Consider the following 57,671-nt stretch of genomic DNA (forward strand, 5'->3'; position numbering starts at 1 on the left):
TTGTGCACCTGCTTAAAGAACTTTTTCAAATCCGTCCGCCGCTTATGATACACCCATGCGTCGGGAAAGAGACGACAGGCATAACCCGCTTTGAAAATACGGATGCTGAAATCGATGTCTTCGCCGAAGCGCATCCGGGAAAAACCTCCCAACTTCCGGTAGACTTCAGTACGAATGCCCATATTAAAGCTGCGAGGATAGAATTTATCCATCTTCTTTTTCCCGCCGCGGATACCGCCTGTGGTGAAAAACGACGTCATCGAATAATTGATGGCTTTCTGGATGTCGGTAAAAGATTCGTGGGCGCGGTCGGGACCGCCGAAAGCATCAGCCGGCTCACTTGCCAGTTCCCTCTCCACCGCTTCGAAATATCCTTCGGGCAGAATGACATCGGAATCCAAAATAATCAGATAATCGCCGCTACTCCGCTCCGCTCCGTAATTGCGGGTCTGTCCCGGTCCGGAATTAGGTTTAAAGAAATAGCGCACTGCCAACATCTCCCGATACCTTTCAACCACTTGTTCGCAAGATAGTGTAGAGCCGTCTTCCACCACGATAACCTCGAAGTCGGTGAAATGTTGCCGGGTTAAGCTCCGAAGCAGTTCATCCACTTCATCCGGACGGTTGTAAACCGGCACAATGACTGAATAGCGCATAAAATAACTGTTTTAAATTCAATCACAAATTAAGAGAAAAAAAAGGAATCGGGAAAAAGAATCGGTCAAAACTATCCGCCGAAGAGCATCCAAAGGGCAAGCATCCGGAGATAATCCCGGCCTAACCACCCAAAAATCCGTAGGGAAGAGACCTACAGAGTGCTTTTGAAAAGCTTCGTTTGCTGCACCAATCGCCTGTTTAATTTACATTTGCAACTGCATTGCCGTGCTAAAGAAAAACAACACGGCGAACTACAGAAAAAAGCCGGCGGGCTTTGAAAAAAAGGCGGCGGGCTTTGAAATCAAACACGCTGATGTTTGAAATGAAAGGCGGCGGGCTTTTCAAACAAGCATGAAAGAGATACAAAAAAAGACCGGGACATGGATTTTCCGGTCTTCAAAATCAAAAAAATCGATTCATTGTATTTCTTGCTTTTTGTGTAAAAAAGCACCGAAAGACTCATAATGCAATCATATCACGAGCAATCGGCCTCGCCACATCCGCAAGAGATCAACCAATCGGCATATCCATCCACTTCGGCATATTCCCCGCATATATCAATATAGCTGTATGCCATAGTCAAATCGGCCCGGATGTTCGGATAAAATTCTTCCAACTGCTGCTGGAGCTCTTCGGGGGTGATACCATTTTCCATATTACTTCTTCTAAAGATATATAAACAACTCGCTTCATAGTCCTTGCCGGTCAAATATCGGCTACATAAAGCCCGGCAATTGCATGGCAGAAGCATAAGGATTCTCTTATCTGTCTCACAAATATAATGCACTGATGATTGTAAAACAAGCCCCTTAGCCCTTTTCTTGCTTTTTGATTTTATTTTCGCAGGAAACAGTTTGTACCCTTTCAACTTGTTGACGACAACCGACATGCGTTGCAATCTTACCATTTTTCCACCTATTATATAATATAGATTTGAAGTTGCTGTAAACAAAGACAACAAGGATGAACGACTAAACATGTCGTGAATAAAAAGAAATTCCCCTTATTCTTCGCTATCCTGCCACAGGAGAGCGAAAAACAAGGGGACTCTATAAAATCTTTATTTTCGTTACTTGCTCACGATAGCCATGGTATCGGACGCAATCACCAGCTCTTCGTCGGTAGGAATCACCACGACTTTCACTTTCGAGTCGTCGGCGGAAATTACAGCTTCCACGCCACGCACACTGTTTCTCGCCTTATCCATTTTAACGCCCATGAATTCGAGACCCTCGCACACTGCCGCACGGCAAGATGCCTGATTCTCACCTACGCCACCGGTAAACACAATGGTGTCGACACCGCCTAAAACAGCAGCATACGCGCCTACGTATTTCTTGATGCGATGGAAGTACATTTTTTCTGCCAAGATGGCTTGTTTGTTTCCGGCAGCCACAGCAGATTCTATCTCGCGCATATCGCTCGAAATACCGGAAATGCCCAACACACCGCTCTTTTTATTCAAAAGATTGGAAACTCCGGTCATGTTCAAGCCTTCCTTATCCATGATGAAAGTAACCGCTCCGGCATCGATGTCGCCGCTGCGTGTTCCCATCATCAGGCCTTCGAGCGGAGTCAATCCCATCGTGGTATCCATACATTTGCCGTCTTTGATGGCAGCGATAGAACCTCCGTTGCCGATGTGGCAAGTGATGATTCTTTGTCCTTCGGTTTTTACACCCAGAAACTCGCACACACGTTGCGAAACGTAACGGTGAGATGTTCCGTGGAACCCATAACGACGCACGCCGTACTTCTCATAAAGTTCGTAAGGAATGGCATATAAGTAGGCATAGTCGGGCATGGTCTGGTGGAACGCCGTATCGAACACACCTACCTGCGGCACGTTTGGAAGAATGGCGGTAATCGCGTTCACGCCTTTCAGGTTGGCGGGATTGTGCAAAGGCGCCAGATCGTTGCAGGCAATGAAAACATCCAGCACTTCTTTGTTCAGCAGCACCGATTCGCTGAAGCGCTCGCCTCCGTGAACCATGCGGTGCCCCACCGCATCAATCTCATCCAATGATTTGATGGCGCCGTATTCCGGACCGGTCAAGGTATTCAGGATAAATTCCACACCTACGGTATGTTCGGGAATGTCTTTCTCCAACACTTTCTTGCTCCCGTCGGGCAATGTCAGCTTCAGGAACGAACCTTTCAAACCTATTTTCTCGATTCCTCCTTGGGCGATAACCTCTTTACTGTCCATATCGAACAGCTTATATTTAATAGACGAACTGCCACAATTCAGTACTAAAATTTTCATGCTTCTAGTTTTAAATAATTTAACGATAAGTGGTTACAGGCGACGAACTCAACGAATGTTCTTTGCCGCGATGGCCTGATTGGCGGTAATGGCAATCATGCGATAGATATCTGCAATAGAGCAACCGCGAGACAAATCGTTGACCGGACGGGCGATACCCTGCAAGATAGGCCCTACCGCATCGGCATGTCCCAAACGCTGTACCAATTTATAAGAAATGTTTCCGACTTCGAGGCTCGGAACTATCAACACATTTGCTTCTCCCGCCACATGCGATCCCGGAGCTTTGCTTGCTCCGATCTCAGGAACGAGAGCGGCATCCGCTTGCATTTCACCGTCCAAATCGAGCGTGGGCGCCATTTCTTTGGCAATCTTGGTGGCTTCTATCACCTTGTCCACCACTTCATGTGTAGCGGAACCTTTTGTAGAGAAGCTCAGCATCGCTACTTTCGGGCTCTCGATACCTGCAACCGCTTTCGCTGTTTGAGCCGTACAAACGGCGATTTGTGCCAACTGATTGGCGTCCGGAACGGGAGTAACTGCCACGTCACCCATCAGCAAAAGCCCGTTCTTACCGCATTCGGGAGCATGCGTAAGCAACAACATCGCGCCTGAAACACAAGTGATACCCGGTGCGGTTTTAATAATCTGCAAGGCGGGACGAAGTACATTTCCGGTAGTATTCCGGGCCCCTGCCAATTGTCCGTCGGCATCGCCGCTCTTAATCATCAAGCAACCATAGAACAAAGGATCGCTCGTCAGTTTACGAGCTTCTTCAATCGTCATTCCCTTCTTCTTACGAAGCTCGCACAAGAGTTGCGCGTATTCCTCGTGTTTCGGAGAAGTCTCAGGATTGATGATTGTAGCCTTACAAATATTCCCTAAACCCCATTTTACTGCTAACTCGTTGATTTCATCCGGATTACCCAACAATACAAGATCGGCAACTTCATCTGTCAAAATCTGATTGGCAGCTTTCAATGTACGCTCCTCCGTTCCTTCGGGAAGAACAATGCGCTGGCGGTTTGCTTTTGCCCGCTCAACGATCTGGTTGATTAAATTAAGCATAGATATATTTAATATATGTTATAAAATTCGAGATAGCTTTCTTTTTGCACTGCAAAAGTACTGAATTTTGCAATATCCACATTACAAAAGGTTTCTATTTTAATTTCTAAGTCTAAAATATTATAATATTTAACACTGTACTTCTATTTTTCCTATCTTTGCCGTATTTTCAAACATCAACAGATAATTAGTATGATACGTCAGTGCGCCATTTTATTTGGCTGTTTGGCTTTGGGTGAATTAATCGTTTACCTTACGGGGATTAAGCTCCCGTCCAGCATCGTCGGTATGCTGCTTCTCGCTCTCTTTCTGAAATTAGGCTGGGTCAAACTTCATTGGGTACAAGGAATGTCCGACTTTCTGGTTGCTAACTTAGGATTCTTCTTTATCCCGCCGGGAGTAGCGCTAATGCTGTATTTCGACGTCATCACCTCACAATTCTGGCCGATCGTTATCGCCACGATAGTCAGCACCGCACTTGTTTTGGCCGTCACCGGATGGGTTCATCAATTAACACGTAAAATCAAATGACCCGGAAGAAAACAGTCTTAAATCTCTCAGCCTGTGTTCACCAATTAACATGTAAAATCAAATGAGCTTCTTAGAAAATAAATTCTTTCTGTTGACTATTACCTTCGCAATCTTCTTTTTTGCGAAACTGCTCCAAAAGAAAACGGGACAAGTGCTACTAAACCCGATATTGCTGACTATCGCCTTTCTGATCATTTTTCTCAAAATAACGGGTATATCTTACGAGACTTACAACGAAGGCGGACATCTCATCGAATTCTGGCTACGCCCGGCAGTAGTGGCTTTGGGGGTTCCTCTATATCTTCAACTGGAAACTATCAAAAAGCAACTGGTACCTATTTTATTGTCGCAATTGGCAGGCTGTATTGTGGGAGTCATTTCGGTTGTACTGATAGCCAAACTTATGGGGGCCTCGCAAGAAGTAATTCTTTCATTGGCTCCCAAATCGGTAACCACTCCTATCGCGATGGAAGTCACCCAAACGGTAGGCGGTATCCCTTCACTTACAGCAGCAGTCGTCGTAGCAGTAGGTTTGCTGGGAGCTGTCTGTGGCTTTAAAACCATGAAAGTGATACGTGTAGGCAGCCCGATAGCGCAAGGACTCTCTATGGGAACTGCCGCCCATGCGGTAGGCACATCCACAGCAATGGACGTGAGTAGAAAATACGGCGCATACGCCAGTTTAGGATTAACGCTGAACGGGATATTCACAGCGCTGCTGACTCCTACCATTTTGCGATTGTTGGGAATTCTGTAGCAACAAAACCGCAACATTATCCGTTATATAATGCGTAAAACTCAAAACAAGAACTCATGATTCCATTCAAAGATATCACATTGGCGGATAAAGAAACGATTATGGCATTCACCATAAAAAGCAGGCGGCGTAATTGCGACCTCTCATTCTCCAACCTTTGCAGCTGGAGATTTCTGTATAATACGCAATTTGCCGTCGTAGATGATTTTCTTGTATTCAAATTCTGGGCGGAAAACCAGTTGGCTTATATGATGCCTGTGGGAAATGGCGATCAGAAATCCATTCTTCGTAAACTGATTGAAGATGCTGAAAAAGAAGGTCAGCCATTTTGTATGCTGGGCGTCTGCTCCGATATGCGAACAGAGCTTGAAACAGAATTGCCCGACCGATTCACCTTTACAGAAGACCGTGATTACGCCGATTATATATACCTGAGAAACGACCTCTCCACACTGAAAGGGAAAAAATTTCAATCGAAACGAAATCACATTAACCGATTCCGCAATACATATCCCGACTACGAATATACTCCGATTACTCCCGACCGTATTCAAGAATGCCTTGAACTGGAAGCCGAATGGTGCAAAGCGAACGATTGCGACCAGCACGAGGGAACAGGCAATGAGCGCCGCGCTCTGATCTATGCTTTACATAATTTCGAAGCAATCGGTCTCACAGGTGGCATCCTGCACGTCAACGGACAAATTGTGGCATTCACTTTCGGCATGCCCATCAACCACGAAACTTTCGGCGTGCATGTGGAAAAGGCAGAGACCCGGATAGACGGAGCATACGCCATGATTAATTATGAGTTTGCCAACCGTATTCCAGAACAATACGTATACATCAACCGGGAAGAAGATTTAGGAATAGAAGGCCTGCGCAAAGCAAAGCTCTCCTATCAACCGGTAACGATTCTGGAAAAACACATGGCTTGTCTCAAAGATCATCCAATAAATCAAATCAGATGGTAAGAGCGGAAGGCATGAAAGAAAAGGTTAAAACGTTATGGGGGCTATGCTTCAATGACAGCAAAGCATTCATTGAGATGTACTTCCGCCTGCGTTATAAAAACGACGTAAATATTGCGATCGAGAGTGGAGGAGAGATCATATCGGCTCTGCAAATGCTTCCCTACCCGATGACTTTCTGCGGGGAAACGGTACGGACTTCTTATATTTCCGGAGCCTGCACCCATCCGGATTTTCGAGGGAAGGGTGTGATGCGTGAACTTCTCTCTCAGGCGTTTGCCCGGATGTTTCGCGGCGAAGTACTTTTCAGCACGCTGATCCCTGCCGAACCTTGGTTGTTCGACTATTATAGACAGATGGGATACGCTTCCGTATTCGGATACTCCACTCAGGAAATATCTGTTCCCGAAACTTCTCCATCCGAAAGAATAAAAGTGAAAACCGTAACAAAACCTCAGAAAGAAGTCTACCAATATCTAAACCGGAAGCTTTCCGAACGGGCTTGCTGTATCCAGCATACCGCTGAAGATTTCCGGGTAATCATGGCCGACCTGCCTATCAGCGACGGAATTTTGTTCACCGCCAAGGAAAATAATGCTATCAAAGGGCTGGCTATTGTATACAAGCGCGAGAACGGGTGGGTTATTAACGAATTCTTTGCCGACACACAGGAAATAGAATACAACTTGTTGCTCTATATAAAGGAGCGAACGGGCGAAGAACAAATAACCCGATTGCTGCCTTCCAAAGAAATGCCTCCGCCATATCCGCTGGGCATGGCACGCATTATTAATGCAAAAAAGGTATTGGAGCTGTACGCCGCAGCTTTTCCGGAAGACGAAATGCAATTGGAACTCACCGACAGGCAATTGTCCGTCAACAACGGCTATTATTACCTGTGCAGCGGAAAATGCATGTTCAGTGCCGAGCGCCTGCCCGGCCGCCATCTATCCATGAACATAAGTGAACTGACAAAGCGGATTCTCCTTCCGACACACCCCTACATGAGTTTGATGCTGAATTGAAACCGGAAATCCCAACCGATTAATAAGCATGAGCAAGCGTTAATAGTCGATTGGGATTCAATTTATAAACAGAAGTTCCGGAACAAGCGGACCTCTTTACGGATTGGTAAACGGCCGTTTTTTACAATCCGCTGAAATCTACCCCTTCAAACACCAATGAAGGAATCCGCCACGAAGAATTGAGTTTCGGATCGTTACCCGTTTCGACAAGAGAGCTCCACAGCGTTATCATATTACCCGTGATATTCATTTCCGAAACAGGCTGGGTAGCCCTTCCATTCTCTATCAGAAAGCCTTCGATGCCGTAAGAGAAATCTCCGGTGGAACTGTTGCAGTTGCCGCCGTTGAAACCGGTCACCAAAATCCCTTTATCGATACCGGCAACCAATCCTTCCAGATCCTTATTTCCGGTACTCATCACCAGGATGGACGACGAACTGATTGTCGGATCGACTTCCATTTTCTTGGCGTTATAAGTATCTATGAAGTAGGTATTGAGCACACCTTTGTCGAAGACAGTTCGACGCTCAGTAGCAACTCCCTCATTGTCGAAATAACGTGCTCCGGAAGCCTTCATCAGATGAGGTTCGTCTATCAATGTCAAGCGATCGCTTCCTACTTTCTCATGCAGTTTATCGAGCAGGAAAGAATTCTTTTGCTGCAACGCCCCTCCGTGCAAGGCGCTCATCAACGGTCCCAACAGCCTCCCTGTATTCATCGGATCGACCACCATCGTGTATTTGCCCGATTCCACTTTCTTTTGTCCCAGTTTACGCAGCACTCTTTCCAAAGCCTTCTGCCCGATGCCTTTCTTTATCAGGTCGTCGATGTATAGAGACGATTCGTACCAATAGGATGAAGGGCGGGCTTCTCCTTCACCTTTGATGGTCACGCTTGCAGAAAGAGAATACCATGTTCTTTTTATCTCTCCCTCGAACCCGTTGCTGATTAAGCGATATGTAGTGTTCTCTCCGTCGCTGTATGAAGAAGATACGGAAATCACACGCTCGTCTTTTCCCATCGCCTCTTCCGCCACTGCCTTTGCCAGCGCCACCTTGTCGTCGGGACTGATAGAAGAAAACTTACTGTCCGACAATTGCAAATCGGGTTTTCCACCTTTATAATAACGCTCCGGATCGGGCAATACACGTGCTTTGTCTTCCGCCAGATAACGTGTCGACTCGATACCGTTCTTGATGAATACTTCCAATTCTTTCTGATGCAGTCGGTTTGTAGAAATACTTCCGTACCGCCCGTCTACATATAAAGAAATACTAAGTCCGCCTTCAGCAGCCTGTTGCAAACTTTCCATTTTGGCATCTCTCAGTTCGAACGACGTATTTGAAGAAGAATACAGCAGCACTTTCGCAGCCTGACATCCATTCTTCAAAGCGTAGTCCATCGCCCACTGGGCCAACTTTTTATTATTATCTGTAATCATAGATTCGTCTTTTTAAAGTGATTAATGGTTAGTGATAATTATTTCAGCTTTCTCCACCCACAGTCAGTTTGCTGACCAAAGCAGACGGCATGCCGCAGGTTACAGGACACGACTGCCCGTCCTTCCCGCAAGTCCATGTGCCATTATCCACTTTCGCGTTCGTACCTACCAGAGTGATATCCGCCAAAGCTTTCGGACCATTTCCTATGATATTTATGTCTTTGATAGGTTGCGTCAGTTTGCCGTCTTCAATCATATAACCCGACTTCACGAAGAACGTAAAGTCGCCCGCGCCAATCTGCACCTCACCATTAGTAAAGTTGTTCACAAATATCCCTTTTTTAACCGAAGCTATGATATCCGCTTCATCTACATTGCCCGCTTCCATGTATGTGGCCCGCATGCGGGGAATCGGCATGTTGCGGAAAGATTCCCTTCGTCCGTTTCCGGTGGGCGCCACTCCATAATGTTTGGCGCTGATACGGTCGTGTATATAACTGGTCAGCACACCCTCTTTTATCAGATAAGTTTTCTGTCCTTCGGCGCCCTCATCGTCGAAATTCACCGACCCACGATTGAACGGAATCGTTCCGTCGTCCACCACATTGATATGCTCGTTGCATACTTTTTTATTCAACTGATCGGCAAAGATCGAGATATTCTTCCGGTTGAAGTCCGCTTCAAAAGTATGCCCGATGGCTTCGTGAAGCAAGATACCCGATCCTCCGGCACCCATCACTACGGGCATCTCGCCACCCTTAGGTTTAACTGCCTTGAACATAATAGCCGTTTGCTCCACTGCTTCGCGTGCTACGATCTCCACCACATCGTCTGTCAGGAAATCGTAACCTTTGCGATAAGCCCGTGCGGCATAACCGTTCTCCATTTTCCCGTTTTCTTCCATGATACATACTGCTCCCAGCGTTACCATCGGCCGATAGTCGTAATACATCACCCCTTCCGAGTTACAAAAGAATATGTGCGATGTAGCATCGCTCTGACTGGCCTGCACCTTACGTACTCTCTTATCCATGGAAAAAATCCGTTCGTTCAGCTTTTGCAGGTATGGCATTTTGTCTTTCAGGCTCACCCCCTCCCAAGGAGAAGATACGGTATAGTGGTTTTTCCTCAGAACCTTCTCGGTAAGATTCAGCGGTTTATTCCCCTTATTAGCGGAAGCTATGCGTGCTGCCGTACGGGCAGCCTTCAACATATCTTCCAACGTAGTGTTTTCCACATAGGCATATCCGGTCTGATCACCCGAAAGCACCCGTACGCCTACCCCATAATCAATATTCGAAGAACTATTGTTCACCGCACCATCCATGAGCCTGATATTATTGCTGATGGTGTGTTCGAAGAAAAGATCGGCATAATCCCCACCTTTCTCTAATGCGGCGGAAAGAACTTTCTTCAAATCTGCTTCACTCACTCCGAAATGTTCCATCGCCAAGGCAATGGCAGTTTTCTTATCGGCGCTTTCACCAACCAATGCTCCAGAAGAGTCCATTCCCATCACAGATTTCGTTGCCAGCGTACCCAGCAAAGCCATCCCTCCGGTCTTTAGAAAAATACGTCTATCCATAATTTTTTTATTTTAATAGTGTTTTATCCAGATTAATGCAATGCCTTTCTGTCCGGTGACAAATCCATCAGTCCAAACATACGCCCCGTTCAGTTCACTTTTGTCAGCAAGCTTTCCAGCTCTTCCGCATTCAGCCGGAGATAGAATTGCCCCTTATAAGCCACCGAAATAGCCCCGGTTTCTTCGGAAACGATAATGGCATGCGCGTCCGACTGCTGAGAAATTCCCATAGCTGCCCGATGCCTCAAACCAAGATCTTTCGGAATCTCCAGGTCATGCGATACAGGCAGGATACATCCGGCCGCCTTGATTCGTTTTTTACTGATTATCATTGCCCCGTCATGCAAAGGGCTATTCTTAAAAAATATATTCTCAATCAAGCGCTGGTTCAATGCTGCGTCAATCTCTTCACCGGTTCGTACCACCTCGTCTAAGGAAGCGGTATGTTCAATCACGATCAAAGCGCCCACTCTCTGTTTACCCATATTCAGGCAAGCCATAACCATCGGCATGATATCATCATGTTTTAAAGTGTCTTTTTTCGCTCCACTGAAAAAACGTGCCAAAGCGCTGAAGCGTTGGTGAGACCCCAAAGTAAACAGGAATCGACGGATTTCCTCCTGAAACAAAACGATTAAAGCAATAGCACCCACATTCATCAAGGTGTCAAAAATAGATCCTAATAGCTTCATCTCCAAAATCTGAGTTACAACCAGCCAGATCAGAATAAACATAAGGATACCGGTAAAAACCTTGATCGATCCGGAAGCTTTCATCAGTTTGTACGTATAGTACAGCAAGAAAGCTACCAGCAAAATATCTATAAAATCTTTTATGCCAAACTCAAAAAACATAGCTGTCAGTGTTTAATCATTGGATGGATCGGTATTTTTTCTCATAGTCTCGAAAATCTTCACCGCTTCCACGGCTTCGCGCACATCGTGTACCCTCAAGATGTGTGCTCCCTTCATCAATGCAATCGTATTGAGTACTGCAGTTCCATTAAGCGAATCCTGCGGCGTTCCTCCCAGCAATTTATAGATCATCGACTTCCGCGAGACACCGACCAACACAGGCAGTTCAAAAATACGGAATTCCTCCAGATGGGCCATCAATTCATAGTTATGTTCCAAAGTCTTCCCAAATCCGAATCCCGGATCCAGAATGATATCTTTCGCTCCTAAATCACGCATCTGCTGGGTCTTACGGGCAAAATACAGAAAAACATCTTTGAGCAGATTATCATAGCGAGGTTCTTTCTGCATATTTTGTGGTGTCCCCAACATATGCATCATAATATAAGGTACTCCCAGACGAGCCACGGTTTCGAACATCCGGTCATCCATTTCACCACCGGAAATATCGTTTACAATGGCTACCCCATATTCCTTTACGCACCATTCCGCAACTTTCGATCGGAAAGTATCCACAGAGATGATCGCTTCCGGGTATTGTCGAGCTATAATCTCTAATCCTGTACGAAGCCGCCGTATTTCTTCCTCAGCAGATATATGTTCGGCATTCGGACGGGAAGAATAAGCTCCTATATCGATAATCGTGGCTCCCTCGTCTATAATCTGCCGGACTCTGGCAGCTATATCCGCTTCCGCCTGAGCGCGACATCCGGAATAAAAAGAATCGGGAGTTACATTCAGAATGCCCATTACCTGCGGAGAAGTCAGATCCATCAAATGTCCGTTAACATTGATATAAGCAGAAGAAAAAGAGTTCATCATTGATTTGTTCCAATTTAGACTGATGCAAATGTAGAGAAAAAAAACAATTATTCACACTAAAGATATAAGAAATAAACGTATATTTGCGCACTATAGAATATCATCGATTCATAAACCCCCAAGCACAATGTCTCGTTTTCACGCAGGATGCCTTTTTCTCATTCTTTCTTATGCGGTTTCTGCAAAAGCTCAAAAAGAAGCCGAAGCATTCAACGTATCACCCGAATTGTACGCTTATTACCAGCATTGCCAGAAACATCTGATGCACCCGTCTGTAATGAATATGGCCGATACATTGTTTCACATGGCCGAAAAATTGCATGACAAACGGATGCAGGCGGTAGCCCTTTCCACTCAATTGGAATATCATTATTATCAATCGTCCAATGAAGACAGCGTAATTCATTATGCCAATAAGGTAAAAATGTTCTCAAAACGAACCCAGCAACCCAAATATTATTATTTTGCATGGGGAAACCGCCTGATTCTATATTATCTGAAAACAGGCAGGTCGAACATCGCTCTTTACGAGGCCGAAAAGATGCTTAAAGAAGCACAAAAGGAAGACAGTAAAATAGGACTGTTGTATTGCTACAGTGTTATGTCACAAATCTACACGATCAAAAAACTCAATACAATGGCATTCGAATGGCGATTAAAAGAAATAGAACTGACAGAGAAATACAAACTCGAAAATTATAATATTACCAATACCTATATCCAACTGGCCGACTACTACATCGAAGAGCATCAGCAAGAAAAAGCATTTGACGCCCTGGCTAAAGCAAGCAACTCTTCAAATTCTGCATCACATAAAGTTTGGCTACAATTGGGTTACGTAAATTACTACAGTACATTCGGAGATTTTCAGAAAGCGGAAAAAGCATTGGAAGAGTGCAAAGAAATGTTTGAAAAGGATCAAAGGCTGAAATTACAGAAGAAAGGGCTATACCGCACGGAATATATTTACTATCAGAAAACCGGACAATTCCAGAAAGCGCTGGAAGCAATTGAAAATCAAAGGATAGAAGAACAACGTTTAAATGAACATATACAAAATAGCAGCCGATACAGAGCTAAAGGAGAAATCTACAGCCGGATGGGAAAACTCGATACGGCGGTAGACTATCTTATGAAATATATCAAAGCGGAAGATTCTTTGAAAATAGCAAACGAGCGATTGGCAAGCAGCGAATTTGCAAACCTGCTGAACGTAGAACTTCTTAATGCCGAAAAGAAAGAATTAATACTTCAGGCGCAGAAAAAAGAGATACGTACCAAAACAGGCATAGCCGCTTTATTATCTATTCTGTTAGGTATCGTTTTTTTCTTTTTATACCGGGAAAATAGTTTGAACCGAAAGCTCAAAGCCTCAGAAAAAGAGTTGAAACTCAAAAACGAAGAACTCATTATTTCACGCGAAGAAGTTCGTAAAGCCAGAGACCGTGCCGAAGCAGAGAGCCGGATGAAAACAACGTTCATCCAAAGCATGTCACACGAAATCCGTACGCCACTCAATTCCATTGTAGGGTTCTCCGAAGTGCTGAGCGACCGATACAAGGAGGATACCGAAACTACTGAGTTTGCGGAAATCATTAAATCGAACAGCCAAGAGTTGCTCCGATTGATTACCGACGTACTTGCTTTATCGGAGTTAGACCAACATGAAAAACTGCCGTCGGACATTAAAACAGACATCAACATTACTTGTTTACAAGCCATCGATACAGCCAGCGCATGCAAAGACAAAGAAATAACAGTCTCTTTTCGGCCGATCAGAAATGAGCTCGTCATCCTCAGCAATCCGGATCGCGTGACGCAATTGCTGACAGGGTTGATGCACAATGCCGTAAAGTTCACCAATCATGGAAACATCGATATAAGCTATACGGAATCAGAAGAAAAAAAGCAACTTCAGATTCATATTACCGATACAGGCATAGGGATTCCGATAGAGAAGCAAGAAGAGGTTTTCGAACGGTTCTATAAAGTCAACCCTTTCTCGCAAGGAACGGGACTCGGGCTGTCTATCTGCCGGAATATCGCCGAGAAGCTGGGAGGGAGCCTGCAAGTAGACTCATCGTACACAGGCGGATGCAGAATGGTGTTGACGCTTCCGTTGGTATATGCATAGCATTTTCTTCTCTCCGACATCGACACAGGTAACGTTTTTTGCCGCATACACGGATATTGTTCCGAAAGAATCACCTATCTTTGCCATACTTTTAAAAAGATTCAGGTTATGGAACTTGCTGCGCTTTATCAAATATTTCTCAATTGTAAAACGGTGACTACCGACAGCCGCAACTGTCCGGAAGGATCGCTCTTCATCGCCTTGAAAGGCGACTCGTTCGACGGCAACGCTTTTGCCGGGAAAGCCTTGCAGGACGGATGCGCTTACGCTGTGGTAGACGAGGCGGAATATGCCTCCGCAGGCGACGAGCGATACATTCTTACAGAGAATTGCCTTCAGACCTTGCAACAACTTGCCAACTATCACCGCCGGCAGTTGGGAACACGGATTATCGGCATCACGGGAACCAACGGAAAAACAACGACCAAGGAGCTCATAGCCGCCGTTCTTTCGCAGGCTTACAAGGTACTCTACACGCAAGGCAATCTGAACAACCACATCGGAGTTCCTCTCACCCTCTTGCGGTTGCGCCCCGAACACCAACTGGCTGTGGTGGAGATGGGGGCAAACCATCCGGGAGAGATAAAGCATCTTTGCGAAATTGCCGAGCCCGATTACGGCATCATCACCAACGTAGGCAAAGCGCACCTCGAAGGCTTCGGTTCTTTCGAAGGAGTCATCAAAACCAAAGGAGAACTGTACGATTTCCTCCGCAAAAAAAATCATCCCACCATCTTTATTCACGAAAACAATCCTTATCTGAAAAAGATGGCGGGCGGTTCGGGCTGTTCTTCGCCCCAAACAAAAAACGGAGTCAAAGCATACGGAGCGCAACCGTCGGCCTCATTTAACTGCATTCGCTACGGAACCGGAGAGGGACTGTACGTCAACGGAAAGATTACGGCAAACGATCCGTTCCTGACGTTTGAATGGGAAGCAGGCGAAAAAAAGACCAAAGAAGGGGAAGCAAACCGGAAACATCGCGTACAGACGCAACTCATAGGCGAATACAACTTTACCAATGCCATGGCAGCCATCGCCATCGGCCGATTCTTCGGGGTGGAAGATGAGAAAATAGACCGAGCATTAACCGCATACACCCCACAAAACAACCGGTCGCAACTGAAAAAGACAGCGCGCAATACGCTTGTCATCGACGCATACAACGCCAATCCTACCAGCATGATAGCGGCTTTGGAGAATTTCAGGAACATGAAGGCGCCTCATAAGATGCTTTTGCTGGGCGATATGCGCGAGTTGGGTACGGAAAGCCCGGCGGAACATCAAAAGATTGCCGACTTCATCAGCCTATGCGGTTTTGAAACCGTATGGCTTGTGGGAGAGCAATTCGCAGCGGCAAGCCATCGGTTCCAAACGTTTGCGGATATACAAGAAGTCATTTCCCGCCTGCAGACGGAACATCCGCAAGGACATACCATTCTGATCAAAGGTTCCAACGGAATAAAGCTCGATAAAGCGATAGATTACTTATAAAGAATAATCAGGAGATTCCGACGAAGGTTTTGTTTCACAAGCATGAAACAAAGTGTTCTTGCCGGTGAAACAAAGTGTTCTTGCTAATGAAACAAAGTGTTTCAACAGCATGAAACAAAATGTTCCTGCCGGTGAAACCAATCAAACAAAAGGACGATTGCCTGAAAGCTGCCGCAACGCGGCAGAGAAAGATAGCCCGAAGTTGTTAAAAACAACATTATCCTCGACGGGCGAAGGTCTTCAGACAATAATACGCTATCAGGCTTGCCGTAATCACTCCTGCCGCATTGGCCATAAAATCCCACCAATCGCCTCCCCGATGCTTCGTACAAAACTCTTGCAGCAGCTCGATACCCCCGCCGAAAAGCAACGGACAAAGACAGGCTCCTATCCATGCATCCCAAACGGGAGTACGGTCGCGGCGATGTTGCAGGAAAAACTCCATCCACAACGCGCCGGACATACCGAAATACATGCAGAAGTGCACAAGCTTGTCGAATCCCGCAGGCGGATCGAAGCCGGTTTCGGGCGGATTGAAAAACGACAGAAAGATTACCAGCAGAATGATAAAAAAGGATATAGGATATTTCTTGATATAATAGAGCATAATTATCGCGTACTTTAAGGGGCAAATATACGTATCATTTTTTATATTTGCAGCCTGCTACAACAGTTATATAGCAAGAATGCAATCCAACCATAAAGATTATGACGAAGAATGAGAGAGCCAATTTCGGCAGCAAGTTAGGAGTGATACTCGCTTCAGCGGGTTCGGCGGTAGGGCTGGGGAACATCTGGCGGTTCCCTTACGAGACAGGAAATCATGGCGGAGCAGCTTTCATTCTCATTTATATGGGTTGTGTGATACTTTTAGGGCTTCCCATCATGATCTCGGAGTTTCTCATCGGGCGTCGTTCGAAAGCCAATACGGCAGGCGCATACCGAAAGCTGGCACCGGGCACTCACTGGCATTGGGTGGGGCGAATGGGAGTATTGGCGGGTTTCCTTATTCTGAGTTACTATTCGGTGATTGCCGGATGGACTTTGGAGTATATCGTGCAAGCCGCCACCGATAGTTTTGCCGCCAAAAGTTCGGCGGACTTCATCGCTTCTTTCCAACAGTTTACCGGAGACTCCTGGCGCCCCGCGCTATGGATGGCGGTCTTTCTGCTCGCCACGCACTTCATCATCGCAAAAGGGGTAGAGAAAGGCATCGAAAAATCTTCGAAGATTATGATGCCCGCCTTATTCATCATCATTCTGATTTTAGTCGGCTGTTCGATCTCACTGCCGGGAGCAGGTTCGGGCATAGAGTTCCTGTTGAAACCGGACTTCGGCAAAGTAACCGGAACCACCTTCCTGAGCGCAATGGGACAGGCTTTCTTTTCATTGAGCCTGGGCATGGGATGCCTTTGTACATACGCTTCCTATTTCAGCAAAGAAACAAACCTGACTAAAACAGCTTTGAGCGTGGGAGCCATCGATACGTTCGTGGCGGTGCTTGCGGGATTCATTATTTTTCCGGCAGCCTTTTCGGTGGGCATCCGCCCCGACGCAGGTCCCAGCCTCGTATTTATTACGCTTCCGAATGTCTTTCAGCAAGCGTTTGGAGACCTCCCCGTCATCGCTTATCTGTTTTCCGTGATGTTTTACCTGCTTCTGGCAATGGCAGCGCTCACTTCCACCATATCGCTGCACGAGGTGGTGACAGCCTATCTGCACGAAGAGTTCAAATTCACCCGGGGAAAAGCAGCCCGTCTCGTCACCGGCGGATGCATCGTCATCGGAGCGCTCTGCTCGCTTTCGTTAGGCGTGCTGAAAGATATTACGGTTTTCGGATTAACCCTGTTCGACCTCTTCGATTTTGTGACGGCCAAGCTCATGCTTCCCATAGGCGGATTGCTCATCTCAGTTTTTGCCGGATGGTATCTCGACAAACGGATTGTAAAATCTGAAATCACCAACGACGGTTCTCTCCGCATGCCGATATACGGGTTGCTCATCTTCCTCTTGAAGTACGTTGCCCCCATCGCCATCTCCCTCATTTTTATCCATGAATTGGGAATACTGAAATTATGACGGGATGGAAGGACTTTTTCTACTTCAGTAAAACGGAACGGCAAGGTATTCTCGTACTTGTCGTTCTTATTATCATCGTTTACTCCATTTCCGCATTATCGCGACATTTCAAGGAAGACGAACCGGATTTGATAGACAAAAACCGGCTGGAGGAAGAATACACGCAGTTCCTTTCTTCGCTCGAAGAGGCGAACCCTCCCGGAGATCGAAACCGTACGTCCCGTTCCTTTTCTAAATCCGAAGCGGAGCTTTTTCCTTTCGATCCCAACACCGCAGACTCCGCCGCCTTCGTCCGTCTCGGTCTGCCCGCATGGATGGCGAGAAACATTTTGCGTTACCGGAGCAAACAGGGAAAGTTTCGTCGTCCCGAAGATTTCCGGAAAATATACGGACTGACAGACCTGCAATACCGGACTCTGCTGCCCTACATCCACATTGCCAAAGAGACAGAGCGTAAAGACAGCATACAATTGTTTACGGGATTGAAAGAGCGTAAAGACACTTTGTTCAAATACCCCGCAGGAACAATCATCGGGCTGAACGAAGCCGATACCGCCGAACTCAAGAAAATTCCCGGCATCGGCAGCGGAATCGCCCGGATGATAGTGAATTACCGCAGGCAATTGGGAGGTTTCCACCGCATCGAACAGTTGGAAGACATACATTTGAAGGCGGAAGTCCTTCGTCCGTGGTTTTCTGTCGATGCGCGCTCCATCCCCCGCATCAACGTGAACAAGGCAAGCGTGCAACGGATGATGAGCCATCCGTACATCAATTTCTACCAAGCGAAAGTGATTGTCGAACACCGTAAGAAAAAAGGCAAGATAAACAGCCTGAAAGAGTTGTCGCTTTATGAAGAGTTCTCTTCCGTCGATTTTGAGCGAATCAATCCTTACATCTGCTTCGAATAGATGTTTGTCCGGAACACGTAAAGAAGCACACTCCTACCACACCGGATAAGAATACACCACACACAAACAAAACAAACACCCTACGCTAATCTCTTCGCAAATTCCGGATTCCGGTAGAGAAGCGATTATAGGACGCCTAAAAGGAATATACAGAGAAATCTCCTGCTGTTTTGTATAGATTTTAAATCGACCGACTATAATATTAATCGTTTTTGATACTGCCGTCTACCAGATGTATCGTACGGTCTGTAATCTTAGAAAGTCCCTCATCGTGAGTCACAATCACGAAAGTCTGCCCCAAGCGCTCCCTCAGTTCAAAAAACAAGCGATGCAAATCTTCTTTGTTATGCGTATCGAGACTTCCGGAAGGTTCGTCCGCTAAGATTACCGCAGGATGGTTGATCAATGCGCGCGCCACCGCCACCCGTTGTTTCTCTCCTCCGGAGAGTTCGTTCGGCTTATGAGATGCCCGGTCAACCAGCCCCATAAATCCTAATATTTCCATCGCCCGCTTATTCGCTTCCGAGTGAGGAACTCCTGCAATGAAAGCAGGAATCATGACATTCTCCAAGGCGGTGAACTCCGGAAGCAATTGGTGAAACTGAAAAACGAAGCCGATATTTTTATTACGAAAAGCAGAGAGTTCCTTCTCTTTCATTTGCTTCACATCGGTGCTGCTGATCATTACCGTACCACTGTCGGGGCTGTCCAGCGTTCCCATAATTTGCAGCAACGTAGTCTTTCCTGCTCCGCTTGGCCCTGCGATGCTGACTATTTCCCCTTTGCGAATCTCCAGATCGATGCCTTTCAATACTTGCAACGAACCGAAGCTTTTCGTGATTTCTTCTAACTTGATCATCGTTTCCATTATAATCGTTTTATAACATATTCGGCCAAGTAACATCCGAATACGGCAGGCATGTAACTCACCGTTCCACAGGTCGATTTTTTATTCCGTTCTTCATCAGTCAGCAACACCGCTTTCGGATCGGCCTGTTCGGTGCTGAAAACCACCGGAAGTTTCCGCTTCATGCCCATCTTCTGCAACCTCTTTCGCACGGCTTTACTCAACCCGCAATGATAAGTATCCCAAAGATCGGCAAAACGCACCTGCGTGATGTCGCTTTTCGCCCCGGCCCCCATGCTCGATACAATCCTTATCCGCCGATTCATTGCCTCGTAAATCAGGAAACACTTCGGACTGATCGTATCGATGGCGTCCACGATGAAGTCGAACCGGGCACTGTCGAGCAATGCCGGTATACCATCGTCCTTGAGATAAACAGGCAACACGGTGAGTTCTATTTCAGGATTGATATCTTTATACCGTTCTGCCAGCACCTCCGCCTTCGGGCGTCCCAAAGTAGAGTGCATGGCAGGCAACTGCCTGTTCATATTCGTCGGCTGAACCGTATCGGCATCCACAAGCGTCATCCGCCCTACTCCAGCCCGGCAAAGCATTTCCGCCGCATAAGCTCCTACACCTCCCAGCCCTACAACCAGTACATGGGCCGCACGTATACGGTTCATCTTATCTTTCCCCAACAACAGTTCCGTTCTTTGTTGCCAGTTTTCTTCCATCAATTCTTCTTCAACCATTTATAAAACCATTTACCTACCTTATCATAATTCTGAGGCTCGCTGTAACCGCGCGGATCGGAAAAAGAAATAACCTCATGCGGCTCGCCGAACTGGTCGGGGTAAAGAATAATGAGGCTATTGTTAGAGAAATATTTCCCCAGCTGTCCCGGCAAACGTTCGAATGAGCTGTCGTAAGATATCGATCCGCGGCGTGCCGAAATGACAACGAGCAGATGATCATAATTCACCTGTCCCGTCAACAATAACAGGTCGCCCCATTCTTCCAAAACCGAAAATTCGGTAGGCGTATTGCTATATTTCTTTTTTACGAGCTGTTGCAAACGTATCAATGTCTCCTCATTGGCGAAAAAATGCACCCGACATCCCAAAATACTTCCCATTCGGCAAAAATGCTCTACCCATTTCGAAAATCCCGGTTCGTATTCGGCCTTGGGAGGCACGGCGACAACTACCCGTCGAAGCGTGTTCACCGGCATCAGAAACTTGGCTATCATCACCTCTCTGTTGGTTCCTTTCAGCAAATTATCGGCCAGATTTCCGAAAAAAGAATCGACAATATTCATCTTACGGTGCAAGCCTATCACAATATCTGTCACACCGTACTCTTTCGCCGTGTGAATAATGCCCGAAGCGATATTCAAGTCATAACGGCTCACGGTGGTGAGCGAAAGTCCCGCCGCCGCAGATATTTTGGCAGCCCGTTCCAAATTCCTTTTACTACGCCCTTCTTCCCCGCTCGTCGCGGCGGAATCGTCGTTAATCACGCTCAAAGCAATGAGGTTATCCTTTTGTTTGGCATCTCTGATGAGCATCGAAAGCCCCATCAGGTCCTCAATCGTATCGGGATTTGCCAAAGGAATCAGTATTTTCTCCTCCTGTTTGCCTTTTTTTACTTCCGTATCCATCTCGGTCTCCATCGCCACTTTCCGGGCGGCGCGCTCGGTAACGAACGAGCTGATGATGCATGTAAAAAGAATCAGCACAATCGTGCCGTTCAATACATCATCGTTCAAAAGACGCTCCCCGCCGGGAAGAATGATATTGTAGCCCACCAATACGGCAGCCAGCGTGGCGGCAGCCTGTGCATTGCTCAACCCGAACATCAGTTCGCGCTCCATCGCACTCATTTTATATATCTTCTGCGTAATCCAGCAAGCGATCCATTTGCTGAGCATCGCCATCGTGGTCATCACCAACGCCACTTTCAACGCGTCGCCCTTACCGAAGAGAATATGTACATTGATGATCATACCCACGCCGATGAGGAAGTAAGGAATAAAAAGCGCGTTTCCTACAAACTCCAGATGATTCATCAACGGAGAGACGTGCGGAATCAAGCGGTTTAAGACAAGTCCCGCCAAAAAAGCGCCGAGAATGCCCTCCATGCCCACAAACTCCATCAGACCCGCGCCCAGAAAAACCATCGCCAATACGAAGATGAATTGAACCACCCCGTCGCTGTAGCGGCGGAAAAACCAACGGCCGATACGCGGAAAGAAATAGATGATAAGAAAGCTGAGAAAGACGACTTTCACTACCAGCCATATCCAGAACATTTCGGAAGCTTCGCCTTTATAAAGCCCGCTAATCACCGCAAGCACCAACAGCGTAAAGGTATCGGTCACCGCCGTACCCCCCACAGCTATACTCACGCTGCGTTGCCGCGCTATACCGTAACGAATCACTATCGGATAAGCAATCAAGGTATGAGAGGCGTACATACTGGCCAAAAGAATAGAGGTTATAAGCCCGTACTGCAAGATGGTGATATTGCTGATAAAGCCCAAAATCATAGGAAGCGCAAATGCCAGAACTCCCAGAACAAAAGCCTTTCCCCGATTCTCCTTGAAGTCGCTCATGTTCATTTCGAGTCCTGCCAAAAACATGATGTAATACAGACCTACCTTCCCGAAAAGCTTGAAACTGCTGTCGTACATCAACAGGTTGAAACCGTGTTCGCCAATCAGCACTCCCGCCAGAATCATCCCAATGATGTGGGGAATGCGAAGACGCCCTAAAATGATGGGGGCGAACAAGATAATAATAAGCACGATGAAGAAGACCCAAGTGGGGTCGGTTATCGGGAGCGTGAGGTGGAAGTCGAACAGATTCATCGTTTCCGTGTTTTAAAGATTTATCCGCAAAGAAACAAAAAAGTTCGCAGACCGCCAATGAGAAAAGGCGAAGATTCGGAGCACAGGAACAATTGTACGGCACATTCAACCTAAAAACAAGCGGTAAAAAGGCGAAAACATCCGCCATGCAAATGAAACGGCTCTTGCCGGTGTAAAGAACATCATATTCTGCCGGACAAAGCAAGCAAAGAAAAAAAGAGATGGACGCAACTTGTAATTTCCTGATAAAAAAGAGGTTTATATGGCAAAATGTTGTAATTTTGCGAGCAAATCTTTACTAATGGACAGAAGAACAGAATAAAGATTGAAGTATTCACATTTTAATAAAAGAAAAAAATGAAAGTAGCTATTGTTGGCGTAAGCGGAGCCGTGGGACAAGAGTTCCTGCGCGTGCTCGATGAAAGAAACTTCCCGATGGATGAGTTGGTTTTGTTCGGTTCTAAACGCAGTGCCGGAACCACCTATACTTTCCGCGGTAAACAGATCGAGGTGAAACTCTTGCAACACAACGATGACTTTAAGGGAATAGATATCGCTTTTACTTCAGCCGGCGGAGGAACCTCCAAAGAGTTTGCCGAAACGATTACCAAACACGGCACGGTAATGATCGACAACTCCAGCGCTTTCCGCATGGATGCCGATGTGCCGCTGGTAGTGCCCGAAGTAAATGCGGCCGACGCTTTGGAACGTCCGCGCGGAATCATTGCCAACCCGAACTGTACAACCATACAGATGGTTGTCGCCCTGAAGGCAATCGAGCAACTTTCTCACATAAAAACCGTACATGTATCCACTTATCAGGCAGCCAGCGGAGCCGGTGCGGCAGCCATGGACGAACTGTACGAACAATATCGCCAGGTATTGGCAAACGAACCCGTGACGGTAGAGAAATTTGCATACCAGTTAGCATTCAATCTGATTCCTCAAATCGATGTATTTACCGACAACGGATATACGAAAGAGGAAATGAAGATGTATCACGAAACACGAAAGATCATGCACTCCGATATTAAAGTAAGCGCCACGTGTGTGCGTGTGCCCGCTTTGCGCGCTCACTCCGAAAGTATCTGGGTAGAGACCGAACGCCCCATCTCGGTGGAAGAGGCCCGCGAAGCTTTCGCCAACGGAGAAGGCTTGGTGTTGCAAGACAATCCGGCGGAAAAAGAATATCCGATGCCGCTCTTCCTCGTAGGCAAAGATCCCGTTTACGTAGGCCGCATACGCAAAGACCTGACCAACGAGAACGGATTGACATTCTGGATTGTAGGCGACCAGATAAAGAAAGGCGCCGCGCTCAATGCCGTTCAGATAGCCGAATACCTGATTGAAGTAAAGAATATATAAAGACACATACCCTAACCAAAGTAAGGGAAGACGAAAGCCTAAACAAACTCGGTGTTGCTTCCGCTTCCCTTTCTTTTATCTTTTAATACGACTCATCCTCATGTCGCTCCGGCACGTAGAGCTTGCTTGACAAGAAAGGCCAACCGGGTGACACAGAGACTATGAAGACACAAAAAACAAAACCGTAATGAGAGTCAGTAACCGCTTTGTTGCCATCGTTTTATTTCTGTTTACCGCTTTTTTCAGTTGCTCGCTTCCCTCCGAAGAAGAAGAGGAATATGCGACAGACGACTTGAGCCATCAGCTCCCATGGTCGGGAGAAAGGGGGAAGTTCTCCATTAATTCCCGCCGGGGAATCCGGTTGGACGACCGGAATTATGTTACCGGAACAGCTTATCTCACCATTCCATCATCCGAAATACGTGACACCCGTTGGGAATTCGGGATACATCTTTCATTCAATCCTTCCGCCAAAAACTATGCCCGCTTCTATCTGGCTTCCTCTTCCGAAGAGCTTTCGGGAAACTTATCGGGCTATTATATCCAGATAGGAGGAGCGAAAGACAATGTCGGGCTTTACCGGCAAGAAGGAAACGAATCCCGGTTGCTGGTTTCGGGAAGGGAACTGATGAAGGGCGACAAGGCTCCCAAGCTCTACGTCAAAACGGAATGCGACAAAAACGGATATTGGACGCTACGGACACGTCTCGAATCGGAAAGCGAATACACGACGGAAGGGGGCGTGCAGGATACCGGCATACGTTCTTCGGTGTGCTGCGGCATTTACTGTGTATACACACCCAGCCGGTGCAAAGGGTTTGTATTCCACCACATTCGTTTGTCGCACGAAGTGGATACGGCGGCAGAGCCGAAAGAAGATTCCCCGGTTGCTCCTCCGGCAGGAATGACCGAATTGCCCGATGACGTCAGAGGCATGTTGCTCTTCAATGAAGTGATGTACGACAACGCCAAAGACGGAGCCGAATACATCGAAATTTACAACCCTACGGGGCAAACGATCACGCTTCCTGCCCTGTACCTTTATAAGATGGATAAGGATGGTAAAGTATACAGTACCGTTCCACTATATACGGATAAGGCGCATGCGTTGTTTTCCATCGAACCCGAAAGCTACCTTTGCTTTACGCAATCGGCGGAACGAATCATGAGAAAGCACCGGGTGGGACAAGAACGGATTATAGAAACGCCGAAATTCCCCTCACTCAATAACAAAGGCGGATACATAGCTCTCTCGAGAAGCGAAAAGCCCGCAAAAGGGAACACGTTCGATACCTGCGGATTTTGGGACTGGATGCACAATTGTGGAGGAAGCAAATTCACAGGAATATCTCTTGAAAAGAAATCGCCGGAGCTTCCTTCGGTCAACAACAACTGGCAGTCGTGCAAGGACAGCACGGGAGGTACGCCCGGAAGAAGGAACTCGGAGCCCGTGTAGCCGCTAAGTGTTGCCGGAGATCTTGCCGCACCTCATACGGTTTTCACAATCAGCAGGCACTCTGACAAGCTATATGGTTCATCGCATCTGCCGCATATTTAATATACCAAGCATCGAATCAGCGTGATTATATATTATTTTAATGGCTATAATCCTATCAGGTTATGGCTATTATTATAGAAAATAACTACATTTGCATCCCAAGAAAAACATGACCGGAGTTTACTCCGCAACCATTGCTCCCGGAATTTGCACAACAACACGCAAGCCACGGGCACAAAACGGCAACGGCAGTTCTCCTAATAACAATCAGCAGACATGAAAAAAAAGATGAATTGTTTTTTGTCTTCGGGAAATGCCGAAGACATCATGCAAACCGTAAAAGAATTGCAGGCTTCAGAGCTGGTGAACAAAATCTATGTGCTCACTCCGAAGCCCGGCGGTTTGAAAATAGCCGGCTGTGAAGAGCTTCAGGCCGAATGCCTCTTCTCCGGACAAACGATGAAAACCATCGCCACGCATTCGGCAGATGCCGAATATGTATTGCTGTCGCTCAAAAGCACTCCGTTGCAGCCGGGGCTGTATGCTCTGGAAAGAATGATGCAGGTGGCGGGAAGCAACAGCAAGACGGGAATGGTATATGCCGACCGCTACCAACTGACGGACGGAGTACGCCGTCAAGTACCGGTTATCGACTATCAGACGGGGAGCCTTCGCGATGACTTCGACTTCGGGTCGCTGCTGCTCTTCCATGCCGAAGCGTTCCGCCGTGCGGCGAAAAAGGTAAAAGCAAGTTACAAAGCGGCAGGGCTGTACGCGCTTCGCCTGGCACTCTCAACCGAATACTCGCTGGTGCATATCAACGAATACCTTTATACCGAAGTGGAAACCGACAGCCGGAAAAGCGGAGAAAAGCAGTTCGACTATGTAGATCCGAAAAACCGCAGCATACAGTTGGAAATGGAACAGGCATGCACGCAGCACCTGAAAGAGATCGGTGCTTATTTAGATCCTTACTGCCTCGACATCGACCTGAACGGCACGGAATTCGAAAACGAAGCGTCTGTCATTATTCCGGTGCGCAACCGGGTTCGTACCATCGGCGATGCCGTACGTTCGGCTCTTCAGCAGCAGACGCGGTTTCGCTACAACGTCATCGTTATCGACAATCACTCCACAGACGGAACCACCGAAGCGTTGGCAGAACTGGCAAAAGACGAACGCCTCATCCACCTGATTCCCGAAAGAGACGACTTGGGCATAGGCGGTTGCTGGAATCTGGGCGTGGCTCATGAGCAATGCGGCAAGTTTGCCGTACAGCTCGACAGCGACGATGTATACGCCGACGAACATGCGCTGCAGAAAATAGTCGATACTTTCTACCGCGAAAACTGCGGCATGGTGATAGGCACTTATCAAATGACGGATTTCGACATGAACGAAATAGCGCCGGGCATCATCGACCATAAGGAGTGGACGCCGGAGAACGGACGGAACAACGCACTGCGCATCAACGGGCTGGGAGCTCCGCGAGCTTTCTTCACGCCTCTGCTGAGGGAAATCAAACTGCCCAACACCAGCTATGGAGAAGATTATGCGGTAGGGCTGAGAATCTCGCGCGAGTATCGCATCGGACGCATCTACGATGTGCTTTACCGTTGCCGCCGATGGGAAGGAAACTCCGATGCGGCACTCGAGCCCGAGAAGGTGAACCGCAACAATCTGTATAAAGACCGCATACGTACTTGGGAACTTCAGGCACGGATGGAAGAATACGGAGTATCTCCCGAGCTTCAGGCGAACGTGAACGAAATGATCAAACGGCAAAAGAACGCTTGGGAACTGGCTAAAACGAACTTCAAACTGCTGAAAGACAACCGGAAGAAGATGAAGAAGTTGCAAATGGTAGAAGACAACTTCGTGATGCAGGTGAAGTACTACCCCAACCCGGCACGCTCGCGCTCCGCTTTGGCGAAGACCGACGCCGCATCCATCGCCCAAAGGCCCTGCTTCCTCTGCGAAAAGAACCGCCCTGCGGAGCAGGAAGCAGTCAACTTCAAATATTACCATATATGCCTCAACCCCTACCCCATATTCGAGCGGCATCTTACCATCATCGAAAAGAACCATCGCGCGCAATCGGTTGCCGACCGTTTTGAAGACATGCTCGACCTTGCCGAATGTCTGGACGAGTATTTCATCCTGTACAACGGTCCTGCCTGCGGAGCTTCCGCACCCGACCACTGCCACTTCCAGGCAGCCGGTAAAGAAGAGAGCATGGCGGGCATCTTTTGTGAAGACTACGACTGCACGCCGATTGCCGAAGATTGGGAAGGAAACTATGAAATAAATGCCGTGAAAGCTCCTTTTACGGCCATATCCATCACCACCGAAGGCAGAAAACACATGAGCAAGCTGCTGAAAACGGTGTTCAAGGAGATTCGCCGCATCTACGGCAAGGAAGAGCCGATGGTGAACATTATGCTTTGGAACAAGACCGAAGTGCTCGACGAGCTGCTCGAAGGCGAAGACACCGACCCGAAACGCTACTCTTGCGTCATCTTCCTGCGTTCCAAACATCGTCCCGACTGTTACTTCGCCGAAGGAGAAGAGCAGATGCTCATCAGTCCCGCCATTGCGGAGATGAACGGCATCTTCCCCATCACCCGTCCGGAAGATACGGACAAGGTGACGCCGGAGAAAATAACGGGAATCTACAAAGAAGTCAGCCTGCCGAAGAAAAAGATGGACAGCCTCATCGCGCGTCTATCCGAACTCTTGGGTGAGGACGAGGAATAACTAACTTCAGCATATACGCATTTTGAGTATCAACAACGAAGCAGCCCATCTTTTATGTAACGGATGGGCTGCTATTGTTATATCTGTATCTCGGGCTTCTCAAGTCCTTCAAACTAAAATGTGGTATTACAGTTCTACGCTTTCCAAGAGACAATTTAATCGTTCGGTCACTTGAACCGATAGATATAAATGCCATCTGTATAAGTATTAAGTAGTCGTCCCTTAAAAACTATATTTCAGCGTGAAGTTCGCTTTCACAAACTTCACGCTGAAATATAGTTTTTAAGGGACGACTATCTAATAAAAGATTCTATTCATTATCTATTTGTCGAAATTGATGACAAACAACTATAAATATAAACCGACATTCAAACTCCTAAGAAATTGGGTGTCGGTTTATAATGTTTCAACAGCATATTAGCTTTTCAATCCATTCATCAAAATGCTTGCATTTTGAACGGAGTTCATCAATACCAATATTTTTCGTTACAAATTTACCAGTTTTAGGTTTATTATAATTATAATGCGTCTTTTTATCTCCCTCTATTGCTTTTATAATACGTTTACTTGGTGCAGTTTCTGGGCTATTGTTAATTAACTCCGGATTCCCAACTTTTTGTAAGTCTTGAGTTAATTGTTCACATCGTTTCTCACAATCGGGATAAAAACTTGTAATGTATCCAATGCCGCAAAATAGAAGAGCCTCAAACTCATGAAGTTGAATATATGGAATGAAGCGTTTATCATTTATTGCATCTGCAAAATCTTTCTCCAAATTAGACACTTTTAAATAAGGGTCACTAATCGTTTTTCTTTTTTCGAAACCTGGGAAGTCATCAGGAAGAGCATATAAATCAAACATTGTTGTAAATATATGTCTTTCATAATCTCCATCTATTTTCGTTTGTTGCAATAGGTTAATGTCCGTCAAAACGTGATTATATGTCAACGTTCCTCCTCGTGCATTTTTCTTTTTATTAGTTGTAATCAGAATGCTCTTTACACCTGTTACACCATTATTTTGAAGATATGGATGCAAAACCTCCTCAACAAACCCTTGCTCTGTCTGCCCCTCACATAAGATATGGATTATCTTTGCCTTCATACAGGGCGTCCTCCTATGATGTTTTTATCCCATAATTCACTAACAGTATATTTTTGAAGCCATAGATGATATTCTTCATCGCTTAAATGGGTAACAGTGGTAGACTGGGTTTCTTTATCCATTTCAATGACAGAAATATTATCTATATCAAAATGGTCCACCAAATCTTTACTTTGAGTGGCAATAATAATCTGTGCATGTATTGACGCATCCTTTATCATCTCAGCAAGTTGAGTTATAGCATATGGGTGTAAACCTAATTCTGGTTCGTCAAGTATTATCACATGCGGCATTGTCTGTGGAGGTTGTAAAAGCAAGGTAGCCAAGGCTATAAATCGAATTGATCCATCAGAAAATTGATAGGCATTAAAACGATAATCTGTAGCTGAATTATCCATCCAACGTAGAGAAACAAACCCGTTATTAGGTTCAAGATAGAAGTCTTGAAACTGAGGCACTACCTCTCTGATATAATCGACTATTCTATTGTATGAATTTTTATAATTCTCACGTAAAAACAAAAGGAAAGATGGTAAATTATTACCATGTGATTGAAGATAATTAGTTGTCTCTACAGGACAAACCTGACGCAAAGGTCCTTCCACTGATGAATCATGAAATTGGTATACTTTACAATATGATAGCATCTGAAATATCGTCTTTGCTACAGGATTATCGCTCTCAGCAAGAGCAGATTCTTTAAATACAGGTTCTAAAGTAACTTCATATGGTTTTACTTCTCCTTTACGATGCCATACAATTCGCTCTTCCGTAATGATTAACCTGTCGGGGGTTGCATTCAACAAAGAAAAGCTGTATGTATCAATAGATTTAGAATTCGAGAATTTTATTTCTCCAGACATAACTGGCGTTTTTTTTGTGCCATAATGTAATAAAGCATTTGACGTTCCAGACATTTCAACATATTTCCCAAATGATTTGCTCATCATATAGCTTAACATTCGAAAAAAACTAATGATGTTGCTTTTCCCTGCACCATTTGCACCTAACAATATGCTAACATCATTAAGTTTCAATGTTACAGGTCTATTAAAGGCGATAGATTTATAACCTTTAATTGTCACTTCTTGCAATTTGGTCCTTTGATGAGTCTTAGTCATTATACTAAATTTAAACTTGTTGCAAAAGTAATGATAAAATATAAACGTGCGAAAAAACGGTGAGAAAACATACAGGGAACATGCTCAATATGATTATTTTCTCTATCTTCGCAACCATAAGAGTTGCCACATTGTGGCAAAGCTATGAAGAACCCAGAAATACGAACGGTTCCTATTCCGTTAGCCAATTTTCAAGCAATCCGACCAATTGCTTTATTCTAAGCAAGTTATCTTTTCTCGCAAAAATTACATAAAAAAAGAAATCATTTTTCGGCGGCAAAATGCGGTTCTGTAATCCGCAACTGTTTGAAATAGCCGGTTTCCCGGAGATATAAACCCGATTCGCTGAAGATATACAGCCCGTCTGCTGAGTATATATGGCCACCATGCTGAGTATATATAGCCACCACGGTAGCCATATATACTCAAGCTACCTGTGCATATATAGCCACCACGCTGACTATATATGTAAAGTATCCGGCATATCATTGATGTATGAAAGCATCAGATAAGGTGAACAAGCGTGCATGAAAAAGATACGAGAATAGAGCCGCTTTACATCGGTTGCCGAAATACAACGAATGAAAATAAAAACGCCAAATCATCTTATTTTCAGGTCTTTTTGTTACATTTGCATATCTAACCATTATAATCGACTCAATGATGAAGAAGGTAATATTAGCCATCTCCGTGCTTTTATTGGTTGCAGGATGCAGCCGGGTGGCGCTGACAGGACGCAAACAGTTGCTGTTGGTATCTGATTCCGAAGTGATGAGTTTAAGCAACTCGAGCTTTAAAGACTACATGAAAACGGCTAAGCAGTCGACCAACGCAGCCAACAAAGCAATGGTGGTACGGGTGGGACAGCGCATTGCCAATGCCGTAGAAACGTACCTCCGCACAAACGGGATGGAGGATCAGGTCCGGAATTTCGCATGGGAATTCCATCTGGTGCAGGACAATACGCCCAATGCTTTCTGCATGCCCGGCGGAAAGATTGTGGTGAACGAGGGGATACTTCCTTATACCAAAACGGAAGAGGGGCTTGCCATCGTCCTTGGACATGAAGTGGGACATGCTGTGGCGAAGCACTCGGCAGAACGCATCAGCCAGCAGATGCTTGCCTCATACGGAGGACAAGTGTTGAGCGGGGTGCTCGCGGGGAAATCGGCGGAGACCCAGATATTGGCGCAGCAGGTGTACGGATTGGGCGCCCAGTATGGCGTGATGCTCCCCTATTCGCGCAGGAACGAGAGCGAAGCCGACCATCTGGGACTTGTATTCGCGGCTATGGCAGGCTACAATCCCGAAGCGGCCATTGCTTTCTGGCAGCGCATGTCGGCGGGCGGAGGGCAGAAAGTTCCGCAATTCATGAGCACGCACCCTTCCGACGAAACGCGCATCAGAAACATTAAGAAACTGTTGCCGGAGGCGATGAAGTATTACAAACCGGGACAACAGACGGCTCGTCCTGCCACCGGGAAAACGAAGAAAGGACGCTCGTTCACTTTCGAAAGAATATCGAAATAAGAAAGATATACGAATAAGAAGGATATACGCATAATAGTAAAAGCATCCCCCTGTTACAGCCAACCAACCTGTCCGACTTCTACGGCAGGTGCATCTGTAGCAGGGGGATGCTTATGTTCAAGGCGTTCTTTTTTTTAACGCCCTCACTTCTTCAGCCTATATAAACCGGACTTACAAATCCTCTTTCTTACCGGAGAAAGCAAGCAATTTCAAATCGAAGATAAGATTGGAATACGCCGGAATAAGGGTGCTTTTATCCGTACTTCCGTAAGCATACTTCCAAGGGATGTAGATTTCCCAGCGATCGCCTACTTTCATCCGCTGAACCGTTTCGGTCCAACCCGTGATCACCTCGTTCACCCCGAACACGGTGGGAGAAGTATCGCCCGTTCCCGCATCACCTTCGCCTTCGACGGGATTCTCACCTTTGAAGTTGCCGTCGAAAATCTCTCCCAGAATGTTCGTACCTTTATAATACACTTTTACGTAATCGGTATATTTAGGAGACTCCGTATTTCCGGCAGGCGCACTCTCTTTCACCTTATAGTAGATATAAGAGCCCGGAGCGGAAGTCAACTCGAAACGCGACAGTCCGCCATGTCCGGGTTTCGTATCATAGACATTCGCCAAAGAATCGAGAAACGCATCGTTCCTTTTCCGCCAATCGGCATACCTGTCTTCTTCCTTGGTTTCGCTGCAAGAAGCGAACGCCAGAGCCATCAACAAGATGGAGAATAAATAGATTTTCTTGCTCATTCGTCAAAGTTTTTATTGGATGGTTTTCAGTAATGAAGTAATGCTCACCCGGTCTGCAATAATATTGTTCAGCTCGGAGATGAGCACACGCTCTTGCTGCATGGTGTCGCGGTTGCGCAACGTCACGCAGTTGTCTTCGAGCGTCTGATGGTCCACAGTCACACAGTAAGGAGTACCGATGGCATCCTGACGGCGGTAACGCTTTCCGATGCTGTCTTTCTCGTCATACTGACAATTGAAGTGGAACTTCAGGTCGTTGATAATCTCACGCGCTTTTTCGGGCAGCCCGTCTTTCTTCACCAACGGCATCACAGCCAGTTTGACTGGAGCCAGAGCGGCGGGAAGCCTCAATACGACACGGCTTTCACCGTTTTCCAATTGTTCTTCGCAATAGGCGGCGCTCATGATGCTTAGGAACATGCGGTCTACGCCGATGGAAGTCTCGATGACATACGGCGTGTACGATTCGTTCAGCTCGGGGTCGAAGTACTTGATGCTCTTTCCACAATACTTCTCGTGCTGAGACAGGTCGAAGTCCGTACGCGAGTGAATACCCTCCACTTCCTTAAAGCCGAACGGCATCAGGAACTCGATGTCGGTAGCCGCATTGGCATAGTGGGCAAGCTTGTCGTGGTCGTGGTAGCGGTAATGGTCGTCGCCGAAGCCAAGCGCTTTATGCCATTTCAGGCGGATCTCTTTCCATTGCTTGAACCATTCGAGCTCGGTTCCCGGTTTTACGAAGAACTGCATCTCCATCTGTTCGAACTCACGCATGCGGAAGATGAACTGACGGGCAACAATCTCGTTGCGGAATGCCTTACCTATCTGGGCAATGCCGAAGGGAACTTTCATGCGTCCGGTCTTCTGCACGTTCAGATAGTTGACGAAGATGCCTTGTGCCGTTTCGGGACGGAGATACACCTTCATGGCTCCCTCAGACGTAGACCCCATCTCGGTAGAGAACATCAGGTTGAACTGACGTACCTCCGTCCAGTTCTTCGTTCCCGAAACAGGACAAACGATTTCTTCGTCGATGATGATCTGGCGGAGCTCTTCAAGATTACCGTCGTTCAACGCCCGGGCAAAGCGTTCGTGCAACGCGTCGCGTTTCGCCTGATGCTCCAGCACGCGTCCGTTGGTAGAGCGGAACTGCGCTTCGTCGAAATCGTCTCCGAACCTCTTGGCGGCTTTCGCCACTTCCTTGTTTATTTTATCGTCGTATTTCGCCAATTGGTCTTCAATCAACACATCGGCACGATAACGTTTCTTGGAGTCTTTGTTGTCTATCAAAGGGTCGTTGAAAGCATCCACGTGGCCGGAAGCCTTCCAGATAGTAGGGTGCATGAAGATGGCGGAGTCGATGCCGACAATGTTTTCATGCAGCAACACCATGCTGTCCCACCAGTATTTTTTAATGTTGTTTTTCAATTCAACGCCCATCTGACCGTAGTCGTACACAGCGCCTAATCCGTCGTATATATCGCTCGAAGGAAACACGAAACCATACTCCTTGCAATGCGATACCAGTTTCTTAAAAACGTCTTCTTGTGCCATTTTTTATCTGTATCTAATAAATTGATTTTCTTTCATTTCAAAAAAGTGCCACAAAGATAGGTATTTATCCCGTAAATCAGACAGGCGGGGGTATTAATTTATCTTATACCCGCCTTTGAACCGTACTCATCAGGCATATCCGGTAAAGGTGCCACACGGACGAAGTAAATCGCTTTCATTGGTTCGCTGCACCGATCAGGCATATCCGGCAAAGACGCAACCGCCAGCTTCTTTACCCTAAGCATAATCGGGGGCTACAAACGACTTCAACGGCATAAACAATGTAAAAATCCCGAACAGTTTCCAAGTTTTTTTCATCGTAATCTCTTTTATTTTTGTATTTTTGCCTGAAATACATAAGAAACACACTATAAGCAAGCTTTATGAGTGACGAGATAAACGATATAACCGAAGGACATTCAGACTATAAACCGGCAGATAACCGGAATGAAAGCATCAGACACCAACTGACGGGCATGTACCAGAACTGGTTTTTGGACTATGCGTCATACGTTATTCTGGAGCGCGCCGTTCCCCATATCAACGACGGGCTGAAGCCCGTACAACGCCGCATCCTGCATTCGATGAAGCGGTTGGACGACGGACGCTACAACAAGGTGGCGAACATCGTAGGGCATACGATGCAGTTTCACCCGCACGGCGACGCTTCCATCGGCGATGCACTGGTACAGTTGGGACAGAAAGACTTGCTGATAGACTGCCAGGGGAACTGGGGAAATATCCTGACGGGCGACGGGGCAGCCGCTCCGCGTTATATCGAAGCACGCCTTTCGAAGTTCGCGCTCGACGTAGTGTTCAATCCCAAAACCACGGAGTGGAAACTGTCTTACGACGGACGAAACAAAGAGCCGGTCACGCTTCCGGTAAAATTCCCGTTGTTGTTGGCGCAAGGGGTGGAAGGCATTGCCGTAGGACTATCTTCGAAAATCCTTCCCCATAACTTCAACGAGCTTTGCGACGCTTCCATCAACTATCTCAAAGGAGAATCTTTCAAACTCTATCCTGACTTTCAGACGGGAGGGTCGATAGACGTATCCAAGTACAACGACGGAGAACGGGGAGGCAGCGTGAAAGTACGGGCAAAAATCAATAAGATAGACAATAAAACACTTGCCATTACCGAAATCCCTTACGGAAAAACGACTTCTTCCGTCATCGACTCTATCCTGAAAGCGGTGGACAAAGGGAAAATCAAGATAAAGAAGGTAGACGATAACACGTCCGCCAACGTAGAGATACTGGTGCATCTGGCCCCGGGCACTTCGTCGGACAAGACCATCGACGCGCTATATGCCTTTACCGATTGCGAAGTGAGCATTTCGCCCAACTGCTGCGTAATCAACGAGCGGAAGCCGCACTTCCTTACCGTAAGCTCGGTGCTGAAGAAATCGGCGGACAATACGCTCGGTCTTCTGCGTCAGGAACTGGAGATACGCAGAGAAGAGATACTGGAAGGACTCCATTTCGCTTCGCTCGAAAAAATCTTTATCGAAGAACGCATTTATAAAGACAGGCAGTTCGAACAAGCGAAGAGCATGGACGCCGCCTGCGAACATATCGACGAGCGCCTGACTCCGTTCTATCCGCAGTTTATCCGCGAAGTGACCAAAGAGGATATTCTCAAGCTGATGGAAATCAAGATGGGACGTATCCTGAAGTTCAATTCGGACAAGGCGGACGAACTCATCGCGCGGATGAAGGAAGAGGTAGCGGAGATCGACAATCATTTGGCGCATATCGTAGACTATACGATCGAGTGGTATGAAATGTTGAAAAACAAGTACGGCAAGGCTTTCCCGCGCCGCACGGAGTTGCGCAACTTCGACACAATCGAAGCCGCCAAAGTGGTGGAAGCGAACGAGAAGCTGTATATCAACCGCGAGGAAGGATTCATAGGAACTTCGCTCAAGAAAGACGAATTTGTAGCCAACTGCTCGGACATAGACGATGTAATCATCTTCTTCAGGGATGGAAAGTATATCGTGACTCCGGTGGCCGACAAGAAGTTTGTGGGGAAAAACGTCATCTATATCAACGTATTCAAGAAAAACGACAAGCGAACCATCTATAACGCCACTTATCGCGACGGGAAGGAAGGAACCACCTACATCAAACGGTTTGCGGTGACATCGGTGGTACGCGACCGCGAATACGATGTCACGCAAGGAACGCCCGACTCCCGTATTACATATTTCAGCGCCAACCCGAACGGAGAAGCGGAAATCATCAAAGTAACCCTGAAACCGAACCCTCGTGTACGGCGGATTATCTTTGAACGTGACTTCAGCGAAATATCCATCAAGGGCCGTCAGGCGCGAGGCGTGATTCTCACTCGTCTGCCGGTGCACAAGATCACTCTCAAGCAACGCGGAGGCTCTACTCTCGGCGGACGAAAAGTGTGGTTCGACAGGGATGTGCTTCGCCTCAACTACGACGGACGGGGAGAATATCTGGGAGAATTCCAGAGCGACGATACCATACTGGTGGTGCTAAACAACGGGGAGTTCTACACAAGCAACTTCGACCTGAGCAACCATTACGAAGACAATGTAAGCATCGTAGAGAAGTTCGACGCCAACAAGGTGTGGACCGCTGCCCTGTATGATGCCGACCAGCAAAACTATCCGTATCTGAAACGCTTCTGCTTCGAAAGCTCCAACCGAAAGCAGAATTATCTGGGCGAAAACAAAAGCAACCGCCTCATCCTGCTGACCGACGAATACTATCCGCGCCTGGAAGTGGTATTCGGAGGGCACGACAACTTCCGCGAACCTATGGAGGTGGATGCCGACGAGTTTATTGCGGTAAAAGGATTTAAGGCGAAAGGCAAACGACTGACGACCTATACGATAGATACCATCAATGAGCTGGAACCTACTCGCTTCCCGGAACCTCCGAAAGAGGAAGAAAAGCAGGATGATGAGGAGCCGGAAAATCTGGATCCGGATTGCGATAAAAGCGAAGGAGACATCATAGACGAGATTACGGGTCAGATGAAACTGTTTTAAAACGGCCGGCACCGGAATCATAAACATAGTCACGGTCTTTTTATATAGCAAAAATAAACAAAGACGAACGAAGATGATAAAACTGAAAACTTGTTTTGCCGCAATCATACTGTCAGTGATTCCCCTTTCGGCCTCTTGGGGAGGAAACAACACGCGTGCGGAACGTGTCGACCGCAAGGCATCAGACAGCCTGCGGGCTCACCGCTACATGATACGCTCCACCATGTACGGCGCGGGATATACCAATGTGTTCGACACTTACCTTTCGCCACAGGAATACAAAGGAGTCGAGTTTCGCATCTCGCGCGAAAGCATGCGGATGACAAGGCTGTTCGACGGGAACATCTCGGCCCAGAACTTCTTTCAGGCCAATATCGGATATACTCACAACCGGGCGGACAACAACAATACTTTCTCTGCGCTGGTCAACTGGAACTACGGGCTGCATTACCAGTTCCGCCTCACAGAGAATTTCAAATTATTGGCGGGCGGTCTGTTCGACGCCAACGGAGGATTTGTCTATAATCTGCGGAACACGAACAATCCGGCATCGGCACGGGCATACGCCAACCTCGACGCTTCGGGAATGGCTATCTGGCATCTGAAGATTAAACGCTACCCCATCGTTCTTCGCTATCAAGCCAATTTCCCACTCATCGGACTTATGTTCTCACCGCGTTACGGGCAGTCTTACTACGAGATATTTTCCGTAGAGAATACTTCCGGAGTGGTGCAGTTCACCTCCCTGCACAATCAGCCCTCCCTCAGGCAGATGTTGTCGGCAGACTTTCCCGTAGGCAAAGCCAGAATGCGTGTCAGCTATCTGGCGGACTTACAGCAATCGAACGTCAACCGGATCAAGACACACACCTACTCTCATATATTTATGATAGGCTTTGTGAAAAACATATATCGCGTTTCGAACAAAGAGGAATCGGCTTTGCCGCCATCGGTCAGGGCATATTGAGCCGGAAGAAACAAAAACAACTTAACAAGACAGAAAAGAGGTATATCATGAAACAGGCAATCATACGAAACATCTGCGACAGGCATCCGGAAGCTACGCCGACACAACGCATCACAAAAAACAAAGTCGTTGCTCTCAGATGCCACAAGCAGCCGGACGTTGTTATAGCACGCTTCGGCGCAAAGAGCAAAATGCTTCGGCGTCAAACCAATGGCCATCCGGGCATCGGGCCCGGATGGCGGTTTGCGAAGAACAAAATCATTCAGATACTCTGCATTATCTGTTGCTTCATCCTGCCGACCGGTTGCATCGGAGAAGACAAGTATGCGGACGACCCTATGGGCAACTTCGAACAGCTATGGAAAATAATCGACGAACATTATTGCTTTCTCGACGAGAAAGAAATCGACTGGGATGCCGTGCATACCCAATATAAGAAGATGATTATACCTCAGATGACGCATGAAGACTTATTCACTAAACTCAGCGAAATGCTCGCCGTACTGAAAGACGGGCATGTCAACCTCAGCTCGTCGAGCCGCACATCTTTCTACGACGCTCACTATCAAGACTATCCCTGGAATTTTCGGGAGGACATTCTTTATCGGCACTATCTGGGAAAAGCCAGTAGCGACTACCGGACGGCTGCGGGACTGAAATACAAGATTTTCGACAATAACATCGGATATATCCGCTACGGGAGCTTCAACTCCGGAGTCGGCAACGGAAATCTGGACGAAGCACTTTCTTATCTATCCGTCTGCAACGGACTCATTATCGATGTTCGCGATAATGGCGGCGGTGAACTTACCAACTCCACCCGTATTGCAGCACGGTTCACCAATGAGAAAGTGCTGACCGGATATATTCGCCACAAAACCGGACCGGGGCATAGTGACTTCTCCGAACCCAAGCCCATTTATCTGGAACCTTCGAGCAGCATACGGTGGCAAAAGAAAGTCGTGTTGTTGACAAACAGAAGATGTTATAGCGCCACCAACGACTTCGTGAATGCAATGCGAAGCATAGAGAGCGGAAAGATCATACAGTTAGGCGACCGGACCGGTGGCGGATCGGGACTCCCTTTCAGTTCCGAACTGCCTAACGGATGGAGCATCCGTTTCTCCGCGTGCCCTCACTACGATAAGAACATGCAGTCGATTGAAGACGGGATTGCTCCGCACATTACCGTCCACATGCTCCCCGAAGATGAACTGAAAAATAAAGACACGCTGATTGAGGAGGCTTTCAAGGTGTTGAGTCAGTAGACGGCCCATCGTCAGGGCCGCTGCAAGCCCTGCAAGGTAATAAATCAGATGTAATGGCACGATATCGGTATGCAACGAAACCTGCAAGGTAATAAAATTATTGGTGTCCGATAAAACTTTTCGAAAGCATAAAAAGGTTTGTTTAAGCCCGTAAATCGGCTCCTCTGGAGTCTTTTTCGTTTTAGTAAGCCCCCCTTTTCTTTCACGAAGTCGGCTTGCCGACAACCCTTTTGCATCATCCTGCCCGGCAGCCCTTCATCAAGGGAAATACTCAACTTTATCCTTGTTTTATTTGCCGGGTTAGAAATTATATCTATCTTTGCACCGCTAAACGAAAGCGACACATGCGGATGTGGCGTAATTGGTAGCCGCGCCAGACTTAGGATCTGGTGTCGAGAGACGTGTAGGTTCGAGTCCTATCATCCGCACAAACATTTTTGGAATACAAAATTAACGCAGATTCACGCAAAGCTATCATTTTATATGTTGCGCGAATCTGCGTTAATCGCATGCTGACAACACCTCAAATTACAACTGCCGAACGTCTCTCAATTACCCCGTACACGCAGAACGTCATCTCTGCTGCATCCCACATATTCCTTTATACACAAAGCAACCGCTCCCGGAAGCATCGTTCATATACCGGGCGGAACAGCGTTCTACCCGTCATACGCCATCAGTCTTTTAAAAACATCGACTACGTTCCGGTGTTTTTCACAGGAGCGGCATAAATGGAGGCAGTGGACAAACTACGGGATATTTTCTTAGTCAGAACGTATCGCTGTTGAGCAAGAAAGTGCTTTCGGAATGGGGCATACGGGATATTTTCTTAGTCAGAACGTATCCTTTAAAAGAGAAGTTTCATAAGCTTGGAATAGCGCTTCCGGAACATCGTTTTCCGGAAAAGAAATTATGCCGATAACAGAAAACGACACAACATTTCAGACTCTGTGATTGCGCAAGCCTTGAACACATTATCTCATATAACAGAAAACGACACAACATTTCAGACTCCGGACTTGTTGTAGTTATAAAACCTCTGCAAAAACCGATTACATACAACCCAACCGACATGCCTTATGAAAAACTTAAAATCAATCTTATTTTTCGGGCTGCTTCTGTCAGCCTCAGTACCATGTAAAGCACAAACCGGTGCGAAAGCAGCAACCGACTCCGTTCGCTTTACGGAATACCTGCCTGTCAATCACGCAGATGCAACAAAATGGATCACCCGCTATCAGGCGGATATCGACCGGTATCAGTCGGAAAACCTCAAGTTGCAGGATGTCTCCTGCGACGTATTATTCATCGGAAGCTCTTCGATCAATATGTGGGACAATATTTATCAGGACATGCACCCGCTGAAAATCATCCGCCGTTCGTACGGAGGGGCCGCCATACGCGATATGATTTACAATTACAACACAATCGCCCGCAGCTATCGCCCCAAAAGCATCGTATTATATGTGGAGAACGACCTCGCCGGATCGGGAGAAGACATCACTGTGGGAGAAACATTCGATTTCTTCCGGATTTTCATCAACCGGCTGAAGAGAGACTACCCCGGTGTTCCGGTATTCATACTTTCTTTCAAGCCGTCGCCCGCGCGCATACAAATGCTTCCCAAGCAAAGAACAATGAATTTTTTGCTCGAAGAGTATGCGGAGAAAGAGGCTCAGGTGTTCTATGTAGACGTGGCTTCTTGCATGTACAATCGGGAAGGGGAAATACGGACAGATATTTTCAGGGACGATAATCTGCATCTGAACCAAACCGGATACGATCTTTGGACCGCAATCTTAAAGCCCCGATTGCTGAAAGCAACGAATTAAAGGACCAACCTATATTACGGTAAAACAGACTTAAAGAGGACAAAAACAATATTCAAAAAGCTTCGGCAATGGAATGTCTTCACCCGCCGGAGTAGCAAAATTGCGGAGAGAAGCAATACCAAAAAGCTTCTACCGGAAACCGGGCACGGCAGAAGTTTTACCGGAAGCCTATTCGTCTCTCCATTCACCAACACATTCTCACGCTCGACAGGGAAGTGGATCGTGAGAGGGCGACTTTCAACCTCTCCATTCGCCGGCAGACTCGTCGTTAACCCCTGACAGGTAGCGCGTGTAGATGGCTCCATTCACCGGCAGATTCCCACGCCTCCGCAAATGCGATCAATCCCTATGCGGCGAGAAAACTCGTACGCACAAGAAAGCTTTTCTGGGGCCATAACTCATTTCGAAACATCTATTTTTAGCACAAATTGACAAACCGAGTTAAGCAAAAATAACACTAAAAAAGGAATATCAGGCATTTTTGCCAAAAAACAAACACCGATTATACTATTTTAATAATTTTCATACAAAAAAAGAAAAAAATAAATATATATTGCAATCGTTTTATTTTTTGCAAAACAGCCCAAGCAAGCATACCTTAAATAGAGGGCAGCTGAAGGCATGTCTGCAATGACTCTCAATTCAAAAGCGACAAAGGCAAAAACAACATATTTGTTTCACTTCTTTATAAAAAAGTTTATGAGAAAAAAGATCATGCTGTTAACGGCCTGCCTGCTTTGGGGAATAGGCTGGATTGTAGCCCAGACTCATACAGTCACGGGCAATGTCGTTTCTGAAGAGGATGAACAACCTATTATCGGTGCTTCCGTATTAATAAAAGGAACGAAGATTGGTGGTATCACGGATATTGACGGAAACTTCAAATTGACTAACGTTCCCCAGACTGCCAAAATTCTTCAAGTATCTTATGTAGGTATGAAAACGCAGGAAGTCGCCATCAAACCCAATCTGAAAATCAGGTTGAAGAGCGACAGCGAAATGCTCGAAGAGGTTGTAGTCACGGGTATGGTGGCCACAGACAAGCGCCTTTTCACAGGCGCCACAGACAAGCTCTCTGCCGATCAAATCAAAGTAGACGGCATGGCAGACATCAGCCGGGGGCTTGAAGGTCGTTCCGCCGGCGTATCCATACAAAACATATCCGGAACATTCGGTACAGCTCCGAAAATCCGTGTGCGGGGAGCTACCTCTATCTATGGAAACTCCAAGCCTTTATGGGTAGTAGACGGCGTAATTCAAGACAATATTGTCGATGTGGGTGCAGATGCGCTCTCATCGGGCGACGCCATTACCCTGATCAGCTCCGCCATAGCCGGGCTTAACCCGGACGACATCGAGAGTTTCCAGATATTGAAAGACGGCTCGGCTACGTCCATATACGGAGCTAAAGCCATGGCAGGCGTAATCGTAATTACTACTAAAAAAGGAAAGCAAGGAACAAGCAGCTTCTCTTATACCGGCGAATTCACTACCCGCCTCAAGCCAACTTACAATACTTTCAACATAATGAACTCTCAAGATCAGATGAGTATTTATGATGAAATGCAGAAAAAGGGCTGGCTCAATTTCGCTACAATTTATCGTGCTCCCAACAGCGGAGTATATGGAAAGATGTACCAGTTGACCCACCATTACGACCCCTTAACCGGACAATTCGGTTTGGAGAATACACAGGAGGCAAGAGACCGCTATCTGCAAAATGCCGAAAAAAGAAATACCGACTGGTTCGATTTGCTTTTTAGCAACAGCATCATGATGAATCACTCGGTCAGCATGTCTACCGGTAACGATAAGTCATCATCATACATTTCCCTAAGCGCCATGAACGATCCGGGGTGGATGAAGCAAAGCAGCGTACAACGCTATACGGCAAATTTGAACAGTACATACAACATTACCAAACAATTTGCATTTACTGCCATTGCCAATGCCTCGTACCGTAAACAAAAGGCTCCGGGCACAATCGGGCAAAGCAATGATGCTGTAACCGGACAGGTTTCCCGCTCCTTTGACATCAACCCTTATTCATATGCGCTCAACACTTCACGCACACTTCACCCCTATACTTATTACATGCGTAACTTTGCAGACTTCAATATATTCAACGAGTTGGAAAACAACAACATGAGTCTGAACATCGCCGATCTGAAGTTTCAGGGAGAATTAAAGTGGAAGCATCGTACCGGGTTGCAGATCAGCTTCCTGGGAGCCCTGAAGTACTCAACGGTAACACAGAGCCACCAGATAAAAGATAATTCGAATCAGGCATTGGCATACAGAGCAATGGGCGACGCCACAATCATCAACAGAAACCAATGGCTATACAAAGATCCCGACAAGCCGAATACGCTGCCCAATACCATTCTGCCCAAAGGGGGATTCTACGACAAAAGCGAGTATCGCATGTTGAGCTATGACTTCCGGTTGGCTGCAACTTTCAACAAAGAGTTTAACGAAACCCACATTGTCAACTCCTATGCAGGTATGGAGTTGAATTCTCAAGACAGAACCAGAGACTGGTTTGACGGATGGGGCATGCAATACAACAACGGCGAACTTCCTTTCTTCGACTATCTGGCATTCAAACGCATGCGCGAACAAAACAGCAACTATTTCGGTCTGTGGAATACCACGAACCGCCAGCTGGCATTTTTCGCCACAGGCACCTATTCTTACAAAGGCAAATATACAGCGACGGGCACTATACGCTACGAAGGAACAAACCGTTTAGGAAAATCCCGAAGCGCGCGCTGGCTGCCCACATGGAATATAGCCACCGCATGGAATATCCATGAAGAATCATTTTTCAAAGAATGGGAACCCACCGTATCGCATCTTACACTGAAAGCATCCTACAGCCTTACGGCGGATGCAGGCCCCACGTGGGTTACCAACTCGCGCGTAGTCATTAACAGCTACAACCCATGGCGCCCATCAGCCAGTGTGGCGGAATCCGGTTTGCGAATCGACGATTTGGAAAATTCAGAGCTTACTTACGAAAAGAAACACGAGTTGAATATCGGTATAGATATGGGCTTACTTGACAACCGCATCAATTTAGCCGCCGACTGGTATCGCCGCAACAACTTCGATCTTATCGGATGGGCAACCACGCAAGGCGCCGGAGGGCAGGTAAACCGCATGGGCAACGTTGCCACAATGCGCTCACACGGTTTTGAAATCACGCTCTCTACCAAGAACATTAAAACACCGACTTTCCAATGGAGCACGGACTTCATATTCGGGCATAGCAAAACCAAGGTGACCGACCTGAAAACACGCTCGTTCATGTTCTCCCTTGTTTCCGGAAACGGATTCACACAAGAAGGATACCCGCACCGGGGATTATTCTCCATTCCCTTTGCCGGACTGGATAAATCGGGATTTCCCACATTCTATATCTCAGACAAAAAAGGAGAAAAGATTCTTGTCAACTCTTCGAATTATGGAAGCATTGATTTTCAGGAGAGAGAAAATCTGAGCTTCTTAAAATACGAAGGGCCTACCGACCCAACAATAACCGGAAGCTTGGGCAATATTTTCACCTACAAAAACTGGAAGTTGAATGTGTTCGTAACTTATTCGGCAGGAAATAAAGTTCGCTTAGACCCCGTATTCAAAAGCGGATACAACGACCTTGACGCTACCCCCAAAGAGTTTAAGAACCGTTGGGTCGTAAAGGGAAATGAGGAAATCACAGATATACCGGTCATCGCCTCTATCCGCGATGCACAGAGAATTCCCAATCTCTACCTGGCGTACAACGCTTACAACTATTCAAGCGCCCGTATTGCCGATGGTGGATTTGTCCGCATGAAAGAAGTCTCCTTAACCTATACGTTGCCAAAAAACCTGCTGAAAACCAAAATGTTGAAGTCGGCTTCCATTAAGGTACAAGGCACTAACCTGTTCCTTATCTATTCGGACAAGAAGCTCAACGGACAAGATCCGGAGTTCTTCCGCTCAGGCGGTGTTTCCGCTCCCGTTCCGAAGCAATTTACCGCAACACTGCGCTTAGGATTTTAAATACGTACATTTAAAATAAATAAGTTATGAAAAAACTAACAGAATATATACTTACAGGTGTCGCTTGTTTAATCACCTTATCTTCTTGCGATTCTTTTTTGGATGTAGTTCCCGATAAAAGAACCGAGATCGACACAAATCAAAAGGTGAGCGAATTATTAATATCCGCATATCCGACGGTGGATCCTATGATGATCTACGAACATCGCACGGACAATGCGATGGACAACGGAGTACAATACGGAACGGGCGACAGAATGTTAACCGAGAACTACTTCTGGGAAGATATCACACCCAACGGTTGGGACGACCCCGAACAGCTTTGGAACAGTTGTTATAAAGCGATAGCAACAACCAACCAAGCACTGGAAGGCATCCGGGAAATAGGAGAAAGCAAAGAGAATGCCCCTTTCAAAGGAGAAGCGTTACTGTGCAGAGCGTATGCCCACTTCTTGCTTGCCAATACATTTTGCCAACCGTACAACGCCGCTACAGCCGCAAAAGATTTAGGAATACCCTATGTTACAGAACCGGAAAAGAAAATAGGCAAAACCTACGAACGGGGGACAGTTCAATCGGTGTACGAAAACATTGCCAAGGACATTGAAGAGGGCTATCCGCTTATCGACGATAACGCCTACGCCATCCCGCTGTATCATTTCAACAAACGGGCAGCAGCAGCTTTTGCTACCCGATTCTATCTATTCTATGGCAAATATCAGAAAGCCCTGGAATATGCCAACCAAGCCATTCCGGACGATCCTTCGGCTTCATTGCGCAACATCAAAGAATATACAATGCTGGCACAATCAGACGAGTGGAGAGATCGCTTTATCAGCAAGGACGAACCCGCCAACTTGCTTCTGATCCCTCTGCGCTCTCTATGGGGAAGAACCTATGCAAGCCGTCGATACGGCAACTCCGACATACTGACATCCCTTGCCACTTATCGCTCAAGAGGGCCTTGGGGAGACGTACTGAAAGATTTTGATTGGTTATTCGGTGCATCGGGATATCCTGTAAAGTTCCAACCCAAATACAATGAAATATTCGAAATAACCAATCAAACCAGCCAAACAGGACAGCCCCACACAGTGCAAATGGCTTTTACCGTAGATGAAACCTTGCTTTGCCGGGCGGAGATTCACACAATGCTGAAGCGATATGACCAAGCAGCGCAAGATCTCTCATACTGGTACATAAAGAAAGGCGGAGAGGGAGCCGACCGGGAAACGATTGTCCGGTTCTATACCGACAGAGAAGCGGCAGACAAGAAAGCGATACAGAAGAATGAATTACACCCCATGCTCGCATTAGTTAAGCCGTTTAACGCAGCTTTCGAGATCGAAGCCGGCACACAGGAGAAGATGTTGCAGGGAGTGCTGCATGCCCGCCGCATCGAAACCATGTACAGCGGTCTGCGCTGGCTCGATATTCGCAGATATGGCATTGAAGTCATACACAATGTAGACGGAGAAGTGGAAAACCAAGTAACGCTGCCTGCAGGAGATTTAAGGCGTGTAATACAAATACCGCAATCCGTAACGACCGCAGGAATGACTCCCAATCCTTCAAAATAAAATAAAGTGTAAACAGTTAAAAAAAGACACACTATTATGAAAACAATAAAATACATCCTTTTAAGCAGCCTTTTAACCGTAGGTTTCCTGTCGGCTTGCGACAACGATGATATCGACACCTCGAAAAGCATTTTCAATAGAAGCTCTACCCCTAAGAATGTGTTCGATGACTGGCTATACAAGAACTACATCAAATCTTATAATATCGACTATAAATACCGTATGGAAGATATTGAAATCGACTTTACCAAGAATCTCGTTCCGGCAGAGCTTGAGAAAAGCATGAAGTTGGCCAAAATCATCAAGCATGTCTGGTTAGAAGCCTATGTAGAAGCAGCAGGTCCGGACTTTATGAAAAAACATGCGCCTGCCATCCTTCAAATCATCGGTTCGGCAGCATGGAACGAAGGAGGTACCATTACGCTCGGTACGGCCGAAGGCGGGCTGAAAATTACGCTATACATGACCAATTGGCTAAACCCCAAAGACATAGCTCAGATGAACGAGTATTTCTTCAAAACAATGCACCATGAGTTCACGCACATCTTGCAGCAAGACATCAACTATCCGCAGGAGTACAACCTCATCAGTGCCGAAGACTACCGCCCGTCGGGATGGCAGAACAGAAGCCTCAAACAAGCAAGCCAGTTGGGGTTCATCACTCCTTATGCGGGAAGCATGGCAGTAGAAGATATTACGGAAATAACATGCTGCTATGTAACCTACACGCAAGAAGAATGGGATGCGGTTTTGGAAATGGCCGGAGAGAGCGGTCGCAAGAAGTTGGAGCAAAAAACTGAGATTATGAAAAAATACATGCAGGAGGTATGGAAGATAGATATGGACAACTTGAAGAGGATTGTGCATCGGCGCATGAACGAAGTGATACAGATGAACCTTATGCAACCCGATTGGGAAGCACTGCTTTCACCCGGAACCCCTAAGGCAAAAACCGCAGCGGCTTTACAACTGCTCAAGCAGCAATTGAAAGCCGATTATCCGGAAGCATTAAAAAAGATGGACAAGCACAAAGATTGCTGCCAAATACACAATGCCAATTTAATCAATCTATTGAAAGAACCTGAAAAATAAGAAAGTCATGAAGAATATTTTATATACACTCACGCTTATATGGGCTGCATGCCTGCTTGGTTCATGCAAAAATGAGATTGAGGACTACTTCGACCAAACGGCTTCCGAGCGTATGGAACAAGAAGTAGTCAAATACAGAGAGCTGTTGGTAAAGCCTCAACACGGATGGATCATGGAATATTACCCCGGCGGCATAAATCAGGCCTTTGGAGGGTACGCCATAACAGTATCTTTCACTACCGATGGATATGCTGTTTTCCGATCGGTATTGGAAGATGACGTAAGTAAATCGGTGTCAAGTTTCTACGCACTAAATAAAGACATGGGACCCACTCTCAATTTCGACACTTACAACGAGCTATTTCACTATTTCTCCAATCCCGATACGAGTAATGGAGACGGAGCAGGCAAAGGGATGCTCGGAGATTACGAATTCATATTCGATTCGGGAACAGAGAGCGAGATTATAATGACCGGTAAGAAGCACAAATCCACCATCCGCATGTATGCGCTGCAAGAACCCGCTACCGAATACCTGAAAAAGGCAAAAGCGGAAATGGAGAGCTATTTCATGATTGCTGCCGTGAACGGGTTGAAGGGGACATTTGCCGGAGAACCGGCAGAAGCCGAGTTCATCACCTCCCAATCGTACATGCTGGCTCAGGGAAAAGAATCGACAAAATTTTCATTCATGTTCACGGATAAAGGAATAAAACTTTATGCTCCCATCGAATTGAACGGAAAAAAAGTAGAAAACCTCTCTTGGGATAAACAGAAGCGTGCTTTTACTACCCCCGACGGGCAAACGAACTTAGCGTTGGTATACGACCCGAAAGGCCTGAGAGAAGACCAGCTATTGGGCAACTACGTGCTACACTACGAAAACGGCAAGCAGATCGACGTTTCAATCAAAAAGAGAAACAACGGAAACATTGTTATGGAAGGCTTACCTTTCAATGTAAAGCTCAGCTACAACAGACGTAAAGGAGCGTTGGAACTAAACGCACAGCAACTCCGTTCAAATCCGGAAGTGTGGCTTGCCATCTGGGCACGAAAAAGCAGCGGAGGCTACCTGATCTGGGACAAAGGATATGGCTTGGTGACGGAGTGGAATGAAAAAGAAGGAGACGAATTTACTCTGAAATGGGTAGACAATGGTTATGAGTGGTTTACAAAAGGAGAAAGAAATTATGCCGACAGTTTCATCTTATGGGAAGTAGGGAAAGGTGTATACAATGGCTATGGAGATGCTCGCTTCTACGATTTATTCTTAACAAAAAAATAGGAGGCAGAAATATGTATAAGAAACTCTCTTTATTCTACGTATTATTGACGCAAGCACTCTTGTTTTGCGCATGTTCTTCCGATAGCGATTTCGAAGAAAAGCAACCCGCGTTTCACGTAGTGAAAACAACAGCCGATATGAACCATACCGGAGGAAAGGGAAGCATCGAGCTCGACACGGAAGGGGTAAAAGCCACTTCCAACGAATCCTGGCTGAAAACTGCCGTAAACGGCAAAGCTGTAGAGTTGACTTTCGAGCCTAACAACAGCTATAACTCACGTACGGCAACCGTTACCTTAAAGTATGCCGACGACGAACAAACCGTTTCTTTCATACAGATGGGCATCATCTCCGACGTCGATGTTTACGACCATACGTTTCCTTATACCGGAGGAGAGAAAAGCTTCTTATGGAAAACAGACCAGCCGTTCGAATTTCAAGGAATGCAAGAATGGATATCTTACGAAGTCAAAGGCGATTCCATCGTTTTCAACATCGAGGGGATAAGCGAACTGGACAGCGGAAGAAAGTGTGAGATAAATATCAAATCAGGGAAGTATTATACCAAAACGATCACCTTTACGCAAACCGAAGCCCCCTTATCCTACCACATGTTACTCGGCAATTATACATTAGAGTATAAAAAATGGAAAGGAACGGCAGTAGAAACAATCGATGTCTCTTTTGTGGAAAAAGAGAAAGATAAATCATTTACGATGAAAGGTCTTGACTTTGACATTACGGTTTTATACAAAGCAGACCTGCCGGGCATAGCCATCAAGTCGCAACGCGTATCAAACGATGTTTGGTTGGCAGCCTGGCAAGGCGGTTATAACGGAAGTGGGCTTTGGCCTAATCCAAAGTTCGGATTGGCAAGCCAGTGGAATAACGACAAACGGAATATCGAGCTCACAATGATACCCGATGGCGTTACAGATAGTAGTTGGAAAGACAGCCAGGGGAATCCGGTTGTCGTGCATGCGTTTATCTTATGGACTGACAAGGGTGAATATCAAGCGAAAAAAACAAGCCGTTTAGTGGACCTCAAATTTATTAAGAAAGCCAAATAGGCCGAACGCCTAAAACAGGAGCTTTTTGAGCTCTCTTCTCATCAAATTATCAAACAAAAAAGCAAGGGCTGCCCGACAATAATAGGTCGGAGGCAGTCCTTACTTTGTTTCCTGATGCCGGCTAAAGCGGTAAACTAAATCATTTCACAGGCCATTGATAAATTCCGGATGTCCCTGCTTAAACGTGTTTAGCAAAACTGTAACAGTCCGGTAATCAGCCGCCGGCAGAGTCGTTGCGGATAAGCTCCAGCAACCTTTCCACCGCATGCTCTTCGGGAATGTTTTTTTCTACACAAGTTTTACCTTTATACAGGCTGATCTTTCCCCGTCCGGCTCCCACATAGCCGTAGTCGGCATCCGCCATTTCGCCGGGGCCGTTGACAATGCAACCCATGATACCGATCTTCACTCCCACCAGATGGGAGGTAGCGGCTTTGATGCGCGCAATGGTTTTTTCTAAATCGTACAGCGTCCGTCCGCAACCCGGACAAGAGATATATTCCGTTTTCGAAGTACGTACACGCCCTGCCTGCAAGATTCCGAAAGCCGTAGCGTCAATCACCGCATGGCTCAGCTCTCCCTGATTAAGCAGGAAGATACCGTCGCACAAGCCGTCGAGGATGAGAGCGCCCATATCGGCAGCAGCCTTTATCTGGAGGTCTTCCGCACAGTTTTCGGCATAATGCTGGAAGAAAACCACCGGATTCTCCAAGCCTTCGGTCATGAGTTGGTGCACCAGCGCACGATGTTCGCCCAAGCGGTTGGGATGGTTGCTTTGAGAAATCACCACTGCCTCGGGATGCGCCTTCAGGCAGGCTATCACTTCGTCCGTCTGTGCCATATAGAGCATAAACAGGAATTTCAGTTCGGCTTCGCACCCGTCCATCAGCGGCAGTTGCACATGGTTGAAGGCCGGCCATGTTCCCGCTTCGCCCGTCCAGACATCCGCATCGAGGATATATTCCACTCCTGCCTCCCGCATTTCGGGCAAAGCTCTTCCGGCATAAATGTAGTCGGGCGTGAATTGCGGATTCGTCTCCGTTTTCCCGTCGAAGCGGTCGGCTATGACAACGGGAAGATGGCTTCCTCCGATATTCCGCACCGCACGGGTTTTCCTGCGCGAGGGCTCGAGGTAGTTGAAACCCGGCGCCTCTACTCCCGGAACGAAAGGATGATTTTGTTTCAGCAGCACATAGTCTACCAACTTACGAGCCACCGGTATCTCGGCTTCGGGCGCCTCGCTCAAAGACACCCGTATCGTATCTCCCAGTCCGTCGTTCAATAACGCGCCTATTCCCAAAGCCGACTTGATACGCCCGTCTTCTCCGTCTCCTGCCTCGGTCACTCCCAGATGCAGGGGGAACGACATCCCCTCCTGCTCCATCACCGCAGCGAGCAAACGAACCGTACGTACCATCACCACCGTGTTCGAGGCTTTTATGGAGATAACGACGTTCAGAAACTGCTCTTCCACGCAGACACGCAGGAATTCCATGCAAGAGGCCACCATTCCTTCGGGCGTATCGCCATAGCGGGACATGATGCGATCGGATAGCGAACCGTGGTTCACCCCGATACGGATGGCGGTATGATTCTCTTTGCATATATTCAGAAAAGGCACGAAACGGTCGCGTATCTTTTGCACTTCGGCGGCATACTCTTCGTCGGTGTACTCCAGCTTCTTGAAGGTACGCGCCGCATCCACGTAATTGCCCGGATTGATCCGCACCTTTTCGGCATATTGCGCCGCCACATCCGCCACCTTAGGATTAAAATGCACATCCGCCACCAACGGAACCATATACCCCCGGCTGCGCAAACCGATGTTGATATTCATCAGGTTCTCGGCCTCTTTCACGCCCTGAGTGGTCAGCCGCACATACTCTCCGCCGGCATCTGCGATACGTTTTGCCTGCTCCACGCAAGCCTCCGTATCTTGCGTGGAAGTATTCGTCATCGACTGAATACGGATAGGGTTGGAGCCGCCCAAAGGCACAGCTCCAACATTCACTTCTAAGCTCTCTCTCCGAAAATAATTAAACAGTTCCACTTCGTTTCGATATTTTTTCATTAGTCACCGGAAACAGGCCAAAATCACATCTGCAAACCCACCTGCAAGGCTTCGTTCAAGCATTGGAGTTTTGGCATGAGTAAGAATTCATAAACGCTTTATTTTGATCAACTATGTAGTTTAATGTTTTTAGTTGACCACTTTGTAAGAATTCATATACGCTTTATTTTGATCGGCCGCTTGCCTTAATTGGTCTTGTACCGATACTTCACGTCCTTCAGCTCTTCGTTGGCTTTCACTATCTTCTTCTTCAGCCCTTCTTTATAAGCCGTAAAAGCCTCAGCCAAAGAAGAATCGCTCAAGGCCAATATCTGAACGGCCAGAATAGCTGCATTCATAGCTCCGTTGATGGCAACGGTGGCCACCGGAATACCGGGAGGCATCTGGACGATAGAGTGAAGCGCGTCTACTCCGTCGAGCACCGATCCTTTCACTGGCACTCCGATGACGGGCAGCGTCGTGTTGGCGGCAATCACGCCGGGCAAAGCAGCAGCCATTCCGGCGGCGGCAATAATCACCCGGACACCTCGCGAGCGGGCATTCTTGGCAAATTCTTCCACAGCTTCTGGCGTACGGTGCGCCGAAAGAGCGTTCATTTCGAACGGAACACGCATATCGTTCAGCAGTTGCGCCGCCTTCTCCATCACCGGGAGGTCGGACGTGCTGCCCATGATAATACTTACAACAGGGGTCATTTTGGTCAATGTTTAGTTATAAATGTTTAGTTATAAATGTTCAGTTATATAATGTTCAGTTATATAATGTTCAGTTATATTGGTTACAAGTGTTATTCTCAGTCATAAAAGCAATCGGTGACCGGCAACGTAATGAGAAGCGGCCGTCAGTTGGCGATAACGATGATAAGCCCATGCCGTCACATCATCGCCAACCGGCGGCCGCTACGATACTAACCGTTGATTACGGCTTTGTAACCCTCGGCATCCAGCAAACCTTCCACATCTTTCAAGTCGGCGGGTTTCAGTTTAATCAGCCAGCCTTCGCCGTAAGGATCTTTGTTCACCAGTTCCGGATTTTCTTCCAGCGCTTCGTTCTGCTCGAGCACTTCGCCTGCTACAGGCAGGAAGAGATCGGATACCGTTTTCACCACCTCGATAGAGCCGAACACTTCGTTAGCTTCCAGCGTTTCTCCTACAGTCGGAATATCAACGAACACGATATCGCCCAGTTGTTCCTGCGCATAGTCTGTGATACCGATGTAAGCAATGTCTCCTTCTACGCGAATCCACTCGTGTTCGCTCGTGTACTTCAAATTCTGTGGAAAATTCATAATAGTTAGTTTTTTTAGGGTTTATACTGTTAGTTATTAAAATAAGAATATACGAAAAAATACATTGTAAAGCGGATGAAGCACCAGTATGGCGGATAGCAAACCCACTACAAAGCCCGCAAGCACTTCGCCGATGGTATGATGCCCCAGTATGATGCGTGCCGAGCCCAATACTCCCGCAATCAGGATAAACAGGCAGAGCCAGATGACCGGATTGTATCCGAACAATGCGCTGAAAGACACCAGCCCGCCGATGATTCCTCCCGCTCCCGCCATGTGTTCGCTCAGTTTCCACCTCAGATTCGCGATGACACAGATCACAGAAACCAGCAAAGAGGCGAGAATTACCCCCGTCATATACCAGGGCAGGTTGCTCTTGCGCATGACCAACAGGCAGAACACATAAGATATGATTGTCAGTATAATGGGAACGTAGCGCTTCTTTCGTTCACTCAGTTCATGGCGGTCGAAACCGTTGATCTTGCGGAACAGAAAGATGGTCAGCGTGGGGGTGAGTATCGTGAAGCAATAGACAATGCCCAGCACAATCACTTTGAACTTCATCGGCATGATGCGCAAATACGAAAACAGGAACAACGCCAACAACGACAGGAACGGAATCGAAAAGGGAGTGAACACCATCGAAATCACACGTGCCGCCCTCAACATCGTTCTATCGGCTATAATATGCTCTCTTTCCACATTCATCGGTATCAAACATTACTATATATAACTATATACGGTTTTATACATTCTGCTTATTTCCTCAGCCTCGCCACCGGTATATTCATCTGCTGCCTGTATTTGGCTACCGTACGGCGGGCTATGGGATAGCCTTTTTCTTTCAGCATCTCCGCCAGCTCATCGTCTGTAAACGGCTTTTTCTTGTCTTCGGCATCGATGCACTCTTTCAGTATCCTGCGAATCTCGCGCACCGACATCTCCTCACCGTCTTCGGTGGTGTATCCGTCGCTGAAGAAAAACTTCAGAGGATAAATCCCGAAATTGGTCTGCGCGTATTTGCTGTTGCTCACACGCGAGATAGTGGATATATCCAGATTAGTACGCTCCGCCACATCTTTGAGGATCATAGGCCTCAGCAGCGACTCGTCGCCATCCATGAAGAAAGGGCGTTGCAGATCGACAATGGCCTGCATGGTAGTCATCAGCGTGTTCTGCCTTTGCTTCACCGCGTCGATGAAGCCCTGCGCCGCATCCATTTTCTGCTTCAGGAACATCATGGCCTCTTTCGACTCTTTCGATTGGTTGGCACGGTTTTTCGTATGCTCTTCCACCATTTCGGTAAAATCCCGGCTCATGCGGAGCTCCGGCACATTGCGGTTGTTGAGGCTGATATTGATGGTTCCGTCGTCATACGCCTCCACCAGAAAGTCGGGTACGATTTGCTGGTAGTTCCGCCCGATGGTTTCGCCCAGCGAAGCTCCCGGACGCGGATTGAGCCTCGTAATTTCTGCAATCGCTTCGTTAAAAACCGCCTCATCCACGTTCAGCCTCCTGATTATCCTGTCCCAATGCTTCTTGGTAAACTCCTCGTAGCATTCGGATATGATGCGCTCTTCCAAATCAAGCAGCAGACCGGCGTTTTCTTCTTCCGCCTGCCTGCGGCGGATCTGTATCAGCAGGCATTCCTGAAGCGTACGCGCCCCGAGACCTGCGGGATCGAAATCCTGCAACACTCCCAACGCCTCCTCCAGTTCCTCTTCGGTACACTCCACCCCGACGTAGATGGCCAGTTCGTCGCAGATGCTCTCCAGAGACTTGCGAAGCAACCCGTCGTCATCGAGCGAGCCGATGAGATACTCCACCAATTCGCGCTGATGCTCCGTCAGGTTGCGCTCACGCAGCTGTTCTTTCAATACTTCGTAGAAAGAGGTAGCTTCGGAAAAAGGTATATCTTCCGCCTGCTCCCCTTTCGAGCGGTTGTTCTCCTGCAATTTATAGTCGGGTATGTCGTCCTCCCTCAGATAGTCGTTCAGGGAGTCGTACTCATTCGCCCCGTCGTCTCCGGCCTCCTCCGGTTCGGCAGCGGAATACTCATCGGCAGGAGTTTCCTCCCGTCCCTCCTCAAGCGCAGGATTCTCCAAAAGCTCGGCATGGATACGGTCTTCCAGCTCCAATGCGGGAAGCTCCAGCAACTTCACCACCAGAATCTGCTGGGGCGAAAGCGTCTGTATCTGTTGTTGTGCCTGAGTTTGTATCTGACGTGAACCTTGTGCCATAATGTATTCTTGCTTTTTCTACTGTTTACCGCTACAAAAGTAGCTTTTTAACCAGAGATAAACCAGATTAGAATGAATATTTTTAATCCTATAACACAAAAATCTTTATCTTTGCCCTACGAACTTCTAAATTAAGAAATTATGTTTGCTAAAGAAACGTACGTGCAGCGCAGAGCCTTGCTGAAAAAGAAATTAGGCTCCGGAGTATTGTTATTTCTCGGAAACGACGAGTGCGGGTTGAACTACGAAGACAACACCTTCCGTTACCGTCAGGATTCTACATTCCTCTATTATTTCGGGCTTTCGGGCGCGGGGCTTTCAGCCATCATAGATATTGACGCGGATAGAGAAATCATTTTCGGCGACGAGCTTTCCATCGACGCCATCGTATGGATGGGAGCACAACCCACCCTGCACGAGAAATGCGAACGCGTCGGCATGAAAGAGGTGATGCCTTCTGCGGATATTGTAAGCTACCTGCACCAATGCGTGCAAAAGGGGAAAACGGTTCATTACCTGCCCCCTTATCGTGCGGAGCACAAGCTGAAGCTGATGGATTGGCTCGGCATCCCGCCCGCCCGTCAGGAAGGTTCGGTACCGTTCATACGCGCCATCGTGGCTCAACGGAACTATAAATCGGACGAAGAGATAGCCGAAATAGAAAAAGCCTGCAACGTGACTGCCGACATGCACATCGCCGCCACAAAATTCCTCCGTCCCGGCATGTACGAGTACGAGGTAGTGGCAGAGATGAACCGGGTGGCGCAAGCCAACAACTGCGAACTTTCGTTCGCCACCATCGCTACCATCAACGGGCAAACGCTGCACAACCACTACCACGGCAACAAAGTGAAACCGGGCGACCTGTTCCTGATCGATGCCGGAGCGGAAGTGGAATCGGGCTATGCCGGCGACATGTCGTCCACCATTCCCGCCGACAAGAAGTTCACCACCCGCCAACGGGAAGTGTACGAGATACAGAATGCCATGCACCTCGAATCGGTGAAGGCGTTGCGTCCGGGCATCCCCTACATGGAAGTGTACGAACTCGCCGCCCGCATTCTGGTAGACGGCATGAAAGGGCTCGGACTGATGAAAGGCAACACCGACGACGCCGTGCGCGAAGGCGCCTATGCCCTTCTCTTCCCTCACGGGCTGGGACATATGATGGGGCTCGACGTTCACGACATGGAGAATCTCGGCGAATTGTGGGTAGGCTACGACGGGCAACCCAAGAGCACGCAGTTCGGCCGGAAGTCGCAGCGCCTTGCCATCCCGCTGGAGGAGAGGTTCGTAATCACCGTAGAGCCGGGCATCTACTTCATCCCCGAGCTGATAGACCGCTGGAAGGCGGAAAAGAAATTCACCGACTTCATCAACTACGAGAAAGTGGAAGCGTACAAGGGCTTCGGAGGCATACGCAACGAAGAAGACTACCTGATTACGGCTACCGGTTCGCGGCGGTTGGGCAAGAAGATTCCTCTGACCCCCGACGAAGTGGAAGCCCTGAGATAAAGCGCGCCATGCGCAGCAGGGCATCGGTGCGGCCGGGCGGCGTCCATCGGGCATCCGCCCTTGCCCGCAAGCCTGCACAGGGAAAAAGCAGCTGCATTGCAGAGTGGTGTTTTCGTTTGTGTTGGTGTTCGTGTTTCTGTTTTGCATATTCATATCCGGCTCATTACGTTGATTGACGATGCAAATATAACCGATACTTTGCACTTTATCCCCCGTTTTCTCCCTGTTATTCTTAATCAAATTATTAACCTCCTCCTCTCTCTCCTCCTCACCCTTCTTTTTCCGGAGGAGGAAAAAGGAGGAGGTTTTTTTGTGCTATGCTGTGCTATG

Annotated in this window: 43 protein-coding genes and 1 tRNA gene (1 of these 44 only partly in view); 23 read left to right on the forward strand and 21 right to left on the reverse strand. The window is 47.2% G+C overall.

The annotated features are described in order from the left end of the window. The 4 genes from GGR07_RS07760 to pta all read right to left on the reverse strand — a co-directional run. A protein-coding gene (locus tag GGR07_RS07760; RefSeq protein WP_034543176.1) for a glycosyltransferase family 2 protein crosses the window boundary here: on the reverse strand, window positions 1-656 show its 5' portion. 334 nt of this gene lie to the left of the window's left edge; only the first 656 of its 990 coding nucleotides appear in the window; its start codon is at window positions 654-656; its stop codon lies off the left edge, out of view. A 476-nt stretch (window positions 657-1,132) separates the two neighbouring features. Then, on the reverse strand, window positions 1,133-1,312 hold the full coding sequence (locus GGR07_RS07765) for a hypothetical protein (protein WP_039972678.1): 180 nt from the start codon (window positions 1,310-1,312) through the stop codon (window positions 1,133-1,135). A gap of 414 nt (window positions 1,313-1,726) precedes the next feature. After that, window positions 1,727-2,923: an acetate kinase gene (locus GGR07_RS07770; protein ID WP_034543179.1), complete on the reverse strand. Its 1,197-nt coding sequence runs from the start codon at window positions 2,921-2,923 to the stop codon at window positions 1,727-1,729. Window positions 2,924-2,971: 48 nt separating this feature from the next. Further along, window positions 2,972-3,991 carry a phosphate acetyltransferase gene (gene pta, locus GGR07_RS07775; RefSeq protein WP_021645743.1) on the reverse strand — a complete coding sequence of 340 codons (1,020 nt, stop codon included), beginning with the start codon at window positions 3,989-3,991 and terminating at the stop codon, window positions 2,972-2,974. 192 nt (window positions 3,992-4,183) lie between these two features. On the opposite strand from pta, the gene GGR07_RS07780 reads away from it, so the two are divergent. The 4 genes from GGR07_RS07780 (at window position 4,184) to GGR07_RS07795 (ending at window position 7,275) form a co-directional block, all read left to right on the forward strand. Then, on the forward strand, window positions 4,184-4,522 hold the full coding sequence (locus GGR07_RS07780; protein WP_021645742.1) for a CidA/LrgA family protein: 339 nt from the start codon (window positions 4,184-4,186) through the stop codon (window positions 4,520-4,522). 61 nt (window positions 4,523-4,583) lie between these two features. Then, entirely contained in the window at window positions 4,584-5,279 is a 696-nt protein-coding gene (locus tag GGR07_RS07785; protein WP_021645741.1) for an LrgB family protein, read from the forward strand. Window positions 5,280-5,335: 56 nt separating this feature from the next. Next, window positions 5,336-6,253 carry a DUF2156 domain-containing protein gene (locus GGR07_RS07790; RefSeq protein WP_034543180.1) on the forward strand — a complete coding sequence of 306 codons (918 nt, stop codon included), beginning with the start codon at window positions 5,336-5,338 and terminating at the stop codon, window positions 6,251-6,253. Further along, window positions 6,247-7,275: a GNAT family N-acetyltransferase gene (locus GGR07_RS07795; protein ID WP_021645739.1), complete on the forward strand. Its 1,029-nt coding sequence runs from the start codon at window positions 6,247-6,249 to the stop codon at window positions 7,273-7,275. Before GGR07_RS07790 ends, GGR07_RS07795 begins: the two co-directional genes overlap by 7 nt. Before the next feature lie 121 nt (window positions 7,276-7,396). On the opposite strand, the gene GGR07_RS07800 is transcribed toward GGR07_RS07795, so the two are convergent. The 4 genes from GGR07_RS07800 to folP all read right to left on the reverse strand — a co-directional run bounded on the left by GGR07_RS07800 (window position 7,397) and on the right by folP (window position 12,037). Beyond that, complete coding sequence (locus GGR07_RS07800; RefSeq protein WP_021645738.1) at window positions 7,397-8,716, reverse strand: TldD/PmbA family protein; 1,320 nt, start codon at window positions 8,714-8,716, stop codon at window positions 7,397-7,399. Window positions 8,717-8,759: 43 nt separating this feature from the next. Beyond that, complete coding sequence (locus GGR07_RS07805; RefSeq protein WP_021645737.1) at window positions 8,760-10,301, reverse strand: TldD/PmbA family protein; 1,542 nt, start codon at window positions 10,299-10,301, stop codon at window positions 8,760-8,762. Between the two features lie 89 nt (window positions 10,302-10,390). Next, a complete protein-coding gene (gene cdaA / locus GGR07_RS07810; RefSeq protein ID WP_021645736.1) occupies window positions 10,391-11,155 on the reverse strand; it encodes a diadenylate cyclase CdaA in 765 nt (254 codons plus the stop codon). 12 nt (window positions 11,156-11,167) lie between these two features. Beyond that, window positions 11,168-12,037 carry a dihydropteroate synthase gene (folP, locus tag GGR07_RS07815; protein WP_021645735.1) on the reverse strand — a complete coding sequence of 290 codons (870 nt, stop codon included), beginning with the start codon at window positions 12,035-12,037 and terminating at the stop codon, window positions 11,168-11,170. A gap of 127 nt (window positions 12,038-12,164) precedes the next feature. On the opposite strand from folP, the gene GGR07_RS07820 reads away from it, so the two are divergent. Then, window positions 12,165-14,171, forward strand: a complete 2,007-nt coding sequence (locus tag GGR07_RS07820; RefSeq protein ID WP_021645733.1) for a tetratricopeptide repeat-containing sensor histidine kinase — start codon at window positions 12,165-12,167, stop codon at window positions 14,169-14,171. Window positions 14,172-14,279: 108 nt separating this feature from the next. Further along, the gene (locus GGR07_RS07825; protein ID WP_021645732.1) at window positions 14,280-15,665 is read left to right on the forward strand and encodes a UDP-N-acetylmuramoyl-tripeptide--D-alanyl-D-alanine ligase; all 1,386 of its coding nucleotides are present in this window, start codon (window positions 14,280-14,282) and stop codon (window positions 15,663-15,665) included. A gap of 217 nt (window positions 15,666-15,882) precedes the next feature. On the opposite strand, the gene GGR07_RS07830 is transcribed toward GGR07_RS07825, so the two are convergent. Further along, window positions 15,883-16,272, reverse strand: a complete 390-nt coding sequence (locus tag GGR07_RS07830; RefSeq protein ID WP_021645731.1) for a VanZ family protein — start codon at window positions 16,270-16,272, stop codon at window positions 15,883-15,885. 101 nt (window positions 16,273-16,373) lie between these two features. On the opposite strand from GGR07_RS07830, the gene GGR07_RS07835 reads away from it, so the two are divergent. Both GGR07_RS07835 and GGR07_RS07840 read left to right on the forward strand, forming a co-directional pair. Then, window positions 16,374-17,744 (forward strand): sodium-dependent transporter, encoded by a 1,371-nt coding sequence (locus GGR07_RS07835; RefSeq protein ID WP_021645730.1) that lies wholly within the window; start codon window positions 16,374-16,376, stop codon window positions 17,742-17,744. Next, entirely contained in the window at window positions 17,741-18,655 is a 915-nt protein-coding gene (locus GGR07_RS07840; protein WP_021645729.1) for a helix-hairpin-helix domain-containing protein, read from the forward strand. Before GGR07_RS07835 ends, GGR07_RS07840 begins: the two co-directional genes overlap by 4 nt. Before the next feature lie 202 nt (window positions 18,656-18,857). Here GGR07_RS07840 and GGR07_RS07845 read toward each other — a convergent pair whose 3' ends face one another. The 3 genes from GGR07_RS07845 to GGR07_RS07855 are packed head-to-tail and all read right to left on the reverse strand — an operon-like array spanning window position 18,858 to window position 22,371. Further along, on the reverse strand, window positions 18,858-19,514 hold the full coding sequence (locus GGR07_RS07845) for an ABC transporter ATP-binding protein (protein WP_034543189.1): 657 nt from the start codon (window positions 19,512-19,514) through the stop codon (window positions 18,858-18,860). Window positions 19,515-19,522: 8 nt separating this feature from the next. Next, entirely contained in the window at window positions 19,523-20,254 is a 732-nt protein-coding gene (locus tag GGR07_RS07850) for a tRNA threonylcarbamoyladenosine dehydratase (RefSeq protein ID WP_021645727.1), read from the reverse strand. Continuing rightward, window positions 20,236-22,371, reverse strand: a complete 2,136-nt coding sequence (locus GGR07_RS07855) for a cation:proton antiporter (protein ID WP_021645726.1) — start codon at window positions 22,369-22,371, stop codon at window positions 20,236-20,238. Before GGR07_RS07855 ends, GGR07_RS07850 begins: the two co-directional genes overlap by 19 nt. A 357-nt stretch (window positions 22,372-22,728) precedes the next feature. Here GGR07_RS07855 and GGR07_RS07860 point away from each other — a divergent pair, with 357 nt between their 5' ends. From GGR07_RS07860 to GGR07_RS07870, 3 genes are all read left to right on the forward strand, one after another. Further along, window positions 22,729-23,736: an aspartate-semialdehyde dehydrogenase gene (locus GGR07_RS07860; RefSeq protein WP_021645724.1), complete on the forward strand. Its 1,008-nt coding sequence runs from the start codon at window positions 22,729-22,731 to the stop codon at window positions 23,734-23,736. A gap of 187 nt (window positions 23,737-23,923) precedes the next feature. Then, window positions 23,924-25,192: a lamin tail domain-containing protein gene (locus GGR07_RS07865; RefSeq protein WP_021645723.1), complete on the forward strand. Its 1,269-nt coding sequence runs from the start codon at window positions 23,924-23,926 to the stop codon at window positions 25,190-25,192. Window positions 25,193-25,510: 318 nt separating this feature from the next. Next, complete coding sequence (locus GGR07_RS07870) at window positions 25,511-27,991, forward strand: DUF4922 domain-containing protein (RefSeq protein WP_034543182.1); 2,481 nt, start codon at window positions 25,511-25,513, stop codon at window positions 27,989-27,991. Between the two features lie 406 nt (window positions 27,992-28,397). Here the strand turns inward: GGR07_RS07870 and GGR07_RS07875 are convergent, their stop codons facing one another. Together GGR07_RS07875 and GGR07_RS07880 are read right to left on the reverse strand one after the other, a co-directional pair. After that, a complete protein-coding gene (locus GGR07_RS07875) occupies window positions 28,398-29,096 on the reverse strand; it encodes a DUF4276 family protein (RefSeq protein ID WP_034543492.1) in 699 nt (232 codons plus the stop codon). Further along, window positions 29,093-30,217: an AAA family ATPase gene (locus GGR07_RS07880; protein WP_021644663.1), complete on the reverse strand. Its 1,125-nt coding sequence runs from the start codon at window positions 30,215-30,217 to the stop codon at window positions 29,093-29,095. The genes GGR07_RS07875 and GGR07_RS07880 overlap by 4 nt, the downstream gene beginning before the upstream one ends. 663 nt (window positions 30,218-30,880) lie before the next feature. On the opposite strand from GGR07_RS07880, the gene GGR07_RS07885 reads away from it, so the two are divergent. Next, entirely contained in the window at window positions 30,881-31,747 is an 867-nt protein-coding gene (locus GGR07_RS07885; protein WP_034543504.1) for a M48 family metallopeptidase, read from the forward strand. A gap of 171 nt (window positions 31,748-31,918) precedes the next feature. On the opposite strand, the gene GGR07_RS07890 is transcribed toward GGR07_RS07885, so the two are convergent. Both GGR07_RS07890 and GGR07_RS07895 read right to left on the reverse strand, forming a co-directional pair. Beyond that, window positions 31,919-32,503: an FKBP-type peptidyl-prolyl cis-trans isomerase gene (locus GGR07_RS07890; protein ID WP_021644667.1), complete on the reverse strand. Its 585-nt coding sequence runs from the start codon at window positions 32,501-32,503 to the stop codon at window positions 31,919-31,921. Between the two features lie 12 nt (window positions 32,504-32,515). Next, complete coding sequence (locus tag GGR07_RS07895; RefSeq protein WP_021644668.1) at window positions 32,516-34,057, reverse strand: glycine--tRNA ligase; 1,542 nt, start codon at window positions 34,055-34,057, stop codon at window positions 32,516-32,518. 383 nt (window positions 34,058-34,440) lie between these two features. Here GGR07_RS07895 and GGR07_RS07900 point away from each other — a divergent pair, with 383 nt between their 5' ends. From GGR07_RS07900 to GGR07_RS07945, 10 genes are all read left to right on the forward strand, one after another. Further along, window positions 34,441-37,086, forward strand: a complete 2,646-nt coding sequence (locus GGR07_RS07900) for a DNA gyrase/topoisomerase IV subunit A (RefSeq protein WP_034543491.1) — start codon at window positions 34,441-34,443, stop codon at window positions 37,084-37,086. A 76-nt stretch (window positions 37,087-37,162) separates the two neighbouring features. Continuing rightward, window positions 37,163-38,053, forward strand: a complete 891-nt coding sequence (locus GGR07_RS07905) for a DUF3316 domain-containing protein (protein ID WP_034543503.1) — start codon at window positions 37,163-37,165, stop codon at window positions 38,051-38,053. 191 nt (window positions 38,054-38,244) lie between these two features. Next, complete coding sequence (locus tag GGR07_RS07910) at window positions 38,245-39,321, forward strand: S41 family peptidase (protein ID WP_081724042.1); 1,077 nt, start codon at window positions 38,245-38,247, stop codon at window positions 39,319-39,321. A 346-nt stretch (window positions 39,322-39,667) separates the two neighbouring features. Then, window positions 39,668-39,749, forward strand: a tRNA-Leu gene (locus GGR07_RS07915). A 651-nt stretch (window positions 39,750-40,400) separates the two neighbouring features. Next, window positions 40,401-41,153, forward strand: a complete 753-nt coding sequence (locus tag GGR07_RS07920) for a GDSL-type esterase/lipase family protein (RefSeq protein WP_021644677.1) — start codon at window positions 40,401-40,403, stop codon at window positions 41,151-41,153. A 699-nt stretch (window positions 41,154-41,852) separates the two neighbouring features. Continuing rightward, a complete protein-coding gene (locus GGR07_RS07925; protein ID WP_122056740.1) occupies window positions 41,853-45,200 on the forward strand; it encodes a SusC/RagA family TonB-linked outer membrane protein in 3,348 nt (1,115 codons plus the stop codon). Between the two features lie 26 nt (window positions 45,201-45,226). After that, window positions 45,227-46,780 (forward strand): RagB/SusD family nutrient uptake outer membrane protein, encoded by a 1,554-nt coding sequence (locus GGR07_RS07930; protein ID WP_034543490.1) that lies wholly within the window; start codon window positions 45,227-45,229, stop codon window positions 46,778-46,780. Window positions 46,781-46,816: 36 nt separating this feature from the next. Continuing rightward, the gene (locus tag GGR07_RS07935) at window positions 46,817-47,872 is read left to right on the forward strand and encodes a zinc-binding metallopeptidase (RefSeq protein ID WP_021644680.1); all 1,056 of its coding nucleotides are present in this window, start codon (window positions 46,817-46,819) and stop codon (window positions 47,870-47,872) included. Between the two features lie 7 nt (window positions 47,873-47,879). Next, entirely contained in the window at window positions 47,880-49,157 is a 1,278-nt protein-coding gene (locus GGR07_RS07940) for a DUF4302 domain-containing protein (RefSeq protein WP_034543488.1), read from the forward strand. 11 nt (window positions 49,158-49,168) lie between these two features. After that, entirely contained in the window at window positions 49,169-50,227 is a 1,059-nt protein-coding gene (locus tag GGR07_RS07945; protein WP_021644682.1) for a BACON domain-containing protein, read from the forward strand. Window positions 50,228-50,441: 214 nt separating this feature from the next. Here the strand turns inward: GGR07_RS07945 and GGR07_RS07950 are convergent, their stop codons facing one another. The 5 genes from GGR07_RS07950 to rpoN form a co-directional block, all read right to left on the reverse strand. Next, entirely contained in the window at window positions 50,442-52,277 is a 1,836-nt protein-coding gene (locus GGR07_RS07950) for a 4-hydroxy-3-methylbut-2-en-1-yl diphosphate synthase (protein WP_039972477.1), read from the reverse strand. Between the two features lie 206 nt (window positions 52,278-52,483). After that, window positions 52,484-52,993 (reverse strand): 5-(carboxyamino)imidazole ribonucleotide mutase, encoded by a 510-nt coding sequence (gene purE, locus GGR07_RS07955; RefSeq protein WP_021644684.1) that lies wholly within the window; start codon window positions 52,991-52,993, stop codon window positions 52,484-52,486. Between the two features lie 212 nt (window positions 52,994-53,205). Further along, window positions 53,206-53,586 (reverse strand): glycine cleavage system protein GcvH, encoded by a 381-nt coding sequence (gcvH, locus tag GGR07_RS07960; RefSeq protein ID WP_021644685.1) that lies wholly within the window; start codon window positions 53,584-53,586, stop codon window positions 53,206-53,208. A 36-nt stretch (window positions 53,587-53,622) separates the two neighbouring features. Further along, window positions 53,623-54,294, reverse strand: coding sequence for a phosphatase PAP2 family protein (locus GGR07_RS07965; RefSeq protein WP_034543486.1), 672 nt, complete (start codon window positions 54,292-54,294; stop codon window positions 53,623-53,625). A 50-nt stretch (window positions 54,295-54,344) separates the two neighbouring features. Beyond that, window positions 54,345-55,826 (reverse strand): RNA polymerase factor sigma-54, encoded by a 1,482-nt coding sequence (rpoN, locus tag GGR07_RS07970; protein ID WP_034543484.1) that lies wholly within the window; start codon window positions 55,824-55,826, stop codon window positions 54,345-54,347. Between the two features lie 141 nt (window positions 55,827-55,967). Between rpoN and GGR07_RS07975 the strand changes: the two genes are divergently transcribed. After that, window positions 55,968-57,341, forward strand: a complete 1,374-nt coding sequence (locus GGR07_RS07975) for an aminopeptidase P family protein (RefSeq protein ID WP_034543483.1) — start codon at window positions 55,968-55,970, stop codon at window positions 57,339-57,341. Window positions 57,342-57,671: the final 330 nt, after the last annotated feature.

The sequence above is a fragment of the Bacteroides pyogenes genome, from assembly GCF_014196225.1.
Lineage (GTDB): Bacteria > Bacteroidota > Bacteroidia > Bacteroidales > Bacteroidaceae > Bacteroides > Bacteroides pyogenes_A.

Excerpts from the sequence above, each read along its gene's own strand:
- GGR07_RS07765 (WP_039972678.1), bottom strand. The coding sequence starts at position 1,312 with ATGGAAAATGGTATCACCCCCGAAGAGCTCCAGCAGCAGTTGGAAGAA.
- GGR07_RS07770 (WP_034543179.1), bottom strand. The coding sequence starts at position 2,923 with ATGAAAATTTTAGTACTGAATTGTGGCAGTTCGTCTATTAAATATAAG.
- pta (WP_021645743.1), bottom strand. The coding sequence starts at position 3,991 with ATGCTTAATTTAATCAACCAGATCGTTGAGCGGGCAAAAGCAAACCGC.
- GGR07_RS07780 (WP_021645742.1), top strand. The coding sequence starts at position 4,184 with ATGATACGTCAGTGCGCCATTTTATTTGGCTGTTTGGCTTTGGGTGAA.
- GGR07_RS07785 (WP_021645741.1), top strand. The coding sequence starts at position 4,584 with ATGAGCTTCTTAGAAAATAAATTCTTTCTGTTGACTATTACCTTCGCA.
- GGR07_RS07790 (WP_034543180.1), top strand. The coding sequence starts at position 5,336 with ATGATTCCATTCAAAGATATCACATTGGCGGATAAAGAAACGATTATG.
- GGR07_RS07795 (WP_021645739.1), top strand. The coding sequence starts at position 6,247 with ATGGTAAGAGCGGAAGGCATGAAAGAAAAGGTTAAAACGTTATGGGGG.
- GGR07_RS07800 (WP_021645738.1), bottom strand. The coding sequence starts at position 8,716 with ATGATTACAGATAATAATAAAAAGTTGGCCCAGTGGGCGATGGACTAC.
- GGR07_RS07805 (WP_021645737.1), bottom strand. The coding sequence starts at position 10,301 with ATGGATAGACGTATTTTTCTAAAGACCGGAGGGATGGCTTTGCTGGGT.
- cdaA (WP_021645736.1), bottom strand. The coding sequence starts at position 11,155 with ATGTTTTTTGAGTTTGGCATAAAAGATTTTATAGATATTTTGCTGGTA.
- folP (WP_021645735.1), bottom strand. The coding sequence starts at position 12,037 with ATGATGAACTCTTTTTCTTCTGCTTATATCAATGTTAACGGACATTTG.
- GGR07_RS07820 (WP_021645733.1), top strand. The coding sequence starts at position 12,165 with ATGTCTCGTTTTCACGCAGGATGCCTTTTTCTCATTCTTTCTTATGCG.
- GGR07_RS07825 (WP_021645732.1), top strand. The coding sequence starts at position 14,280 with ATGGAACTTGCTGCGCTTTATCAAATATTTCTCAATTGTAAAACGGTG.
- GGR07_RS07830 (WP_021645731.1), bottom strand. The coding sequence starts at position 16,272 with ATGCTCTATTATATCAAGAAATATCCTATATCCTTTTTTATCATTCTG.
- GGR07_RS07835 (WP_021645730.1), top strand. The coding sequence starts at position 16,374 with ATGACGAAGAATGAGAGAGCCAATTTCGGCAGCAAGTTAGGAGTGATA.
- GGR07_RS07840 (WP_021645729.1), top strand. The coding sequence starts at position 17,741 with ATGACGGGATGGAAGGACTTTTTCTACTTCAGTAAAACGGAACGGCAA.
- GGR07_RS07845 (WP_034543189.1), bottom strand. The coding sequence starts at position 19,514 with ATGATCAAGTTAGAAGAAATCACGAAAAGCTTCGGTTCGTTGCAAGTA.
- GGR07_RS07850 (WP_021645727.1), bottom strand. The coding sequence starts at position 20,254 with ATGGTTGAAGAAGAATTGATGGAAGAAAACTGGCAACAAAGAACGGAA.
- GGR07_RS07855 (WP_021645726.1), bottom strand. The coding sequence starts at position 22,371 with ATGAATCTGTTCGACTTCCACCTCACGCTCCCGATAACCGACCCCACT.
- GGR07_RS07860 (WP_021645724.1), top strand. The coding sequence starts at position 22,729 with ATGAAAGTAGCTATTGTTGGCGTAAGCGGAGCCGTGGGACAAGAGTTC.
- GGR07_RS07865 (WP_021645723.1), top strand. The coding sequence starts at position 23,924 with ATGAGAGTCAGTAACCGCTTTGTTGCCATCGTTTTATTTCTGTTTACC.
- GGR07_RS07870 (WP_034543182.1), top strand. The coding sequence starts at position 25,511 with ATGAAAAAAAAGATGAATTGTTTTTTGTCTTCGGGAAATGCCGAAGAC.
- GGR07_RS07875 (WP_034543492.1), bottom strand. The coding sequence starts at position 29,096 with ATGAAGGCAAAGATAATCCATATCTTATGTGAGGGGCAGACAGAGCAA.
- GGR07_RS07880 (WP_021644663.1), bottom strand. The coding sequence starts at position 30,217 with ATGACTAAGACTCATCAAAGGACCAAATTGCAAGAAGTGACAATTAAA.
- GGR07_RS07885 (WP_034543504.1), top strand. The coding sequence starts at position 30,881 with ATGAAGAAGGTAATATTAGCCATCTCCGTGCTTTTATTGGTTGCAGGA.
- GGR07_RS07890 (WP_021644667.1), bottom strand. The coding sequence starts at position 32,503 with ATGAGCAAGAAAATCTATTTATTCTCCATCTTGTTGATGGCTCTGGCG.
- GGR07_RS07895 (WP_021644668.1), bottom strand. The coding sequence starts at position 34,057 with ATGGCACAAGAAGACGTTTTTAAGAAACTGGTATCGCATTGCAAGGAG.
- GGR07_RS07900 (WP_034543491.1), top strand. The coding sequence starts at position 34,441 with ATGAGTGACGAGATAAACGATATAACCGAAGGACATTCAGACTATAAA.
- GGR07_RS07910 (WP_081724042.1), top strand. The coding sequence starts at position 38,245 with ATGCTTCGGCGTCAAACCAATGGCCATCCGGGCATCGGGCCCGGATGG.
- GGR07_RS07920 (WP_021644677.1), top strand. The coding sequence starts at position 40,401 with ATGAAAAACTTAAAATCAATCTTATTTTTCGGGCTGCTTCTGTCAGCC.
- GGR07_RS07925 (WP_122056740.1), top strand. The coding sequence starts at position 41,853 with ATGAGAAAAAAGATCATGCTGTTAACGGCCTGCCTGCTTTGGGGAATA.
- GGR07_RS07930 (WP_034543490.1), top strand. The coding sequence starts at position 45,227 with ATGAAAAAACTAACAGAATATATACTTACAGGTGTCGCTTGTTTAATC.
- GGR07_RS07935 (WP_021644680.1), top strand. The coding sequence starts at position 46,817 with ATGAAAACAATAAAATACATCCTTTTAAGCAGCCTTTTAACCGTAGGT.
- GGR07_RS07940 (WP_034543488.1), top strand. The coding sequence starts at position 47,880 with ATGAAGAATATTTTATATACACTCACGCTTATATGGGCTGCATGCCTG.
- GGR07_RS07945 (WP_021644682.1), top strand. The coding sequence starts at position 49,169 with ATGTATAAGAAACTCTCTTTATTCTACGTATTATTGACGCAAGCACTC.
- purE (WP_021644684.1), bottom strand. The coding sequence starts at position 52,993 with ATGACCCCTGTTGTAAGTATTATCATGGGCAGCACGTCCGACCTCCCG.
- gcvH (WP_021644685.1), bottom strand. The coding sequence starts at position 53,586 with ATGAATTTTCCACAGAATTTGAAGTACACGAGCGAACACGAGTGGATT.
- GGR07_RS07965 (WP_034543486.1), bottom strand. The coding sequence starts at position 54,294 with ATGAATGTGGAAAGAGAGCATATTATAGCCGATAGAACGATGTTGAGG.
- rpoN (WP_034543484.1), bottom strand. The coding sequence starts at position 55,826 with ATGGCACAAGGTTCACGTCAGATACAAACTCAGGCACAACAACAGATA.
- GGR07_RS07975 (WP_034543483.1), top strand. The coding sequence starts at position 55,968 with ATGTTTGCTAAAGAAACGTACGTGCAGCGCAGAGCCTTGCTGAAAAAG.